Origin of the sequence: Streptomyces sp. NPDC059994, from assembly GCF_042737755.1 — a bacterium.
GTDB lineage: Bacteria > Actinomycetota > Actinomycetes > Streptomycetales > Streptomycetaceae > Streptomyces.
The window spans coordinates 1-54,431 of record NZ_JBHWUR010000013.1; the positions used below are offsets into that span (position 1 = coordinate 1).

The 54,431-nt window shown below is 72.7% G+C and carries 48 protein-coding genes and 2 pseudogenes; 31 read left to right on the plus strand and 19 right to left on the minus strand.

Annotation, left to right across the window (positions count from 1 at the left end; all coding sequences use genetic code 11):
- Positions 1 to 182: 182 nt before the first annotated feature.
- The 6 genes from ACFWA7_RS09810 to ACFWA7_RS09835 form a co-directional block, all read right to left on the minus strand.
- Positions 183 to 584: a transglycosylase SLT domain-containing protein gene (locus tag ACFWA7_RS09810; RefSeq protein ID WP_385544693.1), complete on the minus strand. Its 402-nt coding sequence runs from the start codon at positions 582 to 584 to the stop codon at positions 183 to 185.
- 337 nt (positions 585 to 921) lie between these two features.
- On the minus strand, positions 922 to 1,809 hold the full coding sequence (locus ACFWA7_RS09815) for an ECF transporter S component (protein WP_385822072.1): 888 nt from the start codon (positions 1,807 to 1,809) through the stop codon (positions 922 to 924).
- Positions 1,806 to 3,806 carry an ABC transporter ATP-binding protein gene (locus ACFWA7_RS09820; RefSeq protein ID WP_385822075.1) on the minus strand — a complete coding sequence of 667 codons (2,001 nt, stop codon included), beginning with the start codon at positions 3,804 to 3,806 and terminating at the stop codon, positions 1,806 to 1,808. Before ACFWA7_RS09820 ends, ACFWA7_RS09815 begins: the two co-directional genes overlap by 4 nt.
- Positions 3,803 to 4,885: an energy-coupling factor transporter transmembrane component T gene (locus ACFWA7_RS09825; RefSeq protein WP_385822202.1), complete on the minus strand. Its 1,083-nt coding sequence runs from the start codon at positions 4,883 to 4,885 to the stop codon at positions 3,803 to 3,805. The genes ACFWA7_RS09820 and ACFWA7_RS09825 overlap by 4 nt, the downstream gene beginning before the upstream one ends.
- A gap of 675 nt (positions 4,886 to 5,560) precedes the next feature.
- Positions 5,561 to 6,238, minus strand: coding sequence for an SCO2322 family protein (locus tag ACFWA7_RS09830; protein ID WP_385822077.1), 678 nt, complete (start codon positions 6,236 to 6,238; stop codon positions 5,561 to 5,563).
- A complete protein-coding gene (locus ACFWA7_RS09835) occupies positions 6,235 to 7,491 on the minus strand; it encodes a prenyltransferase/squalene oxidase repeat-containing protein (protein WP_385822079.1) in 1,257 nt (418 codons plus the stop codon). Before ACFWA7_RS09835 ends, ACFWA7_RS09830 begins: the two co-directional genes overlap by 4 nt.
- An 862-nt stretch (positions 7,492 to 8,353) precedes the next feature.
- On the opposite strand from ACFWA7_RS09835, the pseudogene ACFWA7_RS09840 reads away from it, so the two are divergent.
- The 8 genes and pseudogenes from ACFWA7_RS09840 to ACFWA7_RS09875 form a co-directional block, all read left to right on the plus strand.
- Positions 8,354 to 9,070, plus strand: a pseudogene (locus tag ACFWA7_RS09840) (recombinase family protein); the annotation flags it as partial.
- An 18-nt stretch (positions 9,071 to 9,088) separates the two neighbouring features.
- A complete protein-coding gene (locus ACFWA7_RS09845; protein WP_385822204.1) occupies positions 9,089 to 9,238 on the plus strand; it encodes an HNH endonuclease in 150 nt (49 codons plus the stop codon).
- Positions 9,239 to 10,659: 1,421 nt separating this feature from the next.
- Complete coding sequence (locus ACFWA7_RS09850) at positions 10,660 to 11,595, plus strand: major capsid protein (protein ID WP_385544669.1); 936 nt, start codon at positions 10,660 to 10,662, stop codon at positions 11,593 to 11,595.
- 99 nt (positions 11,596 to 11,694) lie between these two features.
- On the plus strand, positions 11,695 to 12,873 hold the full coding sequence (locus tag ACFWA7_RS09855; protein WP_385544666.1) for a helix-turn-helix domain-containing protein: 1,179 nt from the start codon (positions 11,695 to 11,697) through the stop codon (positions 12,871 to 12,873).
- A 96-nt stretch (positions 12,874 to 12,969) separates the two neighbouring features.
- Positions 12,970 to 13,185: a hypothetical protein gene (locus tag ACFWA7_RS09860; protein WP_385822082.1), complete on the plus strand. Its 216-nt coding sequence runs from the start codon at positions 12,970 to 12,972 to the stop codon at positions 13,183 to 13,185.
- Positions 13,158 to 13,394 carry a hypothetical protein gene (locus ACFWA7_RS09865; RefSeq protein ID WP_385544660.1) on the plus strand — a complete coding sequence of 79 codons (237 nt, stop codon included), beginning with the start codon at positions 13,158 to 13,160 and terminating at the stop codon, positions 13,392 to 13,394. The genes ACFWA7_RS09860 and ACFWA7_RS09865 overlap by 28 nt, the downstream gene beginning before the upstream one ends.
- Positions 13,391 to 13,720: a hypothetical protein gene (locus tag ACFWA7_RS09870; protein WP_385822084.1), complete on the plus strand. Its 330-nt coding sequence runs from the start codon at positions 13,391 to 13,393 to the stop codon at positions 13,718 to 13,720. Before ACFWA7_RS09865 ends, ACFWA7_RS09870 begins: the two co-directional genes overlap by 4 nt.
- Before the next feature lie 257 nt (positions 13,721 to 13,977).
- Complete coding sequence (locus ACFWA7_RS09875; protein WP_385544654.1) at positions 13,978 to 14,187, plus strand: DUF397 domain-containing protein; 210 nt, start codon at positions 13,978 to 13,980, stop codon at positions 14,185 to 14,187.
- Between the two features lie 464 nt (positions 14,188 to 14,651).
- On the opposite strand, the gene ACFWA7_RS09880 is transcribed toward ACFWA7_RS09875, so the two are convergent.
- A complete protein-coding gene (locus tag ACFWA7_RS09880; protein ID WP_385822086.1) occupies positions 14,652 to 15,743 on the minus strand; it encodes an MBL fold metallo-hydrolase in 1,092 nt (363 codons plus the stop codon).
- Between the two features lie 189 nt (positions 15,744 to 15,932).
- Here ACFWA7_RS09880 and ACFWA7_RS09885 point away from each other — a divergent pair, with 189 nt between their 5' ends.
- The 6 genes and pseudogenes from ACFWA7_RS09885 to ACFWA7_RS09910 form a co-directional block, all read left to right on the plus strand.
- Positions 15,933 to 17,420: an aldehyde dehydrogenase gene (locus tag ACFWA7_RS09885; protein WP_385822088.1), complete on the plus strand. Its 1,488-nt coding sequence runs from the start codon at positions 15,933 to 15,935 to the stop codon at positions 17,418 to 17,420.
- Complete coding sequence (locus ACFWA7_RS09890) at positions 17,420 to 17,653, plus strand: ferredoxin (protein WP_385544646.1); 234 nt, start codon at positions 17,420 to 17,422, stop codon at positions 17,651 to 17,653. Before ACFWA7_RS09885 ends, ACFWA7_RS09890 begins: the two co-directional genes overlap by 1 nt.
- Positions 17,654 to 18,055: 402 nt before the next feature.
- Positions 18,056 to 20,701: a class III lanthionine synthetase LanKC gene (gene lanKC, locus ACFWA7_RS09895; protein ID WP_385544643.1), complete on the plus strand. Its 2,646-nt coding sequence runs from the start codon at positions 18,056 to 18,058 to the stop codon at positions 20,699 to 20,701.
- A gap of 41 nt (positions 20,702 to 20,742) precedes the next feature.
- Positions 20,743 to 20,874 (plus strand): SapB/AmfS family lanthipeptide, encoded by a 132-nt coding sequence (locus ACFWA7_RS09900; RefSeq protein ID WP_385544640.1) that lies wholly within the window; start codon positions 20,743 to 20,745, stop codon positions 20,872 to 20,874.
- Positions 20,875 to 21,001: 127 nt separating this feature from the next.
- A complete protein-coding gene (locus tag ACFWA7_RS09905) occupies positions 21,002 to 22,684 on the plus strand; it encodes an ABC transporter ATP-binding protein (protein WP_385822090.1) in 1,683 nt (560 codons plus the stop codon).
- A gap of 872 nt (positions 22,685 to 23,556) precedes the next feature.
- Positions 23,557 to 24,120, plus strand: a pseudogene (locus ACFWA7_RS09910) (ATP-binding cassette domain-containing protein); the annotation flags it as partial.
- A gap of 213 nt (positions 24,121 to 24,333) precedes the next feature.
- On the opposite strand, the gene ACFWA7_RS09915 reads toward ACFWA7_RS09910, so the two are convergent.
- On the minus strand, positions 24,334 to 24,942 hold the full coding sequence (locus tag ACFWA7_RS09915) for a LuxR C-terminal-related transcriptional regulator (RefSeq protein ID WP_385822092.1): 609 nt from the start codon (positions 24,940 to 24,942) through the stop codon (positions 24,334 to 24,336).
- Between the two features lie 424 nt (positions 24,943 to 25,366).
- Complete coding sequence (locus ACFWA7_RS09920) at positions 25,367 to 25,990, minus strand: TetR family transcriptional regulator (protein ID WP_385544631.1); 624 nt, start codon at positions 25,988 to 25,990, stop codon at positions 25,367 to 25,369.
- Positions 25,991 to 26,254: 264 nt separating this feature from the next.
- Between ACFWA7_RS09920 and ACFWA7_RS09925 the strand changes: the two genes are divergently transcribed.
- The 4 genes from ACFWA7_RS09925 (at position 26,255) to ACFWA7_RS09940 (ending at position 30,961) form a co-directional block, all read left to right on the plus strand.
- Entirely contained in the window at positions 26,255 to 27,580 is a 1,326-nt protein-coding gene (locus ACFWA7_RS09925) for a glycosyltransferase family 4 protein (protein WP_385822094.1), read from the plus strand.
- Between the two features lie 115 nt (positions 27,581 to 27,695).
- Positions 27,696 to 28,448: a class I SAM-dependent methyltransferase gene (locus tag ACFWA7_RS09930; RefSeq protein WP_385822096.1), complete on the plus strand. Its 753-nt coding sequence runs from the start codon at positions 27,696 to 27,698 to the stop codon at positions 28,446 to 28,448.
- Positions 28,445 to 29,539, plus strand: coding sequence for a prenyltransferase/squalene oxidase repeat-containing protein (locus tag ACFWA7_RS09935; RefSeq protein ID WP_385544621.1), 1,095 nt, complete (start codon positions 28,445 to 28,447; stop codon positions 29,537 to 29,539). Before ACFWA7_RS09930 ends, ACFWA7_RS09935 begins: the two co-directional genes overlap by 4 nt.
- An 849-nt stretch (positions 29,540 to 30,388) precedes the next feature.
- Positions 30,389 to 30,961 (plus strand): hypothetical protein, encoded by a 573-nt coding sequence (locus ACFWA7_RS09940; RefSeq protein ID WP_385547949.1) that lies wholly within the window; start codon positions 30,389 to 30,391, stop codon positions 30,959 to 30,961.
- A gap of 69 nt (positions 30,962 to 31,030) precedes the next feature.
- Here the strand turns inward: ACFWA7_RS09940 and ACFWA7_RS09945 are convergent, their stop codons facing one another.
- The 4 genes from ACFWA7_RS09945 to ACFWA7_RS09960 form a co-directional block, all read right to left on the minus strand.
- Positions 31,031 to 32,041, minus strand: coding sequence for an LLM class F420-dependent oxidoreductase (locus ACFWA7_RS09945; RefSeq protein ID WP_385547946.1), 1,011 nt, complete (start codon positions 32,039 to 32,041; stop codon positions 31,031 to 31,033).
- A gap of 166 nt (positions 32,042 to 32,207) precedes the next feature.
- Positions 32,208 to 33,035 (minus strand): hypothetical protein, encoded by an 828-nt coding sequence (locus tag ACFWA7_RS09950; protein WP_385547943.1) that lies wholly within the window; start codon positions 33,033 to 33,035, stop codon positions 32,208 to 32,210.
- A 186-nt stretch (positions 33,036 to 33,221) separates the two neighbouring features.
- Complete coding sequence (locus ACFWA7_RS09955) at positions 33,222 to 34,181, minus strand: N-acetylmuramoyl-L-alanine amidase (RefSeq protein WP_385547940.1); 960 nt, start codon at positions 34,179 to 34,181, stop codon at positions 33,222 to 33,224.
- A 77-nt stretch (positions 34,182 to 34,258) separates the two neighbouring features.
- Positions 34,259 to 34,906, minus strand: a complete 648-nt coding sequence (locus ACFWA7_RS09960) for a class I SAM-dependent methyltransferase (protein WP_385547937.1) — start codon at positions 34,904 to 34,906, stop codon at positions 34,259 to 34,261.
- A 162-nt stretch (positions 34,907 to 35,068) separates the two neighbouring features.
- Here ACFWA7_RS09960 and ACFWA7_RS09965 point away from each other — a divergent pair, with 162 nt between their 5' ends.
- From ACFWA7_RS09965 to ACFWA7_RS09975, 3 genes are all read left to right on the plus strand, one after another.
- Positions 35,069 to 37,237 carry an acyl-CoA dehydrogenase gene (locus tag ACFWA7_RS09965; protein WP_385822098.1) on the plus strand — a complete coding sequence of 723 codons (2,169 nt, stop codon included), beginning with the start codon at positions 35,069 to 35,071 and terminating at the stop codon, positions 37,235 to 37,237.
- Positions 37,238 to 37,249: 12 nt separating this feature from the next.
- Positions 37,250 to 38,437 (plus strand): beta-ketoacyl synthase N-terminal-like domain-containing protein, encoded by a 1,188-nt coding sequence (locus ACFWA7_RS09970; RefSeq protein WP_385547931.1) that lies wholly within the window; start codon positions 37,250 to 37,252, stop codon positions 38,435 to 38,437.
- Positions 38,438 to 39,189: 752 nt separating this feature from the next.
- Entirely contained in the window at positions 39,190 to 40,278 is a 1,089-nt protein-coding gene (locus ACFWA7_RS09975; protein WP_385822207.1) for a sensor histidine kinase, read from the plus strand.
- 62 nt (positions 40,279 to 40,340) lie between these two features.
- Here the strand turns inward: ACFWA7_RS09975 and ACFWA7_RS09980 are convergent, their stop codons facing one another.
- Positions 40,341 to 41,096 carry an XRE family transcriptional regulator gene (locus ACFWA7_RS09980; RefSeq protein ID WP_385822100.1) on the minus strand — a complete coding sequence of 252 codons (756 nt, stop codon included), beginning with the start codon at positions 41,094 to 41,096 and terminating at the stop codon, positions 40,341 to 40,343.
- 114 nt (positions 41,097 to 41,210) lie between these two features.
- Between ACFWA7_RS09980 and ACFWA7_RS09985 the strand changes: the two genes are divergently transcribed.
- The 4 genes from ACFWA7_RS09985 to ACFWA7_RS10000 all read left to right on the plus strand — a co-directional run bounded on the left by ACFWA7_RS09985 (position 41,211) and on the right by ACFWA7_RS10000 (position 43,090).
- On the plus strand, positions 41,211 to 41,483 hold the full coding sequence (locus ACFWA7_RS09985) for a hypothetical protein (RefSeq protein ID WP_385547923.1): 273 nt from the start codon (positions 41,211 to 41,213) through the stop codon (positions 41,481 to 41,483).
- 81 nt (positions 41,484 to 41,564) lie between these two features.
- Complete coding sequence (locus ACFWA7_RS09990; RefSeq protein ID WP_385822103.1) at positions 41,565 to 42,065, plus strand: glycine-rich domain-containing protein; 501 nt, start codon at positions 41,565 to 41,567, stop codon at positions 42,063 to 42,065.
- 32 nt (positions 42,066 to 42,097) lie between these two features.
- Complete coding sequence (locus ACFWA7_RS09995) at positions 42,098 to 42,355, plus strand: hypothetical protein (RefSeq protein ID WP_385547917.1); 258 nt, start codon at positions 42,098 to 42,100, stop codon at positions 42,353 to 42,355.
- Positions 42,356 to 42,448: 93 nt separating this feature from the next.
- Positions 42,449 to 43,090 carry a response regulator gene (locus tag ACFWA7_RS10000; protein WP_385822106.1) on the plus strand — a complete coding sequence of 214 codons (642 nt, stop codon included), beginning with the start codon at positions 42,449 to 42,451 and terminating at the stop codon, positions 43,088 to 43,090.
- 4 nt (positions 43,091 to 43,094) lie between these two features.
- Here the strand turns inward: ACFWA7_RS10000 and ACFWA7_RS10005 are convergent, their stop codons facing one another.
- Positions 43,095 to 44,516, minus strand: coding sequence for an MFS transporter (locus tag ACFWA7_RS10005; protein WP_385547911.1), 1,422 nt, complete (start codon positions 44,514 to 44,516; stop codon positions 43,095 to 43,097).
- A 436-nt stretch (positions 44,517 to 44,952) separates the two neighbouring features.
- Here ACFWA7_RS10005 and ACFWA7_RS10010 point away from each other — a divergent pair, with 436 nt between their 5' ends.
- The 3 genes from ACFWA7_RS10010 to ACFWA7_RS10020 all read left to right on the plus strand — a co-directional run bounded on the left by ACFWA7_RS10010 (position 44,953) and on the right by ACFWA7_RS10020 (position 47,956).
- Positions 44,953 to 45,807, plus strand: a complete 855-nt coding sequence (locus ACFWA7_RS10010) for a MaoC/PaaZ C-terminal domain-containing protein (protein ID WP_385547908.1) — start codon at positions 44,953 to 44,955, stop codon at positions 45,805 to 45,807.
- Positions 45,808 to 45,895: 88 nt separating this feature from the next.
- Positions 45,896 to 46,972 carry a Zn-dependent alcohol dehydrogenase gene (locus ACFWA7_RS10015; RefSeq protein WP_385547905.1) on the plus strand — a complete coding sequence of 359 codons (1,077 nt, stop codon included), beginning with the start codon at positions 45,896 to 45,898 and terminating at the stop codon, positions 46,970 to 46,972.
- Positions 46,973 to 46,993: 21 nt separating this feature from the next.
- Positions 46,994 to 47,956: a 3-oxoacyl-ACP reductase gene (locus ACFWA7_RS10020; RefSeq protein ID WP_385822108.1), complete on the plus strand. Its 963-nt coding sequence runs from the start codon at positions 46,994 to 46,996 to the stop codon at positions 47,954 to 47,956.
- Positions 47,957 to 48,127: 171 nt separating this feature from the next.
- Here ACFWA7_RS10020 and ACFWA7_RS10025 read toward each other — a convergent pair whose 3' ends face one another.
- Positions 48,128 to 48,274 carry a hypothetical protein gene (locus ACFWA7_RS10025; protein WP_385822110.1) on the minus strand — a complete coding sequence of 49 codons (147 nt, stop codon included), beginning with the start codon at positions 48,272 to 48,274 and terminating at the stop codon, positions 48,128 to 48,130.
- 68 nt (positions 48,275 to 48,342) lie between these two features.
- Entirely contained in the window at positions 48,343 to 49,455 is a 1,113-nt protein-coding gene (locus ACFWA7_RS10030) for a hypothetical protein (protein ID WP_385822114.1), read from the minus strand.
- A 227-nt stretch (positions 49,456 to 49,682) separates the two neighbouring features.
- Here ACFWA7_RS10030 and ACFWA7_RS10035 point away from each other — a divergent pair, with 227 nt between their 5' ends.
- From ACFWA7_RS10035 to ACFWA7_RS10045, 3 genes are read left to right on the plus strand one after another with little or no spacing between them, the layout of a single operon-like run.
- Positions 49,683 to 50,519 (plus strand): Nif3-like dinuclear metal center hexameric protein, encoded by an 837-nt coding sequence (locus ACFWA7_RS10035; protein ID WP_385537308.1) that lies wholly within the window; start codon positions 49,683 to 49,685, stop codon positions 50,517 to 50,519.
- Positions 50,516 to 51,259, plus strand: coding sequence for a zinc ribbon domain-containing protein (locus tag ACFWA7_RS10040; RefSeq protein ID WP_385822209.1), 744 nt, complete (start codon positions 50,516 to 50,518; stop codon positions 51,257 to 51,259). Before ACFWA7_RS10035 ends, ACFWA7_RS10040 begins: the two co-directional genes overlap by 4 nt.
- Entirely contained in the window at positions 51,259 to 52,530 is a 1,272-nt protein-coding gene (locus tag ACFWA7_RS10045) for a bifunctional RNase H/acid phosphatase (RefSeq protein ID WP_385822116.1), read from the plus strand. The genes ACFWA7_RS10040 and ACFWA7_RS10045 overlap by 1 nt, the downstream gene beginning before the upstream one ends.
- 168 nt (positions 52,531 to 52,698) lie before the next feature.
- Here ACFWA7_RS10045 and eda read toward each other — a convergent pair whose 3' ends face one another.
- A complete protein-coding gene (gene eda, locus ACFWA7_RS10050) occupies positions 52,699 to 53,313 on the minus strand; it encodes a bifunctional 4-hydroxy-2-oxoglutarate aldolase/2-dehydro-3-deoxy-phosphogluconate aldolase (protein ID WP_385822118.1) in 615 nt (204 codons plus the stop codon).
- A gap of 74 nt (positions 53,314 to 53,387) precedes the next feature.
- Positions 53,388 to 54,188 carry a peroxide stress protein YaaA gene (gene yaaA, locus ACFWA7_RS10055; RefSeq protein ID WP_385822120.1) on the minus strand — a complete coding sequence of 267 codons (801 nt, stop codon included), beginning with the start codon at positions 54,186 to 54,188 and terminating at the stop codon, positions 53,388 to 53,390.
- Between the last annotated feature and the right edge of the window lie 243 nt (positions 54,189 to 54,431).

A 54,431-nucleotide genomic window follows, 5' to 3' on the forward strand; every position in this document is an offset into this window, starting at 1 on the left:
GGACCGTGCGTGGCTGATCGCGCAGTTCCCCGCGCCCCTGGGCGGTCAGGGGCGCGGGGAACTGCGCGAGCGACCCGGCACGGTCCGCGGACAGAGAACCAGCCGCCCGGGGAAACGGGAGAAGCCCCCTCGGTAGGCGTTCCTACCGGGGAGCTTCGCGTTGCCTGTGCTCAGCTGGTGGCTCAGTACCAGCTGTTCTGCTGCCAGAAGTTCCAGGCGCCACACGGGCTGCCGTAGCGCGAGTTCATGTAGTCCAGGCCCCACGCGATCTGGGTGGCGGGGTTGGTCTGCCAGTCGGAGCCCTTGGTGGCCATCTTGTTGCCGGGCAGCGCCTGGACCAGGCCGTACGCACCGCTGGACGGGTTGGACGCGTGGATGTTCCAGCCGGACTCGTGGTTGACGATGTTGCTGAAGCACTGGAACTGCGCGGCGCTCGGGATCATCTTCTTCGCCACGTCCTGGGCGCCCATGGGGGCGGCCTGGGCGGGAACGGCGGCTGCCGCAATACCGGCGGCGGCGAGCAGCGTGGCAGCACCGGCGGCGATCGACTTCTTGCGGGCGATGAGACGGGCGGCGAACGACACAGAGAGTCCTAACTTCGGGGGCATGGGCTGTCGCGGAGCAGGTGGCAGCTCCGGAGAGCCACATGAACTCCCGGGAGGAGCAAGGGTTTTTCGTCCTGCGAGGGCTTCCGCGGCCCGGGTGACGGGCCAGGCGGTGCCCGGCGACTGCACCAGTTTTAGCCACCCCGAGGAGCCGATGCAACGACCCCTGGTACTAGTGGTCCTCGCATCCGGGGTGGAACGGCCCGGGTGGGGGGTGGGGGAGAAACGGCTGGTCGGAAGGGTTATTTATGGCTTTATATGGGCCGTATAAAGCAACTATTACGGGTCGTATGTGACGCAGGTCCTGTGGGGGGCCTCACCCCGGGGGCCGCCCGGATGTGACCTGGGCCTCCGAGGGGGACCCGTCGAATGTGACCTGGGCCTCGAAGGCGGCGCGCCGGGTGGCCCTGCGGAGCGCCTTCAGCACGGTCGAGCCGAGCGTGAACGTCAGGACCGTCGTGAGCACCGCCCTGCCCAGGTCCCAGCCCAGCGAGGTGGTCGCGCAGTACGCGGCGAAGCGCAGCAGGTTCTCGCCCAGCGGGTCGCCCGGGTGGAAGGAGATGCCGGACGACATACCGCCGATGTACGTCCAGCCCTGAAGGTTCATGACCGTGCCGTACGCGAAGGACGCCGCGAAGCCGTACAGCGCGAGCATCGCCAGCTCGCCCCGGCCCCGGAGGCGGTGCCGGCCCGGGAGCAGCCCGGCGCCCATGGTGAACCAGCCCATCGCCAGCATCTGGAACGGCATCCAGGGGCCGACACCCCCCGTGAGCAGGGCGGACGCGAACATCGTGACCGAGCCGAGCACGAAGCCGAACCCGGGGCCGAGGACGCGGCCGCTCAGCACCATCAGGAAGAACATCGGCTCCAGACCGGCCGTGCCCGCGCCCAGCGGGCGCAGGGCGGCGCCGACCGCCGCGAGGACGCCGAGCATGGCGACGGCCTTGGCGTCCATGCCGTCGTCCTCGTCCGCGATGGTGGCGACGACCACACCGACGAGGAGGGGCAGGAGCGCGGCGAAGAGCCAGGGGGCGTCCTGGGAGTGGGCGAGCCCGGAATCCTCGTCCGCGAGGAGGGGCCAGCCGAAGGCGGCGACGCCGACGAGGGTGATGAGGGCGAGGGCGACGACCCCGCGCGGGCCGAGGCGGACGGCCTTTGCCTGGGGGGTGTGGGGCCCGTGTGCTGTTCGGGGTGGCGCCGTCATGCCAGGGCCTCGCGTACCTGGGTGACCGTGAGCCACGGGTCCGGGGCCAGGATCTTGGAGACCTGGGGGGCGTAGGAGGGCGAGGAGACGACCACGTCGGCCGTCGGGCCGTCCGCGACCACCTCGCCGTCGGCCAGGATCACCACCCGATGGGCGATCTCCGCGGCCAGCTCCACGTCGTGCGTGGCCAGGACGATCGCGTGGCCCTCGGCGGCGAGGTCCCGCAGCACATCCGCGAGGCGCGCCTTCGCCGCGTAGTCCAGACCGCGGGTCGGCTCGTCCAGCAGGAGCAGCGGGGGGCGGCCGGTCAGCACGATCGCCAGCGCGAGGGCGAGGCGCTGGCCCTCGGAGAGGTCACGGGGGTGGGTGGCGTCGGGCACACCGGGCAGCAGGGCGGAGACGAGGTCGCGGCAGGTGCCGGGGGTCGCCTCGGCGTCCGCGTCGGCCGCCGCGCACTCGGCCTCGACCGTGTCCGCGAACAGCAGGTCGCGCGGCTCCTGCGGTACGAGGCCGACCTCGCGGATCAGCTCGCGCGGGGGTGTGCGGTGCGGGGTGCGGCCGTTGACGGTCACCGTGCCGGTGGTGGGCTCGATCATGCCGACGAGGGTGTTGAGGAGGGTGGACTTGCCGGCGCCGTTCCGCCCCATGAGGGCGAGGGTTTCGCCGGGGGTGACGGTGAGGGTGATGTGGCGGAGGGCGTCTATACGGGCTCGGCGTACGCCGAGTTCTCTGATGGTGGCGGTTGCCGCCGCGGCGGGCTGTTTTGCCCTTGTTGCCCTTGTTGCCTTTGCTGCCTTTGTGCCTCGGCGAAGGCGGAGCGCCGCGCGGAGGCGGCTGGTGTTTTCCAGCGCGGGCCGGCGGGTGGGCACCCGGCCTCCGGCCGGACCGGTGTTCCCACCCGCACCGCCCGTGACGGCGGGTTCGCCGGTGCGGGTCTTCCCGTGGGGGGCGGGCGCCGTCGGCGGGTGCGGGGCCGCGGTGGGCACCCGGCCTTCGGCCGGGTTGTCGTACCCACCCGCTCCGCCCGTGTGGGGCTCTCCGTGGGGGCCGGGCGCCGTCGGCGGGTGCGGGGCGTGGGGGGGAGTGCCGCCTGTGGTGGGGGGTGCGTCGGTGTGGGGCTCTCCGTGGGGGGCGGGCGCCGTCGGCGGGTGCGGCGTGGCGGAGTCGGCGTGTGGGGGCTTTGCCGCCAAGCGGGCTCGGAGGTCGTTTGACCTGCGGCGGGCGTCTCGTACCGACAAGGGGAGGGGGTGCCAGCCTGCCAGGCGGCCCAGGGTTACCACCGGGGGGTGCACCGGGGAGACCGCCATGATTTCCGCGGGGGTGCCCAGGACCGGGGGCGCGGACGGGGACGGGAGCAGGAGGACACGGTCGGCGTACTGGATCACGCGCTCCAGGCGGTGCTCCGCCATCAGTACCGTCGTGCCGAGGTCGTGGACCAGCCGTTGCAGTACGGACAGGACCTCCTCCGCCGCCGCCGGGTCGAGCGCCGACGTCGGCTCGTCCAGGACCAGGACCTTGGGGTGCGGGGTCAGGACCGAGCCGATCGCCACGCGCTGCTGCTGGCCGCCGGAGAGCGTGGCGATCGGGCGGTCGCGGAGGTCCGCGAGGCCCAGCAGGTCGAGGGTCTCCTCGACGCGGCGGCGCATCACGTGCGGGGCGAGGCCCAGCGACTCCATGCCGTACGCCAGCTCGTCCTCGACCGTGTCGGTGACGAAGTGGGCGAGCGGGTCCTGGCCCACCGTGCCGACCAGGTCGGCGAGTTCGCGCGGCCTGTGGGTACGGGTGTCGCGGCCGTCGACCGTCACGCGGCCGCGCAGGGTCCCGCCGGTGAAGTGGGGGACCAGGCCCGAGACCGTACCGAGGAGCGTCGACTTGCCGACTCCGGAGGGGCCGACGAGGAGGACCAACTCGCCCTCGGGGACGGTGAGTTGGACTTGCTGGATGGTGGGGGTGGCGTGGCCCTCGTAGGTGACCGACACCTCTTCGAAGCGGATCATTTTGACTCCTGGGGTGCCTGGGGCGTCTGGGGTGCCTGGGGCGCGGGGGTCACGAAGGCCGGGAGCAGGCCGAGGAGGGTGGCGAGGGCGGGCCAGAGGGGGAGCGCGGGGGCGGTGAGCGGGACCACGCCCGGGTGCAGGGCGTCCGGAGCGTACGTACCCGCCCAGATCATCGCGGCCGCCACCGCCGCACCGGAACCGGCCACCAGCCAGGCGCGGGCGCCCCAGCGGTCGGGGCGGTAACGGGTGCGGACCGAGCGGCGGCCGCCCAGGCGCAGGCCCGCGAGGGCGGCGGCGAGGCCGGTGAGCAGGACGGGCAGGCCGTAGCGGGCGCCTTCGGCGGCGAGGAGTGCGTACGTACCGGCGCAGACGCCGAGGAGTCCGCCGAGGGTGAGGACGGTGGTGGTGTGGCGGACGGCGGGCGGTACGTGCGCGGTGCGGCCGTAACCGCGGGCGTCCATCGAGGCGGCGACGGCGACCGAGCGCTCCAGGGCGCCCTCCAGGACCGGCAGGCCGATCTGGAGGATCGCCTTGATGCCGCCGGTGGGGCGGCCGCGCAGACGGCGGACGGTGCGCAGGCGGGAGACGTCGGCGACCATGTTCGGCGCGAACGTCATCGCGACGACGACGGCCACGCCCGCCTCGTACAGGGCGCCCGGGAGGGACTTGAGGAGGCGGGCCGGGTTGGCGAGGGCGTTCGCGGCGCCGACGCAGATGAGGAGGGTGGCGAGCCGGGCGCCGTCGTACAGCGCGAAGAGCATGCCCTCGGCGGTGACGCGGCCGCCGATACGGATGCCCTTCGCCCACTCCGGGAGGGGGGCCTCGGGGAGCGTGAGGAGGGTGTGGGTGCCGGGGATCGGCGAGCCGAGGGCGACGTTGAAGACGAGCCGGATGGCGACGACGGCGAGGCCGAGCTTGACGAACGCGGTGTACGAGCGGGCCCAGGGGGCGTCGGTCCTGCGCGCGGCGACGACGTAGCCGGCGACGGCGACGAGCAGGGCGAGGAGGAGGGGATTGGTGGTGCGGGACGCGGCGGTGGCCAGACCTATGGCCCAGAGCCACCACGCGCCTGGGTGCAGGGCGTTGGCCCGGGTGGCGTAGGGGGTACGGGGTGCTACGCGCTTCGGGGTGCGGCTTCGGTTGGCCGCGGGCCGTGGGGTGCGGCGGGTGTCGGCCGCGGGCCGTCGTGGGTACGCCCTGCCTTCGGCCGGGCCGGTGTTCCCCGCCGCACCGCCCGTGCGGGGCCCTCTGCGGGGGGCGGTCGCCGTCGGCGGCTGCGGGCCGTGGCCGGCCACCCGGCCTTCGGCCGGGTTGTCGTACCCACCGCCCGCTCCGCCCGTGCGAGTGGGCGGGCAGGTGCGGGGCTCCTCGTGGGGGCCCGGCGTTGTTGGCGGCTGCGGTGTGTGGGTGGGAGTGCCGACCGTGGCGGGGGGTTCGCCGGTGCGGGGCTCCTCCTGGGGGCCCGGCGTCGTCGGCGGCTGCGGGGCGTGGGTGGGAGTGCCGCCGGTGGCGGGGGGTTCGCCGGTGCGGGGCTCCTCGTGGGGGCCCGGCGTCGTTGGCGGCTGTGGTGTGTGGGTGGGAGTGCCGCTCGTGGTGGGGGGTTCGCCGGTGCGGGGTTCCTCGTGGGGGCCGGACGTTGTTGGCGGCTGTGGTGTGTGGGTGGGAGTGCCGACCGTGGCGGTCGGGCGGGGCTCCCCGTGGGGCGCCGTTGGCGGCTGCGGGAGATCGTCGTTGGTGGGCATCTGGTGACGTGGTCAGTCGCGGTGGCGGCGGCGGGATTGCCAGACTGCTGCTGCGGCCAGCGTAACGATCGCCGCGATGCCTGCCATCAGGCCCAGGGACGGGCCGGAGTCGGACGTCTTCTTCGGCTCGGCCGACTGCTCGGCCGACTGCTCGGCGGGCTTCGAGGTGTCCGTCTTGCCCGACACCTGTTCGCCGCAGCCCGCGTGCGGGTAGCCCGCGATCGCACAGAGCAGGGCCGCGCTGTTGTAGCGGAGCGGCTTGGCCACCGCGGCCAGGGCGTCCGCCGTCGTCGCGTCCTCGGGGACCTGCGCGCACGCCGTACGCGCCGCCGGGGGCGTCTCGCCGCCCGGGGCGTCCTGCGGGGTGCCGAAGTCGAGGGCCAGGGCGACCCGCTTGCGGCCCGGCTTCGCGGGCGTCGACGCGCACACCTGCGCGAACGTCGGCGCCGAACGCGGGGTCGCCGCGTCCTTGGAGTCCGCGCTGACCGCGAAGCGGAAGCCCTGGACGTCGCCGTCCGAGGGGTGCGCGGTGGCCGGGCCCTGTGTGGCGTACGTCCAGGCCGTGCCCTGGCGGTCCCAGAACGACCAGTACCGGTACCCCGACGCCTCGGCGGATCCCGCCACCGCCCCCGCGCCGAGCGTCAGCGCGAGGGCGAGGCCGGTGACGGCCGGGAGGCGGTGCGGCTTCACTTCTGAGCGTTCTTCTTGCGCGCGCTCACCAGGAAGCCGACGCCCACGCTCGCCACGAAGAACACGCCGACGATCCACCACACGGACATACCGGAGGAGTCGTCCTTCTTCTCGTCGGACTTGGCCGCCGACTTGCTCTGGTCGGCTGCCTGCGTTCCCGCCGGGGTCGGGCCCGTCGCGTTCAGCTGGGACACCAGGTCCGCGCCGCCGAAGTTCCTCGGGTCGGCGCCGGTGGCGTTCGTGGCGAGGAGGAGCTGGGCGTAGGCGGCCGGGCCGTTCTCCTTGGCCCAGCCGGACGCGTTCTTCTCCAGCCACTGCAGGGACGCCTTGGCCTGGGCCTCCTGGCCGTCGGCGGCGAGGGCGACGACGGCGTCGGCGGTGTTGCCGTAGTCGGGCTGGCCCTCGGCGCCCGGCATCGCGGAGTTGAGGTGACCCGACTTGGCCATGGTCCTGGCCAGGTACGCGGCGCCGTTGTGCGCGGCCTGCTCCGGCGTGGCCGCCTTCTCGCAGGTGGTGCCCTTGGCGTCGGGGTTGCCGGCGGTGGCGGCGAGGCCCTTGCCGTACGAGGCGGTCACGGCGGCGGCGCTGGCGTCGGCGTTCGCGTACAGCTTCGCGGTCTTGAGGTCCGGCTGGTACGCGAACGCGCCCGAGCCCGGCGTGCTGTCGCACGGCATCGCGAACGTGAGCAGCGCGTCCAGCGGCGACTTGCCGCCCTTGGCGGACTTGGCGTCGGCGGGCTTCTCACCGGCGGCGGCGAGGGCGCCGATCACGACGGAGGTGGAGTTGGCGTCGCTCTTGCCGCCGGGGTTGTAGGCCCAGCCGCCGTCGTCGTTCTGCACGGTCTTCAGCCAGGAGACGCCCTTCTTCACGGCGTCGGTGCGGTCGCCGAGGGCCACGAGGGCCTGGACGGCGGCGGCCGTGGCGTTGGTGTCGAGCATCGTCTTCGCGTCGCACGGCTTGGTGGCGTCGAGGCGGTACGAGGCGAACGCGCCGGTGTCGCACTGCTGCCCGGTCAGCCACGTCACCGCCTGCGCGGCGGGCTTCACGCCGACCGTGCTCTGGGCGAGCAGGGCGAGCGACTGCCGCCAGACGCCGTCGTACGCGGGGTCCTTCGTCCCGTACAGCCCCTGCGGGAGGGTCGCGGCGGGGGAGGAGGACGGCGCCGTGCCGTCGGCGAAGGCGGCCGGGGCGGCGGCGCCGAGGACGACGGTGGCGGCGGCGGCGAGCGCTGCGGCGCAGCGGCGTACGGTCATGGCGGGCGGTGCCTCTCCTGCGGGGGCCGGGCGGCAGGCGGGCGCGGGGGCACGCCGGCTCCGGCTCCGTGTACCTCGACGGGGCCGGTCATCGGCGGCTTGCCGTGACCGTTGAGCCGGTCATGTCCGTCGGGGCGATCCGGCTTGCGCGCCGTGGTCTGGGCGGGCTTACGGATGGAGGTCTCCCCTGTTCGAGCGGGGTCGAGAGCCTGGGGAAGGGTCAGCGCCGGATTCCCCCCGTACGGTCATGGACGACGCGCCCACTGTACCGGCCGCCGTGTTCCCGGCCGGGGGCCCCCTGCCGGGGCCCTGCCGGGGCCCCGCCGGGGCTCCGCCCGGGCCGACTTGTGTCCGGGCCGACTTGTCCGGGCCGACTTGTCCGGGGCGGCTGCTCCGCCTGCGGCGGGTGTATCCCCCACCCCGCCCCTTCCCGAAAGCCCTCAGCCGGGCGGCCGGGTGCGTCGGCTGCGGACCGGTGGGGGCTGGTCGCGCAGTTCCCCGCGCCCCTTGGGCACCTCCAGCCCCTCCGGGGTGCGAGGAGCGGGCTCCTTCTGGGGGGCGGGGAACTGCGCGACCGGCCATAGGCGGCCTGCGGATGAACGGGGGCCGGGGCGGAGCCCCGAGCGGGGGCGGGGGCGCAGGCCCCGTAGTGGGGTGCAGGCCCCGCGAGGGGGCCCGGGGCGGAGCCCCGCCCGGGGGGCCGGGGGTGCAGCCCCCGGGAGGGCCGCCTCAACCACCCACCCACCCCCGGAGGGTTCAGGGAACCCCCGATGCTCCAGATTCCGTGTTCTGGAGTGATCGAGTTATGGCGGCATCCTCGCTGGTCCCAGAGTCGAAGCAATCTCCGCTCTCCACAAGGAGCATGGAAGAGAGCAACGGAACCCTAGGAACAGTCTTCGCCGAGACCCTGCGGGGTGTGCGGTGTGTCCGTCTGTCGGTGCGGACGGATGAGACGACCAGCCCTGAGCGTCAGCGTGAAGCCGACGACATAGCGGCGGCAGCCCTCGGGATTGATTTTTGTGAGGGTGACGCGCTGCGCGAAGCGGTCGACCTGGACGTGTCCGCGTCCAAGGTCGGCCCCTTCGAGCGTCCGCAGCTCGGCGAGTGGCTGAAGCGCCCCGACGACTTCGGCGCCCTTGTCTTCTGGCGCTTCGACCGCGCCATCCGCTCGATGCAGGACATGCACGAGCTTGCGAAGTGGGCGAAGCAGCACCGCAAGATGATCGTGTTCGCCGAAGGCATCGGCGGGGGTCGGCTCGTCTTCGACTTCCGCAACCCGCTCGACCCCATGTCCGAGCTCATGATGCTCATGCTCGCGTTCGCGGCACAGGTCGAGTCCCAGTCCACCAGCGACCGCGTGACCGGCGCACAAGCGGCCATGCGCAAGATGCCGCTTCGGTGGCGTGGCGGAGGACAGCCCGCGTACGGCTACCTGCCCGCCCCGATGCCCGCCGAACATGGCGGGGTGGGCTGGACGCTCGTCCCGGACCCGGTAGCGGTCACGGTGATTGAGCGGATCATTGCCGCGCTGGTGGCCGGGAAGAGCCCGCTCACTATCGCTCGGATGCTGAACGCTGACGCCTGGTGCGACTGGTGCATGGGCGCCTTCCCCGCTGACGGGGTGGACGTGGACCACGTGCGCCCGCTGTCGCTCGGTGGCGAGGACGTAGACAGCAACGTTCAGGTGCTGTGCCACGGCTGCCATGGGCTGAAGACGCGTACGGAGTTCGGGGCTAGCGCGACGTGATCCATGCGGCGAGCCCGCTTCCTGTGGTTGTGGCGAGGGCTGCCACCAGCCACGCAGGAACGCGCTGCACCGTCAAGTGCAGTACGCCGCAGCGAAGTTCGAGCGCGGGCGGGTCAGTCTCAGGGAGGGCAGGGGTGTGCTTGGTCATGACTTCCTCCGGGCAGGCAAGGGCGCCCCCGAACAACAAGGACGAGATCTATGCGGGCCCCTGCGGACAAGGGGCGGCGGACCGGTCGGCGTTGCCGCACTGTCTCACGGAGGAGCGCGGGTTGTGCACCGCAACCACATGATTGATCTGAGCTTTTCTTGAGGTCAGGGCCGTGATGGGCAGCGTTGTTGACCTTGTCCCCGCCTGATGGAGGTGGCCCGCATGCCCCGAAGACCCCCCGTGCTCTGTCCCCGGGGCCCCGAGCCGACCACTGGTGGGCGTGGTGCCACGGGCCCCATCAGTCCAAGGCGCACACGGAGTTCGGGACGGCGGGCTAGCGGCCCGTCCACCAGGCGGCCCCGGTGCCTATGGCTGTGGTTACGAGCGTGATTAGCCAAGCGGGTACGCGCTGAAGTGTCATGCGAAATCCACCGATACGGATGTCCAGCGCCGGTGTCGTGCGGTTTGGGCTCATTAGCTGGTCCTCCGTCAGGTTGGTGTCTGGCAGGGGCGTTTGGGGTCGGTCCCGTGGCTTCACCATCCCCGAGATCGCGCCGGAGAGTGCACTCGGGGCTCACCATTGGGCTTAAAGGCGGCACTCAGTGTCACTAATTCTCGTCAATGTGACCTATTCACCCGTTGATATCGCCTTTGGGTAGTAACTCGGGACCCCTCGCTTTGTCACGCCGTGCCGGTGCGGTGCGTGTTGGGTCCCGCCCATCCGAACGGAAGGCCCTCCATGCCCCGAAGACCCCGCCCCCCGTGCTCTGTCCCCGGTTGCCCCGAACTGACCCGCGCTGGTGGCCGCTGTGAGGCTCACCGACGCGAGGCCGAGCAGCAGCGTGGGACGAGTGCTGAACGGGCTATACGACGCGTTGGCAGCGCATTCGTAAGGCGTACCTGTACCGCAACCCGTGGTGTCTGCTGTGTGGTCGCGCGGCCACGGTCGCGGACCACTTCCCTTTGTCTCGGCGTGAGTTGGTGGCGCAACGGGTGGCCGATCCGAACGCGTTCAACAGGCTTCGTCCGCTGTGCACGCAGTGCCACAACAAGGAGACCGCGAAACGCCAACCTGGTGGTTGGGCAGCCGCAAATGCGAAGCCAATTCGGACATAAATACCGTTCCGACCAGGGGGGCACTCCCCTCCTCCCGCCCAAAAGATCGGGCGGGAGGCAAAAAACTCGCATGGCTGATTAGGCCGTTTCTGTGGGCGTCGCCAGCAAGTATTAGTGGCACCCTTTCATTTATCCAAACCGAATTGAGGAATTACTCGTGTCTTTGACTCTTGCCGAATCCGCGAAGCTCTCACTTGACCAGCTTCAGCGCGGTGTGATCGAAACGTTCGTTCAGGAGTCGCCGATCCTGGACCGACTTCCGCTGATACAGGTGGCGGGCAATGCCTACCGGTACAACGAGGAATCCACCCTTCCCGGGGTTTCCTTCCGGAGTGTGAACGAGGCGTACCCGGAGAGCACGGGAACGCTGAACCAGCGGATCGAGACGCTTGCCATCCTCGGTGGGGATGCCGACGTGGACAAGTTCATCGCGCAGACCCGGGGCAACATCAACGACCAGCGGGCCATTCAGATCATCATGAAGGTCAAGGCGGCCTCCATTCACTTCTCGGACCAGTTCTTCAACGGCGATGTGGAGGTGAACCCGAAGGGCTTTGACGGTCTGCGCAAGCGCCTGCTCGGCGGTCAGGTCCTGGACGCGAAGGGCGTCGGTCCGGTGGTCAACGGGCATGACTTCTTTGATGCGTTGGACGCGCTGGTCGCCCAGGTGCGAGGCATCAGCGGTTCGAACGGCGCGCTCTACATGAACGCCGCGCTCCGGGCGAAGATCGAGTCCGGTTTCCGGCGGCTCGGCGGTGCCGAACTTCTCTCGGCCGAGATAGCCGGGAAGCGCACCGTGACGTGGAAGGGCATTCCGCTGCTGGACGCCGGGCAGAAGCTGGACGGCACCGATGTACTCCCGATGACCGCCGGAACGGGCGGCAAGCAGACCGGCGACATCTACGCTGTTCGGTTCGGCTCCACCGAGGCCGACGCTGGAGTCACCGGCCTGACCAACGGCGGGGTTCAGGCCACCGACTTGGGTGAGTCCCACGACAAGCCCGTCTACCGCACCCGCATTGACTTTTACTGCGGCCTCGCCCTGTTCGGCGGGAAGGCCGCCGCACGCCTGACCAACGTCCTCGCCGGCTGACCCGACACCACGAGAGCCCCCGCGCTCGTCGCCCTTCGGGGCGGCGGGTGCGGGGGATTCGTCATGTCCGGGGCCGTCTGCCGGGCGTACGCTGCGGACATGAGCACTGTCGGGGATCGGGTGAGGGAACTCCGCAAGCGCGCAGACCTCACGCAGCGCGAGCTAGCCAAGGCGTCTGGGGTGTCGTTCCGGACTGTTGAGAACCTGGAGCAGGGAAGGGGCGGCACGACCCGACTGGAGACGCTACGAAAGCTGGCCGTCCCCCTGCGCACGACAACGAGCTACCTACAGGGAGACCACACCGAGGCCGGTAACCCGGACGTTGCCACCGTGGACCGTTGGACGGGCGTACGCGCTGCTCTCATGGGTCCGCCCCCGGTATTGGTCCCGGGTGAGGTACCGCCGACCGTTGCGGGCGTAAAGGCCCTCGTACGGGACGTGACCCCCCTGTTCTCAGGTGATCAGTTCGCAGAGTTGGCCGCCGTACTGCCCCCGCTGCTACGCGAGGCTGAACTACTTGGCGCGGAGGGCCGGACCGTCCGTGTGCGGCTCTTGCAGCTCGCCGGATGGCTCATGGTCCAGACCCGCCAGTTCGAGGCCGCAGACGTGGCCCTATCGCGCGCCTTGGACGATGCCGCCGACAAGCTCGAAGGGGCCGCCACGGTCAACACTCAGTGCTGGCTACTTCTCCGCCAAGGGCGGCTAGCGGAGGCCCGTGAACTGTCTGTCCGCTGGGCCGACGACCTTGAACCTCGGATTTCCAGAGCGACGCCGGATGAGCTGTCCGCGTGGGGCTGGGCGCTGCTGAGGGTGTCGGCTGCCAGCGTGCGGGACGAGCGGCCCGGGGACGCCGCTGACGCGCTCCGCCTGGCCCACGCTGCCGCTGTTGCGCTGGGACGGGAGCACGCGCCCGGCGGTGACTTCCTACGGACGTTCGGGCCGACCACGGTAGCGATGAAGCGGGCCGAAAACGCGTCGGTCGTGCAGCGCCCCGACGAGGTGCTACGGCTGGCCTCTCTCGTGCCCGCTGGTGGGCTCCGCCCCACGTCGAACAACTGGAACCGTCACCTACTCGACGTGGCGAACGCCGAGGTTGAGCTACGGAACTATGGGCGCGCTGTCGAGAAGCTGACCGAGATTCGCCGGAACTCCCCCGAGTGGCTGCCGAACCAGCGGTTCGCGCGAGACATCCTCGGCAAGGTGGTGCGAAAGCGTAGGCGGTTGACCCCTGAGATCCGGGAACTTGCCGACGCGGTAAGCCTGCCTGCGGATATGTGACTTCCCTCCAGGGAGCCCCCAAACTCCCAATTGTCTGGGGGATGTTGCCGTCCGATGGTCGTGTGAGAGACCACAGCGAGGGGACGGCGAGAGAGCATGTCCGAGAAGTGGACCCCCACCCGGGGGAGTTACGCGGTGGACACGGCAGACAACCGGATCGGAGAGGTACGCCGCCTGTTCAAGGGCAGCGCGTACCTCGTTCCGCCCGGCGGTGGGGTCGAGTGGGCCGTTCAGCCGGAAGCGTTGAGGCGGCCGACCACCGCTGAGGTGGAGCGAGCACGTGTGTGGACGACGCCGGTCGGGTCGCGCTGATGGCGGCCCCGTGGGTTCCCGCTCCGGGGGTACTGGTCAAGGACACGCAGCGCGGGCGGCTCGGGGAAGCCGTCGCATGGGACGCGGACACGCGCACGGTCACGCTGTCACCGCTCAAGGGTGGGGAGACGTGGGAAGCCGAGGTGTTTCGCCCGCCGAACGAGCTTGACCGGCTGCGCGCCCGGATCGTGAGAGTGAGCAAGCGGTGAGTGCCCGCAGCACGTTGCGTGCGGTGGTCTACAAGGTGCTGCGCCACCCTGACAGCGAGGTGACCATGACGGCCCGCTGCATGAGTGGCAGCGGGTGTCGCTGGGAGCTCGCCCCGTCGCCGGACCTTGAGGCGGGGGCGGTGGCGCTGATGTCCCACACCGCCGAGACCGGTCACGCGATCTTCGCGCGCTGCCTGGAAGACATGGCGTGCGTGGTGCTCGACAACCAAGCCGAGCAGGAACGGCGAGTGAAGATCAACGCTCTGGAGCGGGCGGCCAAGGGTCCCGTAGAGAGTGAGCCACAGCACACGCGGGCGGAGACGTGAGGTGCGTCCTTGAGGCCCTGGGCGTCACCCTGGCTGCCGTCGCGTGGCTCGGCACCGTGGCCCTCATAGCGGCTCGCCTCTGAAGACTCCCGGCCCCCGGTAAGGCCCACTGTCACGAGGGGGCCCGTCCCGGCCGGGGTTCGGGGCAAGCCCCCGTCCGGTCGCACGCCCCGTGAAGCGGAGACGGCCGGGCGGGTCAGCAAGTGCACGACGGCGCGGGGACCGACTCCCCGTTCTTCGACGGGAGGCAACGCACGATGGCTGAGCGACCTGAATTCGAGTTCCACACGTCCAGCGTGTGCAAGTACGACCCGAACGACCGACGCTGTGTCGAGGTGGCGACCAACGTCCCCGGCAAGGTGGCCATCCGCAACTCCGAGACTGGCCACACGATCGAGTTCACAGCGGTTGAGTGGACCGACTTCCTGGGCGGTGCCAAGCTGGGCGAGTTCGACTTGTCGGCATAGGGAGACCCCATGCAGCGGTGCCCACGATGCGGCGGCAGCACGGAGACAGATCCGGAGCACATGCGGGTGGTCTGCTGCCTGTCGTGTTGGCACACATGGGTGCTTCCTGATGAGCGCCGTTGCTCTGGGGTGCGAAACTTCCTGGCCCCTGGGCTGCGAACGCTGGAGGAGCACCGGGACCTGAACCGCTGAGTCCCGCAACGGCCCCGGTCGGCACGTACCCATGCGTGCTGGCCGGGGCTACTCGCCGCCCTGGTGTCCGGCCCCGGCACCCGGTCCCGGACGTACGTGCCACGCTGCGGCACGGTGCCGAGCCTCACCGACGACCAGGCAGGGCGGATCGTGGCCGCCGTAGGGTCTTCGTTCTGCGCGTAGACCTAGATCAGACAGGGACCAGCCCCGTTCGGCCACAGTGCCGAATGGGGCTTCCTTGTCTCCTGACCAGCCCCTATCCTCCAGAACACCTACTTCCGAGCATCGGGAACGGGTGGGGTGGGGGGATCCACCGCTCGGTAGGACAGCGGTGCGCCCGGTACCCCCTCCGCCCGCCCCAGCTTCACCAGCCGCCGCACATGCGCCTCCGCCTCCGACACCGCGATGTTGCGGGAGCCGTGGGGGATCTCCTCCCAGGGGCGGTTCCACTCCATGCGGACCGCCAGTTGCCACGGGGTCAGCGGCTCCGCTGCCAGCAGCGCCAGCAGGTCCGCGAGGCGGGACTCGTGGTGGGCCAGGAGCGCCCGGACACGCCCAGCCGCGTCCGTGAACGCGTACTGGTGGGCGGGAAGCACCTCCGCCACCCCCAGCCGCCCCACCCGCTCCAGGGACGAGACGTAGTCGCCGAGGGGGTCCGTCACCGTCGCGTCGTCGGGGTCCTCGTACAGTCCGATGTGCGGGGTGATCCCGGGCAGCAGGTGGTCGCCCGAGAACAGGCGGCCGTGGCCGGGGCGGTCGGACGGATGCCGTTCCTCCAGGTGGAGGCAGACGTGGCCCGGCGTGTGGCCCGGTGTCCAGATCGCCCGCAGCCGGCGGCCCGGCAGCGGGAGCAGGTCGCCGGGGACGATCTCGCGGTCGGGGAGCGCCGCCCGCAGGCCCGGCAGCACCCGGCCGGACCCCCGCGCCCGCGCCGCCCGCAGCGGCGCGAGGTGGTCCTGCGGCGCCCCCACCGCCGTCAGCTTCTCCGTCAAGTAGTCGAGCCACGCCCCCGGTTCGGCTTCCCGGGTGCGCCGTACGACCGCCGTGTCCGCCGCGTGCATCGCGAGCCACGCGCCGGACGCCTCCCGTACCCGGCCGGAGAGCCCGTGGTGGTCGGGGTGGTGGTGGGTGAGCACCACCCCGTGGATGTCGGCGATGTCCGTTCCGATCTGCCGCAGCCCGTCCGTCAGCGTGTCCCAGGACGCCGGGTCGTCCCATCCCGTGTCGATCAGGACCGGGCCCCGGTCGGTGTCGACGACGTACACCAGCGTGTGGCCGAGGGGGTTGTCCGGGATGGGCACCTCGATGGAGCGGACGCCCCCGCCGTGCTCGCCCACCCGCGTCCCCCGTGTCACCTGCGTCATGGATCAGCCTCGTCTCTGGCCACCCGCTGGAAGCTCCAGGGCACCGCCACAGTAGAACGTGTTTCAGTCAGCCCTCAAGAGGTCTCCCGGCCCGTGGACTCCTGATAGTGGAACTGGTATCAGTTCTGGCAGATCTGAAACGCCGTCAGAAAACGGTCCGGAGCGGACCCGAGCGGGAGGCACCACGCCATGGCCGACGCCACGAAAGACTCTGTCAGCGATCTCATCGAGCACGACCGGCTCTACATCGGCGGGGAGCTCACCGACCCCCGTGGATCCGACGTCATCGAGGTCGTCTCGCCCCACACCGAGCAGGTCGTCGGCCGTGTGCCGCACGCCTCGCGGGCCGACGTCGACCACGCCGTCGCCACCGCCCGGCGGGCCTTCGACGAGGGGCCCTGGCCACGGCTGCCACTCGCCGACCGCATCGAGGTCGTCTCCCGTATCAAGGACGCGATCGCCGTACGCCACGAGGAGATCGCCCGCTCCATCAGCACGCAGAACGGCTCCCCGTACTCCTGGAGCGTCCTCGCGCAGGCCCTCGGCGCGATGATGGTCTGGGACGCGGCGATCACCGTGGCGCGCGACTTCCCGTACGAGGAGCGGCGCGCCGGCGTCCTCGGGCCGATCCTGGTCCGGCGCGAGCCGGTCGGGGTCGTGGCGGCCGTGGTCCCGTGGAACGTCCCGCAGTTCGTGGCCGCCGCCAAGCTCGCGCCCGCGCTGCTCGCCGGGTGCTCGGTGGTGCTCAAGCCGTCCCCCGAGACGCCCCTCGACGCGTACATACTCGGCGAGATCGCCCGGGAGGCCGGGCTGCCGGAGGGCGTGCTCTCGATCCTGCCCGCCGACCGCGAGGTCAGCGAGTACCTGGTGGGGCACCCGGACGTGGACAAGGTGTCGTTCACCGGGTCGGTCGCGGCGGGGCGGCGCGTGATGGAGGTCGCCGCGCGCAACCTCACCCGGGTCACCCTGGAGCTGGGCGGCAAGTCCGCCGCCGTCGTCCTGCCCGACGCCGACCTGGCGTCGACCGTCGCCGGAGTCGTCCCGGCCGCGTGGATGAACAACGGGCAGGCGTGCGTCGCCCAGACCCGCATCCTGGCGCCCGCGAGCCGTTACGACGAGTTCGCGGAGGCGTTCGCGGCCGCCGCCGGGCAGCTGGTCGTCGGCGACCCGCTCGACCCGGCGACCCAGGTCGGTCCGCTGGTCGCCAAACGGCAGCAGCAGCGCTCGCTCGACTACATCCGGATCGGCCAGGAGGAGGGCGCCAAGATCCTTGCGGGCGGCGGCCGTCCGGCCGGGCGGGACCGGGGCTGGTACGTCGAGCCGACGCTCTTCGGCGCCGTCGACAACTCCATGCGGATCGCCCGCGAGGAGATCTTCGGGCCGGTGATCTGCCTTCTGCCGTACGCGGACGAGGCCGAGGCGCTGAGGATCGCGAACGACTCCGAGTACGGACTCAGCGGCAGCGTATGGACCGGCGACGTCGAGCACGGCATCGACTTCGCCCGCCAGGTGCGCACCGGCACCTTCAACGTGAACACCTTCAGCCTGGACATGTTCGGCCCGTTCGGCGGCTACAAGAACTCCGGCCTGGGGCGGGAGTTCGGGCCCGAGGGGCTGAGCGAGTACCTGGAGCACAAGATGATCCACCTCCCGGCCGGATATGGCGGTGAGGTGTGATGGGTGACCGCTGGCACGTCGAGGTCGACCGGAGCGTCTGCATCGGGTCGGGCATGTGCGTGAACACCGCGCCCGGTGGCTTCGGGCTGGACACGGCGCGGCAGTCGCGGCCGCGGGCCGCCGAGACCGATGCCAATGAGCGCGTGCTCGCCGCGGCCGAGGGGTGCCCGGTGGAGGCGATCAGCATCACTCTGCTCCAGTCCGGCGAGCCGGTTTTCCCTCCTGAGGAGTGAGTGCTCGGTTATCTGCGGCCTCGGTGGGGGCTGGTCGCGCCCACGCGGCGGAGCCGCACAATGTCACAGCCCCGCGCCCTGGGAGGTACGGGTCAGCGCGTCCAGCGAAGGGCGCCCCGAAGGGGCGTACTTAGGGGCGCGGGGAACTGCGCGCCCAGCCCTCACCGGCCCGCGGCCGAATCGCCCAGCCCTCACCGGCCCGCGGCCGAATCGCCCAGCCCCCACCGGCCCGCAGCCGCATCGCCCAGCCACCGGCGTCCCGCAGCCGCATCGCCCCGTGTTCGAACCCCTACGAACACAGGTTGACGCATGCGTACCGCACAGTGACCGCATGACACATGCGACTGTCCGGCCCCCGGCCGGCGTGGCACCTTCGTTGCCACGCCACCGAGGGGGGAAGCGATGGACAAGCGGTACGAGGTCTTCTGCCTGGCCGACAGGCATTTCTACGAGACTCCGGACCGTTTGTCCTCGTCCAGGACCGGGGAGTCCGTGCCGCTCTTCGAGGCGGCCCAGCGCCCGGTCCCCGAGGGGTGGCGCACCGCCCTCTCCGGGGACTGGCTCCACTTCAGCCCGGTGGACGCGGCCGGCGAACCGCGCCCGGGCCGCCCCCGCCAGGGCTGGAAGATCCACGTCTCGGCGTGTCTGGACAACGCCGAGAAGATGGCGGCGCAGGTGTGGGAGTACTGCGTCCCCAGAGCCGTGCCGTTCAAGTTCGTGCCGGGCCGCCAGCCGCTCCACCTGCGCAACTCCAAGTACGCCGGGCGCGGTTCGAGCGGGAAGTTCGCCACGATCTACCCGTCGGGCGTGGAAGAGCTGGAGCGCATACTCAACGAGCTCGGCGAGCTCCTGGACGGTGAGCCGGGCCCGTACATCCTCACCGATCTGCGCTGGAACTCCGGGCCCCTGTACGTCCGTTACGGGGGCTTCGTCGAGCGGCACTGCGTCGGCGAGGGCGGGGCGCTGGTGCCCGCGATCGAGAACGCCCGGGGCGAGCTCGTCCCCGACCGCCGCGACCCCGCGTTCCAGGTGCCCGAGTGGGTGGCGCTGCCCCCGTTCCTGCGGCCCCAGCTGGAGGCGCGCAACGCGACGACCGTGGGCGACCTGCCGTACCGCATCGAGCAGGCGCTGCACTTCTCCAACGGCGGCGGTGTGTACGCCGGGACCGATGTGCGCGACGGCAGCAAGGTCGTCCTCAAGGAGGCCCGGCCGTACGCGGGTCTGGCCGCCGACGGCTCCGACGCGGTCACCCGCCTTGAGCGCGAGAAGGCCGCCCTGGAGCGGATCTCGGGGCTCGGTGTGGCGCCCGAGGTGCGCGACTGGTTCGAGCTGGGCGGCCACCGCTTCCTCGTCATGGACTTCCTGGAGGGGCGCACGCTGAACGCGTTCTTCGCCGAGCGCCACCCGCTGCTGGCCGTCGACCCCGACCCGGACGCGGTGGCCTCGTACACGACCTGGGCGCTCGCGGTGCACCGGGCCGTGGAGCGGGCCGTGGAGGAGGTGCACTCGCGCGGTCTGGTCTGCAACGACCTGCACATGTTCAACGTGATGGTCGACCCGGACGGGGGCGAGGCGAACGGCGGCCGTGAGGTCTGCGTGCGGCTCCTGGACTTCGAGGGCGCGGTGCCGGTCGAGGAGCACCAGGGGCAGATGATGGCGCACCCCGGGTTCATCGCCCCGCGCGACCGCACCGGCTTCGAGGTCGACCAGTACGCGCTGGCCTGTCTGCGGCTGGCCCTGTTCGTGCCGATGACGACGCTGCTCGTGATCGACCGGGACAAGGCGGCGCATCTGGCGAAGGTCGCGGCGAGCCAGTTCCCCGCCGTGCCGGAAGGCTTCTTCGAGGAGGCGGTACGGGTCATCCGGGGGGCGGACGAGCCCCTGCGGCGGCCCTATCTGCCCGTCCAGCCCGCCGAGTGGCCCGCCGGGCGCGACTCGATGGTCCGCGCGATCCTCGCCTCCGCCACGCCCGAGCGCGAGGACCGGCTCTTCCCCGGTGACATCTCCCAGTTCGCGGACGGCGGCGGCCTCGGGGTCGCATACGGCGCGGCCGGGGTGCTCTACGCCCTGGACGTCACCGGCGCCGGGCGCTACCGGGACGGTGAGGAGTGGCTGCTGCGCCGCACCGAGGAGCCGCCCGCCGGCTGTCCGCTGGGCTTCTACGACGGGCTGAGCGGCGTCGCGTACGTCCTCGACCGGCTCGGCCACACCGAGCGCGCCCTCGACCTCGTCGACCGGGTGCTCGACGAGAAGTGGCAGCGGCTCGCGCCCGGGCTGCACGGCGGTCTCGCCGGACTCGGGCTCGCCCTCGACTCGCTCGGCCGCACCACCGGCGAGAGCGATCTGCGCGACCGGGCCCTCGAAGCGGCCTGGATCATCGCCGGGGAGCCCGAGGCGGAGGAGGAGCCGGGCGGGGCCGCCGGACGCCGGCGCGCCGGGCTGCTGCACGGCGCCAGCGGCCCCGCCCTGCTCTTCCTGCGGCTCTACGAGCACACCGGTGAGCCCGCGCTCCTCGACCACGCCGCCGAGTTCCTCCGCCGCGACCTCGCGCGCTGCGTCACCGACCGCTCGGGCGCCCTCCAGGTCGACGAGGGCGTGCGCACCATGCCCTACCTCGGCTCGGGCGGCGTCGGCATCGGCATGGTGCTCGACGACTATCTGGCGCACCGCCACGACGAGGAGTTCGCCGCGGCCAGGGCCGCGATCCTGCCCACCGCGCGGCTGCGGTACTACGCCCAGCCGGGCCTGTTCGACGGCCGCGCGGGCATGGTGCTGCACCTCGCCCGCACCCGCGCCGCACGTCCCGACCTGGACGCGCAGAGCGCGGCGCTCGCCTGGTACGCCGTGCCGTACAAGGGCCATCTGGCCTTTCCCGGCAACCAGATGATGCGGCTCTCCATGGACCTCGCGACCGGCACGGCGGGCTGTCTGCTCGCCCTGGGCTCCCTGCCCGGTGCCGCGTCCGCCCGAAGGCGCCCCGCGGGGCTGCCCTTCCTGCCACCGCTTCCGGTGGCCCCCAGGACGGCCCCGCGAGGGGCCGGACGGTGAACCCGTCCCCACGGAAAGTTCCACTACACAAGGAGATCGCGATGACACTTCTCGACCTGCAGAAGATGGACGTTCCCGAGACCACCGGTGGCGGCGGTGGTGGCGGCGAGAGCAGCCTGAGCCTGCTCCTGTGCGACAAGAACAGCTCGCACAGCCAGCTGCTCTGCCTCTGAGTACACGAACCACCGTGATCAATCCCTGTTGCACCTGATCAACCTTGATCGAACCTGATCAACTGTGTGACGCGGCCCCGGGCGGATCTGCTCTCCGCCCGGGGCGTGCGCGCCCCCGGAGGGCCCCTTGGCGCAGCGCCCCTTTCTCCGCGAGACCGTTCGCTACGGCGCGGCACCCGCCGCCCTCGTCCTGCTGCTGACCACGGCCCTCGCCGGGGCGGGCCTGGCCCTGCCGTGGGCCCTCGGCCGCACCCTCGACCTGCTGCTCGGCGACGAGCGGGCGGATGCGGGACCCTGGCTCGCGCTGTGCGCGGCGCTCACCGGCGCGACCGTCCTGCTCGGCGCCCTCGACGGCCTGGTCACCGCGACCGCCAACGCCCGTACCACCGCGTGGATACGCGACCGGGTACTGCGCCACGTCCTCGCGACCGGGCCGCGCGCCACCCTCCCCGAGGGCGACCTGGTGGCCCGGCTCGTCGGCAACGCGGCCCAGGCCGGACCCGTACCCGCCACCCTCGCCGCCACGCTCGCCGCCGTGCTCACCCCGGTCGGCGGCCTGGTGGCGCTCGCCCTCACCGACGGGTGGACGGCCCTCGCGCTGCTCGCCGGGATGCCCGTACTCGCCCTGCTGCTGCGGGTGTTCGTGCGTGCGTCCGGCGATGTGGGCGCCGCCTATCTGCGCGCCCAGGGCGAGATCGCCGGGCGGCTCACCGAGGCGGTGGAGGGCGCCCGCACCATCGCGGCCGCCGGAACCGCCGAACGCGACGCGGCCCGCATCCTCGCCCCCCTGCCCGAACTCTCCCGCCAGGGCTTCCGTATGTGGCGCGTCACCGGCCGCTCCACCGCCCAGGCCGCCGCCCTGCTGCCCCTGCTCCAGCTCACCGTGCTCGCGGTCGCCGGGCTGCGGCTCGCGGACGGCGCGCTGAGCGTCGGCGGGATGCTCGCGGCCTGGCGGTACGCGGTCCTCGCCACCGGCACCGGCGTCCTGGTCGGCCTGCTCAACGGCCTGGTGCGCGGCCGCGCCGCCACCGACCGCCTGGCCGAGGCACTCGCCCCGCCCGCCATGACGTACGGAACGCGCCAACTGCCCGAAGGTGCTGGGGCATTGGAGTTCCGGAGCGTCTCCACCGGCCCGCTGCGCGAGGTCGACCTGTACGTGCCCGGCGGCGCGGTGGCCGCCGTGGTGGGGCGGTCAGGCAGCGGCAAGACGGCCCTGGCGGCGGTCGCGGGCCGGCTCGCGGACCCCGACCGGGGCACGGTCCTGGTCGACGGCGTCCCGCTGCCCGAGCTCTCCCGGGACGCGCTGCGCCGCGAGGTCGGCCACGCCTTCGCCCGCCCAGCGCTGCTCGGCGCGACCGTCGGCGGCACGATCGCGTTCGGCGTCGGCGAACCGGGCCCCGAGGAGGTCAGGGCGGCCGCGCGGGCGGCGTGCGCCGACGAGTTCGTCCGCAGACTGCCGCTCGGCTACGACACGCCCTGCGCCGACGCCCCGATGTCCGGCGGCGAGGCCCAACGGCTCGGCCTGGCAAGGGCGTTCGCGCACTGCGGGCGGCTGCTGATCCTCGACGACGCCACCTCCAGCCTGGACTCCGCGACCGAGCTGAAGGTGTCCCGCGCCCTGCTCGACGAACTGACCCCGGGCACCCGGCTCATCGTCGCCCACCGCGTGACCACGGCCGCCCGCGCCGATCTGGTGGTGTGGCTGGACGGCGGCGGGGTGCGCGCGCTCGCCCCGCACGCGGAGCTGTGGCGGCTGCCCGAGTACCGCGCGGTGTTCGCGGAGGAGGCCGGGTGGGAGGAGGCGGGGTGAGGGGAGACCGGGTGAGGGGAGGCCGGGTGAAGGGTCGCCTGCTGCGGTTCGCGCGCCCCCGGTGGCGGGCGCTGCTCCGGCTCGCCGCCTGGTCGGCGCTGGAGGCGGGGGAGACGTTCCTGCTCGGCTACGCGCTGGCGCGGGCGCTCGACCGGGGCTTCCTCGCGGGCCACACCGGGACCGGCCTCGGCTGGCTCGGGCTCGCGGCGCTCGGCGTGCTGGCCGGGTCGTTCGGCACCGGCCGGGTGCATCTGGCGGTGGCCGCGCTCGTCGAGCCCGTACGCGACGACCTCGTACGCGGGGTGGTGCGCCGGGCGCTGCGGGCGCCGGACGGGGCGGCGGTCTCCCGGCTCACCCACCAGGTGGAGATCGCCCGCGACACGCTCGCCGGTCTGGTGATGGTGTCGCGGACCTTCGTCGTCACGGCGGTGGGGGCGCTGATCGGGCTGCTCTCGCTGGCGCCGGTGCTGCTGCCGGTGGTGGCACTGCCGCTGGCCGCCGGGCTCGCCCTGTTCCTCGCCACCCTGCGCCCGCTCGCCCGCCGCCAGGAGGTGTTCCTCGCCGCCGACGAGGCGCTGGCCGCCGAACTCGGGCTCGCGGTCGGCGGGTTGCGGGACATCACGGCGGCCGGGGCGCAGGACCGGGTGGCGGCGGGCGTACGGGAGCGGATCGACGCCGAGTTCCACGCCTCGCGCGCACTGGCCCGCTGGGGCGTGCTGCGGACCCTAGCCGCCGGGATCGGCGGCCGGCTGACCGTGGTGCTGCTGCTCGCGGCGGCCCCCTGGCTGCTCGACCACGGCGTCACCCCGGGCGAGTTCGTGGGCGCCCTCGCCTATCTCACCCAGTCCCTGATCCCGGCCCTGCAGTCCCTGATGCAGGGCCTGGGCACCTCGGGGGCGCGGCTGTTCGTGGTGCTGCGGCGGCTGACGGCGGACGGGGCGCACGAGGAGGCGCCCGCGCGCCCCGGCGGGGAGCCCGGTCCGGGCGAGGCCGTGCGGCTGCGGGGCGTCACCTTCGCGTACGGGCCGGGGGCGGCGCCCGTCGTCGACGGCCTGGACCTGACCGTGCCCGAAGGCGGGCACCTCGCGGTCGTCGGCCCCAGCGGAATCGGCAAGTCCACGCTGGCCGAGCTCATGGCGGGGGTGCGGGCGCCGGACAGCGGCGAGGTCCTACGCGGCTGCGCGCGGGTCCTGGTGCCCCAGCAGGCGTACGTCTTCACCGACACGGTCCGCGCCAATCTCACCTATCTGTGCCCGGACGGCCCGCCCGGCGACGAGAGCCTGCTCGCCTCCTGTACGGCCGTGGGCGCCCGTGGACTCGTCGACCGGCTCGGCGGGCTCGACGCCACCGTCGCACCGGCCGGACTCTCCGCCGGGGAACGGCAGTTGATCGCTCTCGCCCGGGCGTACGCGGCTCCCGTGCCCCTGGTCCTGCTCGACGAGGCGACCTGCCATCTCGACCCGGCGGCGGAGGCGCGGGCGGAGCGGGCGTTCGCGGAACGGCCCGGGACGGCCCTGGTGGTCGTGGCACACCGGACCGGCTCGGCACGCCGGGCCCGGCAGGTGCTGATGCTCGGCGGCGCCGGGGTGGAGCGCGGCACGCACGACGAGCTTCTCCAACAGTCACCGTTCTACCGGGAGTTGACTGGATTACACCCATCCCTCGCCCTGGGAGATGCGGATGGCGTCCACGCGGTTGCGGGCGCCGGTCTTACGGGTGATCGCCGCCATGTAGTTCCGTACGGTCCCGTTGGACAGGTGGAGGCTGTGCGCGATGTCCGCGATCGAGGCGCCCTCGGCGGCGAGTGAGAGCACGCTCAGCTCCCGTCTCGTCAGCGGCATTTCGGCCGCCCGCAGGAACCCGTAGCCCAGCGAGTCGTCGACGAACCGCTGGCCTGCGGCGGCCCGTCTTATCGCCGTGACGAGACGCTCCGGAGTGGCGTCCTTGTCGACGTAGCCCAGCGCGTGCGCCTCCACGGCCTGGCGTAGCGGCCCGGGTCTGTTGGCGCTGGCCAGCACGACGAGCCGGGTGCCCCGCGACCCGTTGTGCCGGCTCTGTAACTCTCCCAGCGGTGCGATTCCGTACGAGTCGGAACAGTCCAGGTCCACGGCGCACACATCCGGCCGCAGGACCCGCGCGCGGGCGGGTGCGCTGCGCCACGGCGCGTGATGGATCTCGAAGCCCGGTTCACGCGCCAGGCGGTCGGCCAGAGCCGACCGCATCAGACAGGCATCGTGCACGAGAAGTACCCGGATCACGTTTAAGCCCCCTCCAGCTCCCCGCCTACCGGTTGCCTTCCTTTTGCACGCGAAACATTTCTATCCGGGGCCCGGGGGACGGGAAGCCGGATTATCAGCCACGGGGTGGCACGGGGGCGCGCACGGCGCACAGAGCGGCGCGGGGCGGTGGCACCCGCAGTACGTGCGCGCCGGGCGCAGAGCCGGTTCGCCGCGCTGACCAGGCCGGGAACGGGTCGGCCGGGAACCGGGTCAGGCCGGGAACGGGTCGGCCGGGAACCCGGTCAGGCCGGGAACGGGGTCGGCCGGGAACCGGGTCGGCCGGGAACGGTCAGGCCGGGAACCGGGTCAGGCCGGGAACGGGTCGGCCGGGAACCCGGTCAAGCCGGGAAGCGGGTCAGCCGGGAACCGGGTCAGGCCGGGAACGGGGCAGGCGGGAACCCGGTCACGCCGGGAGGCCCTCCGGTGCGGTGAGGTCGATCAGCCGGCACACCGTCTCGATGTCGATCTTCACCTGGGCGATCGAGGCCCGCCCCGACAGCCAGGTGATCAGGGCCGAGTGCCAGGTGTGCTCGATCACGCGGACCGCCGAGAGCTGCTGCGGGGTGGGGTCGTCCAGGCCCATCGCGTCCAGGATGATCGCGGTGGTCTGCCGGGAGACCGTGTCCACCTCGGGGCTGACCGAGCGGTCGGCGAAGGTGAGCGCGCGCACCATCGCGTCGGCGAGGTGCGGCTCGCGCTGGAGCGCGCGGAACGCCCGCATCAGCGTCTCGGCGACCCGCTCCGCGGCCGAATCGCCGGACGGCGGGTGCTTGCGGAGCGTGGAGTGCAGATGCTGGAGCTGGTCCTGCATGGTGGCGACCAGCAGATGGATCTTGGACGGGAAGTAGCGGTAGAGCGTGCCGAGCGCGACCCCCGCGGCCTCGGCCACCTCGCGCATCTGGACCGCGTCGAAGCCGCCCCGGCTGGCCAGCTGGGCGCTGGCGTGCAGGATGCGGCGGCGGCGCGCCTCCTGGCGCTCGGTCAGGGCGGGCGACGCAGGAATGGCTGCTTTGGCTTCCGCTGTCATCTGTCCCGTTCCGTCGTCCGATGCCCGGTGTTCCCCGTGCGGTTCCCGCGCCCCTGGCTGCCCGTTTCCGGGGGCACAGCATGGCAGGGGCTCCCGTGGTGGCGCGAATCACCTGTTCCGGCTCTCACACGCGCACTACCTGCCGGTAGATTCGAAGCTTCTTGAGGCTCCTCGGAGAGATCAAGAAGGATCAAGTCTGGAACTTGTTCTAGATTAGCGCGAGCGGTTACGCTCCGGCGAAACGCAGCGATGAAGGGGCCGCGAGTGACCGCAGAGGCCGTAGAGGCAAGCCCCCGCGCAGGGGAGCCGGCCCGTGCGGGCGACCGCGCGCTGCGGATCGCCCTCCTGACGTACAAGGGCAATCCGTTCTGCGGCGGCCAGGGCGTCTACGTACGCCACCTCTCCCGCGAACTCGCCCGCCTGGGACACAGCGTGGAGGTCATCGGCGCACAGCCGTACCCCGTCCTGGACGAGGGCGTGCCGCTCACCGAGCTGGCCAGCCTGGACCTGTACCGCTCGCCCGACCCGTTCCGTACGCCCAGGAAGGACGAGTACCGGGACTGGATCGACGCCGTCGAGGTCGCCACCATGTGGACCGGCGGCTTCCCCGAGCCGCTGACCTTCTCGCTGCGGGCCCGGCGCCACCTCGCCGCCCGCAAGGGCGAGTTCGACGTCATCCACGACAACCAGACGCTCGGCTACGGCCTGCTCGCGGACCTCGGCGCGCCCCTCGTCACCACGATCCACCACCCCATCACCGTCGACCGGCGGCTGGAGCTGGACGCCGCAGGCGACTGGAAGCGGCGCTCCTCGGTGCGCCGCTGGTACGGGTTCACGCGGATGCAGAAGCGGGTCGCCCGCAGGCTGCCGTCCGTGCTCACCGTCTCCGGCTCCTCGCAGCGCGAGATCGTCGAGCACCTCGGGGTGCGCGAGGACCGCATCCGGGTCGTGCACATCGGCGCCGACACCGACCTGTGGTCGCCCGACCCGTCGGTGGCCGAGGTGCCCGGCCGGATCGTCACCACCTCCAGCGCGGACGTACCGCTCAAGGGGCTCGTCTTCCTCGTCGAGGCGCTCGCCAAGGTGCGCGCCGAGCACCCCGGGGCGCACCTCGTCGTGGTCGGCAAGCGCGCCGAGGACGGGCCGGTCGCGCAGGCCATCGAGAAGTACGGGCTCGGCGACGCGGTCCGGTTCGTCAAGGGCATCACCGACGCCGAGCTGGTCGACCTCGTACGGTCCGCGCAGGTCAGCTGTGTGCCTTCGCTGTACGAGGGGTTCTCGCTCCCGGCCGCGGAGGCGATGGCGACGGGGACACCGCTGGTGGCCACGACCGGGGGCGCCATCCCGGAGGTCGCCGGGCCCGACGGGGAGACGTGCCTCGCGGTGCCGCCGGGCGAGCCGGGCGCGCTGGCCGCGGCGCTGAACCGGCTGCTGGCCGACCCGGAGCTGCGCGCACGGCTCGGCGCGGCCGGGCGGGAACGCGTCCTCGACCGGTTCACCTGGGCCCGGGCGGCCGAGGGCACCGCCGAGCTCTACCGCTCCGCGATCGCCGCGCAGGGCCGCTCCGCGGCCGGAAAGCCCACCGGGTGACCCGGCACCGCCCCGGCCCCCGCCACCCCGGCCGCCCAGGCCCCCGCCGCTCCGCGGCCCCGATTCCCGGCCGCTCCGCGGCCTCCGGTCTTTGCTATGTGAAAGGGCAGGCCCCGTGCTGACCGTCGACTTCTCCCGCTTCCCGCTCGCCCCGGGCGACCGCGTGCTCGACCTGGGCTGCGGCGCGGGGCGGCACGCCTTCGAGTGCTACCGGCGCGGTGCGCAGGTCGTGGCGCTCGACCAGAACGGCGAGGAGATCCGCGAGGTCGCCAAGTGGTTCGCGGCGATGAAGGAGGCCGGTGAGGCGCCCGAGGGGGCGACCGCCACCGCGATGGAGGGCGACGCGCTCAACCTGCCCTTCCCCGACGAGTCCTTCGACGTCGTGATCATCTCCGAGGTCATGGAGCACATCCCGGACGACAAGGGCGTGCTCGCCGAGATGGTCCGGGTCCTCAAGCCGGGCGGCCGGATCGCGGTCACCGTGCCCCGCTACGGGCCGGAGAAGGTCTGCTGGGCGCTCTCCGACGCGTACCACGAGGTCGAGGGCGGCCACATCCGCATCTACAAGGCGGACGAGCTCCTGGGCAAGATGAAGGAGGCGGGCCTCAAGCCGTACGGCACGCACCACGCGCACGCGCTGCACTCGCCGTACTGGTGGCTCAAGTGCGCCTTCGGTGTCGGCCGCGACGGCAAGGACGCAGCGCTGCCGGTGCGGGCCTACCACAAGCTGCTCGTCTGGGACATCGTGAAGAAGCCCCTGGTCACCCGGCTCGCCGAGCAGGCGCTCAACCCGGTCGTCGGCAAGAGCTTCGTGGCGTACGCGACCAAGCCGCACCTCGCGCGCTTCGACAAGGTCGCTGCCAAGTGACCTCACCGGAGCGCACCGAACACCTGGTCCTGCCGGGGGTGCTCACCGCCGGACAGGCCGCCGCCACGGTGGCCGGCATCCTCGCCGGGCAGCGCGAGGACGGCGCCATACCGTGGTTCCGCGGCCACCACCTGGACCCGTGGGACCACACCGAGGCCGCCATGGCCCTGGACGCGGCGGGCGAGCACGAGGCCGCGGCGCGCGCCTACGAGTGGCTGGCGCGGCACCAGAACGAGGACGGGTCCTGGTACGCGGCGTACCACGACGGGGACTTCGCGCAGATCACCGACCGGGGCCGGGAGACCAACTTCGTCGCGTACGTGGCGGTGGGCGTCTGGCACCACTACCTCGCCACCGGCGACGACACCTTCCTCGACCGGATGTGGCCCGTCGTGTTCGCGGCCGTCGAGTTCGTACTGCGGCTCCAGCAGCCGGGCGGGCAGATCGGCTGGAAGCGCGAGGAGGACGGCTCTCCGGTCACCGACGCGCTGCTGACCGGCAGCTCCTCGATCCACCAGGCGCTGCGGTGCGCGCTTGCCATCGCCGAGCAGCGCGAGGAGCCGCAGCCGGACTGGGAGCTGGCGACGGGTGCGCTCGCGCACGCCGTGGCCGCCCACCCCGAGCGCTTCCTGGACAAGTCCCGCTACTCCATGGACTGGTACTACCCCGTCCTCGGCGGCGCGGTCACCGGCGCCGAGGCGAAGGTGCGCATCGAGTCGCGGTGGGAGGACTTCGTGGTGCCCGGGCTGGGGGTGCGGTGCGTGCTGCCGAACCCGTGGGTCACGGGCGGCGAGAGCTGCGAACTCGCCCTCGCGCTGTGGGTGATGGGCGAGTCGGACCGCGCCCTGGAGATCCTCCAGTCCATCCAGCACCTGCGGGCCGGGGACGGCCTCTACTGGACGGGCTACGTCTTCGAGGGCAACCGGGCGGTGTGGCCGGAGGAGCTCACGACGTGGACGGCGGGGTCGCTGGTGCTGGCGGTGGCGGCGCTGGGTGGTGACGAGGCGACGACGGCGGTCTTCAGCGGCGAGCGCCTGCCGCGCGGGCTCCGTCCCGAGTGCTGCGCCAGCCCCTCCCCGCCCGTTCCCTAAACCCTCCGGGGGTGGGTGGGGGTCGAGCCGGCTTCCCCGGGGGCCACGCCCCTGCACCCCTGGCGGGGTTGCGCCCCCGGACGCCCGGGCGGGGCTGCACCCCTGCACCCCTGGCGGGGCTGTGCCCCGGACCCCGGGCGGGGCTGCACCCCTGCACCCCTGGCGGGGCTGCACCCCCTCGCGGGGCCTGCGGCCCCTGTACCCCGCTACGGGGGCTGCGCCCCCCCGGTACCCCCGCTGGGGCCGCAGGCCCAGCCCCCGCTTCGGGGCTCCGCCCCGGACCCCGGGCTGGGCCTGCGGCCCGGGCCCCCGTTCGTCTGCGGGCCGTCTGTGGCTGGTCGCGCAGTTCCCCGCGCCCCTGAGGGGCGGGCCTCCGGCCCTGCCCCCGCTCCTCAAACGCCGGAGGGGCTGAATTTGCCCGGCCCCCGCTGCCTGACCGTCGGCGCCGGACGCCCACCATCCCCCTAAGGGGCGCGGGGAGCCCCCTCCGGTCCGCAGGTGAACACCGGGCCATGGAGGGGCGCGGGGAGCTGCGCGTCCAGCCCCCTCCGGTCCGCAGGCGAACACCGGGTCAAGAAGGGGCGCGGGGAACTGCGCGACGAGCCCCCACCGGCCCGCAGGTGAACACCGGGTCAAGAAGGGGCGCGGGGAACTGCGCGACGAGCCCCCACCGGCCCGCAGGCGAACACCGGGCCAAGAAGCAGCGCGGGGAACTGCGCGTCCAGCCCCCTCCGGTCCGCAGGCGAACGCCGGGCCCCCCGAAGGGCCCCGTCCGGGCTCGCCCGAGTGGCGGTACCGGTGGGGGCGGGTGAGGCTGCCGGGGAGGCCGAAACATCCCCGGAGGTCATCGTGCCCAGTACGCTCCCCTTCCGCCGCATACTCGTGGCGGTCGTCCTGTCCACCACCGTCCTGGTGTCGACGACCGCCTGCGGAGGCGAAACCAAGAGCGCCCACAACAACCTGACCGCGGCGGAGGCCGGCGCTTCCCCGACCCCGTCCAGCTCCTTCGAGAAGCAGAAGCTCGCCAAGACGCGGTTCGTCGTCAACGCGGGGCTCGCGGCGGGCGCCGCCTACCAGTGGATCGTGAAGCCCTACAAGGCGGGCAAGTTCAAGAAGGGCACCAAGGGCAGGACGTTCGCCCTGGTCAAGGCAGGTCTGGCCGGCGCCTTCACATACAACCGGCTGAAGGCGGCCGTGAACAACGCCAAGGGCGACCCGCTTCTCTCCAAGGCCGTCGCCCCCCTCAGCTCCGGCATCGACTCGCTCAAGAACCTCGGCTCCAAGCTGCGCAAGGGCGATGCCAACGACGCGGACGTCGGGATGTTCGAGAACGTCATCAACGGGGTCAAGGACGCCGCCAAGAGCGCCGGGGCCGAGGTCAAGGACCAGGTGCCGTCCGCCTCCCAGCTCAGCGGCGGCTGAGCCGACTCAGCGGACTCAGCGGACTCAGCTGGCTCAGCGGACTCAGCGGACTCAGCTGACTCAGCCGACTCAGCCGTTCAGCTCCGCCAGCACCCGCAGGGTCGTCAGGTCCGGTGATGTGACCAGCAGGTCCGTCACCGGACCCGTGCGCCACGACTCCAGCCGCTCCGCTACCCGTTCGCGCGGCCCGACCAGGGAGATCTCGTCGGCGAAGGTGTCGGGCACCGCCCGTACCGCCTCCTCGCGGCGGCCTTCCGCGAACAGCGCCTGGATCCGGCGGGCTTCGGCCTCGTACCCCATCCGCGCCATCAGATCCGCGTGGAAGTTGCGGGCCGCGTGCCCCATCCCGCCGATGTAGAAGCCGAGCATCGCCTTCACCGGCAACAGCCCCTCCGCCACGTCGTCGCAGATGTGCGCCCGGACCATGGGGGCGACGGTGAAGCCCTCGGGCGCCCCCGCCAGCGACGCCTCGTACGCGTCCAGCCGCGTCGGCGACCAGTACAGCGGCAGCCAGCCGTCCGCGATCCGGGTCGTCTGCGCGATGTTCTTGGGGCCCTCGGCGCCGAGCAGCAGCGGCAGGTCCGCCCGCAGCGGATGCGTGATCGGCTTGAGCGGCTTGCCCAGGCCGGTGCCGTCCGCGCCCCGGTACGGGTGCGCGTGGAAGCGGCCGTCCAGCTCCACCGGCGCCCCGCGCCGCAGCACCTGCCGGATCACCTCCACGTACTCCCGCGTCGCCGTCAGCGGGCTGGACGGGAACGGCCGTCCGTACCACCCCTCCACCACCTGCGGCCCCGAAAGCCCGAGGCCGAGCATCACGCGGCCGCCGGAGAGGTGGTCGAGGGTCAGCGCGTGCATGGCGGTCGCGGTGGGGGTGCGGGCCGCCATCTGCGCGACGGCCGTGCCCAGTCGGATACGGGAGGTGTGCGCGGCGATCCAGGTCAGCGGCGTGAACGCGTCCGACCCCCACGCCTCCGCCGTCCAGACCGAGTCATACCCGAGCCGCTCGGCCTCAAGGGCCAGCTCCAGATGCCGGGGGTCCGGCCCCCGCCCCCAGTAGCCCAGCGCGAGTCCCAGCCGCATAGCGAGAGCCCCTGTCCGTAAAGGCATCTGACGGATCGTCAGGGGAGCGTACGGGAACGGCCCCCCGCCCGAAAGGGGCGAGGGGCCGTAGATGCCATGCGGTGGCGCAACCTGAGGGGCGCGGGGAACTGCGCGACCAGCCACGGACAGCCCGCAGCCGAAAGAACTAACCCCGCTGGATACCCGTCGTGTCCTGAAGAACCCCACGACGGCCGTCCTGCGTCTGCGCGACCAGCGCCGCACCACGCTGCTCCACCGCCAGGTACCACGTGCCGGGCGCGAGTTCCGCGATCGGCGTGGGGGAGCCGTCCTCCGGGTACAGCGGACGGGCCACCGGAACGGCGAACCAGAACGGGGCGAAGTCGCCCGCCGCGGCGCCGGCCGCGGGCTGCGGCTGGGCCGGGGCGCCGGGCGCCGGGGTCTGGCCGCCCTGGCTCGGGTCGGGGCTCGCGGCACCGTACGGCTGGGGCTGCGGCTGGGCGCCGCCCGGGTAGCCGTAGCCGCCCGCGGGCTGCGCGCCGTAGGGCTGGGCGCCGTACGGGGCGACGGCCGGGCGCGGGGCGCCCATCAGCGGGGCCTTGAGCGCGGCGACCATCGGACCGGCCACGGCGCCCGCGGCGAGCACCAGCGTGGCGATCAGGCCGAGGATCATGCCGGCCCCGGCCTTGTCCATGTCGATGATGGTCCAGAACGCGGTCCACGCCGAGAAGATGGTGAACGCGGTGCCGAACTGGCCGAGGTCGATGCCGGCGATCTTCTTCGGCTGCGGCAGCGAACGGGCCACCACGATGAGGGCCGCTCCGATGATGCCGGCCAGGAACATGCTCATCAGCAGGCCCAGCGAGTCCCAGGCGTTCGGCAGGTCGAGCTTCGGGCAGAACGTACCGGAGCACGAATTGCCGACCGAGTAGAGATCGAGGAACGAGGCGATGAACAGCACCACCGCTGCTCCGATCACCACGCCGTCGCCTCGCGTGAGGGAGCGGATGTTCACGTAAATAGTCCTTTTGGGTCGTCTCGTCGGGGCGGTCATCGCTGCCGCCGGTGTACGTGCACACGGCGCGAAGCACGGGGGTGGTTCCCCACCCGGAGGAGAATCTATCGTCTGACCGGGTGGTAAGTCCCCTCGGTGCTCAGACCGTGACCGACCCGCAGCCGACCGCTCCCGTCGGCGAACCCGTCACTTCTGCAGGAAGCTGCTGATCCCGTCCGTGATGCCCTGGGCGGCCTTCTGCCGCCAGTCCGCGCTCGTCAGCAGGGCCGCGTCGCCCGTATCCCGCATGTTCCCGCACTCGATGAACACCTTCGGCACGGTCGACAGATTGAGCCCGCCGAGGTCCTTGCGGACGTCCAACCCGGTGCCGTCGCCCACGTAGTTGGAGGGCGGCATGCCAGTGGCGTGCACGAACTTCCCCGCGATCCTCACACCCAGCTCACGCGAGGGGGCCACGATCGGGGCGGTGTTCGCCTTCCCCGCGTTCACCAGGGCGGGCAGGATCACATGGAAGCCGTGGTTGCCCTCGTCCGCGCCGTCGGCGTGCACCGAGACGACCGCGTCCGCCTTGGCCCGGTTGCCGATCGCCGCCCGCTCGTCCACGCACGGGCCGAACGGCCGGTCGTTGTCCTGGGTGTACGTGACGGTCGCGCCCAGCTTCTCCAGGAGCGCCCGGACGCGGTGCGAGACGTCCAGGGTGAACGCGGCCTCGGTGTACCCGCCTTGCGTGTCGGTGCCGGTGGTGTCGCACTCCTTCTTGTTCGTCCCGATGTCGACCTGGCGGTTGATCTCGGCCGCGTGCTTGAAGTTGCTCGGGTTGTGCCCCGGGTCGATCACCACGACCCGTCCGGCGAGCGGCCCGGTGGGCCGGGCCGACTGGGTGGAGGCCGAGGCGGACGGCGACGGGGTCGCCGTCACGGTCACGGTCGGCGGCTTCGCGGTCCCGTTCCCCGAGGGCGGCACGGCCGGCCCGCTCGGCAGCGGCAGCACCTTCGGCGGCTTGTCGTCCTGGCCGCCGGAGCCGCCCATGGCCTGCCACACCAGCCATCCGGCCAGGGCGGTCGGGACCAGCGCGGCGGTCACGATGACGAGGTTGCCGCGCAGACGGCGCCGGGCAGGGGTGGGGGACTCACTGTCGTACGACACGCAGCGATGCTAGCGGGGGAGGTCCGCGGGGGCGTGGTTCCCGCGTGCGCCGAAGGGGTGCACTGCGGTGTGCGCCGTCACACCCCGGCGCGCGTGCGGCGCAGGACGCGCAGCGAGTCGGTGGCCGAGACCTCGGTGAACGCGCCGGAGGCGAGGGCGCGCAGATAGACGCGGTACGGGGCCTGGCCGGTGAACTCGTCGACCGGGTCGGGGAAGACGTCGTGGATCACCAGGAGACCGCCCTCGGCGAGGTGCGGGGCCCAGCCCTCGTAGTCCCCGGTGGCGTGCTCGTCGGTGTGTCCGCCGTCGATGAAGACGAGCCCCACCGGGCCGCCCCAGACCCGCGCCACCTGCGGCGAGCGCCCCACGACCGCGATCACGTGGTCTTCGAGGCCCGCCTTGTGCAGGGTGCGGCGGAAGGTGGGCAGGGTGTCCATCAGGCCGACCTCCGGGTCGACCACGGTCGTGTCGTGGTACTCCCAGCCGGGCTGCTGCTCCTCGCTGCCCCGGTGGTGGTCGACGGTGACGGCGACGGTCCCGGCGGCGCGGGCGGCGTCGGCGAGCAGCAGCGTGGAGCGGCCGCAGTAGGTGCCGACCTCCAGGAGCGGCAGGCCGAGCGCGCCCGCCTGCACGGCCGCGTCGTGGAGCGCGAGCCCTTCGCGTACGGGCATGAACCCCTTGGCGGCCTCGAAGGCGGCGAGGATCTCCGGCTTGGGTGTCGCCATGGCAGGGCTCCTGTGGGTCGTGAGCGGGTGCGGATCGTGTCTCCGGGGTGGCGCCACATCGTAATCCCCGCCGAACCGGCCACTGATCTGACCTTCCGTCAGATTGGAACGTGTTCTAGTCTGTCGCCGTTCCAGTGGCGGCCGCGGCGGCGGGGAGTGCGCATGGGCATCGGAATCACCCGGGAGCAGCGGGAGCTGGCCGCGGCGGTACGCGGCCGGCTGGCGCGGGCCGTGCCGGCCGAGGAGGTGCGCAAGCTGCTCGACGCGCCCGCCGGGGACGCCGCCCGGCCCCCCTACTGGGACGCGCTGGCCGAGCAGGGCCTGCTCGGGGTCCACCTGGGCGAGCGGTACGGCGGCGGGAGCCTGGTGGAGCTCGCGGTGGTCCTGGAGGAGGCGGGCAGGGGCGTGCTGCCCGGCCCGTACCTGTCGAGCGTGCTCGCGGCGGCGGTCCTTGAACGGGCCGGGGACGCGGAAGCGGCGGGACTGGTCGATGAGATCGCGACCGGGCGCCGGACCGCGGCCGTGGCGCTCGGCCCCGGGAGCCTCACCGCCGTACGGCACCCGGCGGGCTGGACGCTCGACGGGGTCGCGCCGCCCGTCCTCGCCGGGGCGCAGGCCGAGCTGCTGGTCCTGGCCGCACGGGCGGGTGGGGAGACGCTGTGGCTGGCGGTGGACGCGGCGGACCTGGACGTACGGGCGCACGCCGGCGCCGATCCGACCCGCCCCACCGCCGAGGCCGCCGCGTACGGCCTCACGGTCGCGGGCGGCCGGGTGCTCGCCGTGGACCCCGCGCTCGTACGTGACCTCGCGGCCGTCCTCTTCGCCGCCGAGGCGTGCGGCACCGCCGCCCGGGCGCTGGAGACGGCGGTCGCCCACGCCAAGGTGCGCGAGCAGTTCGGGCGGCCCATCGGGCAGTTCCAGGCGGTCAAGCACCTCTGCGCGGACATGCTGGTCCGGGTCGAGCAGGCCCGCGCGCTGGTGTGGGACGCGGCGCGGGCGGCGGACTCGGAGCGGGCCGAGGTGCGCGGCCTGGTCGCCTCGCTCGCGGCGGCCACCGCCCTGGACGCCGCGTTCACCTGCGCCCAGGACTGCGTCCAGATCCTCGGCGGCATCGGCTTCACCTGGGAGCACGACGCCCATCTGCATCTGCGCCGCGCCCTGGTGGCCCGCCAGCTCCTCGGCGCCGGGGACGTCCACCGGCAGCGGGCCGTCCGGCTCGCCGGGGCCGGGGCGCGCCGGGAGCTGCGCCTCGAACTGCCCGAGGAGGCGGAGGCGTTCCGGGGCCCGGCGCGGGAGGCGGCGGAGTCCGTGCGCGGCCTCGGCCCGGCGGCCGCCCGGCGCGCCCTCGCCCCGACCGGCTATGCCGCACCGCACCTGCCCCCGCCGTACGGCCTGGGCGCGGACCCGGTCCAGCAACTGGTGGTCCAGGAGGAGTTGAGGGCGGCCGGGGTGAAGATCGCCGAGCTGGGGATCGGCACCTGGGTGGTGCCGTCGCTGCTCGCGTACGGGACGCGCGAGCAGCAGGAGCGCTTCCTGCTGCCGACCCTGCGCGGGGACCTGCTGTGGTGCCAGCTGTTCTCGGAGCCGGAGGCGGGCTCCGACCTGGCGAGCCTGCGGACCCGGGCCGAGCGCACCGACGACGGCTGGCGGATCACCGGCCAGAAGGTGTGGACGAGCGCGGCCCAGTGGGCCGACCACGGGATCCTGCTCGCCAGGACCGACCCCGGCGCCCCCAAGCACGAGGGCCTGACGTACTTCCTGGTCGACATGAAGAACACGCCGGGGATCGACGTACGCCCGCTCCGCGAGATCACCGGCGACGCGCTCTTCAACGAGGTGTACTTCGACGGGGCGCCGTTGCCGCACGACGCGGTCGTCGGCGAGCCGGGCGGCGGCTGGCGGGTCGCCCGCAACACCCTGGGCAACGAACGCGTCCACATGGCCGACCAGTTGACCTTCGACACCGGCCTGGAGGCGCTGCTCGCCCGCGCCGACGGCCTGGACGGCTCGTACCGCGCCCGGATCGGGGCGCTGGCCGCCGAGGCGCACGCGCTCGCCTGCATCGGGCTGCGCACCACGATGCTCCAGGTGTCGGGCCTGGAGCCCGGCGCGGGGGCGAGCGTGCGCAAGCTCGTCCAGACCGCCCACCAGCAGAAAGTGGCCGATCTCGCCCTGGAGCTGCTCGGCCCGGCGGGCGCGGCGGCCGAGGGCCCGGCGCGGCGGGCCGTCCACGGCTATCTGATGTCCCGCTGTCTGACCATCGCGGGCGGCACCACCCAGGTCCAGCTCAATGTCGTGGCCGAGCGGATCCTCGGCCTGCCGCGAGACTGAAGGAGTACGGATGTGAAGAGCTTTGTGGCCGGTGTCGGCATGACGAAGTTCGAGAAGCCCGAGTCGCGGGAGTGGCAGTACTGGGACATGGCACGGGAGGCCGGGACGGCGGCGCTGGCGGACGCCGGGATCGCGTACGGGCGGGTGGAGCAGGTCCTGGCGGGCTACTGCTTCCAGCCGTCGACGGCGGGCCAGCGGGCGGCGTACGAACTCGGTCTGACCGGCGTCCCCGTCCACAACGTCAACAACAACTGCGCGACGGGCGCCGGCGCGCTGATGCTGGCGCGGCAGCTGGTGGAGGGCGGGGCGAGCGAGTGCGTGCTCGCGCTGGGCTTCGAGAAGATGAAGCGGGGCGCGCTGGGCGGCGGCGCGGACGGCGGCGACTTCGCGACGTCCCCGGTGGCCCGCCACTACTCCGTCATGGCCGCCGCCCACGGCTTCGGGATGAGCCCGCCGACCGCACAGATCTTCGGCAACGCGGCGCGTGAGCACATGGAGCTGTACGGGACGACCGAGGCGCAGCTGGCGGCGGTCGGCGCGAAGAACCACCGCCACTCGGTGAACAACCCGAACGCGCAGTTCCAGGTGGACTACTCGGTGGCGGAGGTACTCGCCTCGAAGGAGATCCACCGCCCCCTGACCAAGCTCCAGTGCTCCCCGACATCGGACGGCGCGGCGGCGGCCGTCGTCGTCTCCGAGCGTTTCGCCGCCGAACACGGCCTGGAGGAACGGGCGGTGGAGATCGTCGCCCAGGCGATGACGACGGACACGGAGGAGTCGTTCGCCTCCGGCCGGTGCATCGACGTCGTCGGCGCGGGCATGTCGCGGGCGGCGGCGCGTCTCGTCTACGAGCGCTCCGGCCTCGGCATCGAGGACGTCGACGTGATCGAGCTCCACGACTGCTTCTCCATCAACGAGCTGCTGACGTACGAGGCGCTGGGGATGTGCGGGGAGGGGGAGTCCGGGAAGCTCGTGGAGTCCGGGGCGACGACGTATGGGGGCCGGTGGGTGGTGAACCCGTCCGGGGGGTTGATCTCCAAGGGGCATCCGCTGGGGGCGACGGGGCTTGCGCAGGTGGGGGAGCTGGTGGCGCAGTTGCGGGGGGAGGGGGGCCGGCGGCAGGTGGAGGGGGCGGCGGTGGGGCTGGCGCACAACATCGGCTTGGGGGGAGCGGCAGTGCTGACGCTCCTACGGAGGTAGCCCCCACCCCGCCCGTTCCCTTAACCCTCCGGGGGTGGGTGGGTGGTTGAGGCTCGCTTCCCGGGGGCTGCGCCCCCGGACCCCGTGGCGGGGCCTGCGGCCCCTGCACCCCGCTCACGGGGCCTGCGCCCCCGGTACCCCCCGCTGGGGTCTGCCCCCCCCGCTACCCCCGCTGGGGCTGCGTCCCCGCCCCCGCTTCGGGGCTCCGCCCCGGGCCCCGTTCGTCTGCGGGTCGTCCGTGGCTGGTCGCGCAGTTCCGCGCGCCCCTGAAGGGGCCCGCACCTCGAACACCGGAGGGGCTGGGGATACCTGGGGGCGCGGGGAACTGCGCGACCAGCCCCCACCGGGCCCGCAGACGAACGAACCACCAGTACATTTGTCCCACTCAACCCCGTACAAGAACATCTGCCGGGCGCCCGGGGCGGATCCGTAGCGTCACAGACATGACGCAGACAGGCACGACATCCACCGGCCCACCGGTTCGCGGAGCTCGGCTGGGCCGTCTCGCACGGCTCGGCCCCCGGGCCCGGGACGGTCGCGGTGCTCGGCGCCTGGCTGCTGGCGTTCGGCTCGTACGCCGTGGTCTCCTACCGACGGTCCGCGAGGACGGTGTGAGCCCGATGAACGGGGAGAACGAGACAGTGGCACGACTCCTGCCGAAGCTGCCGGAGCTCACGGGACACAAGCCGGAGCGGTCTTCGCCATGCGAGCGCGACGCCGACCTCCCCGGCCCCCCGGCGAGCGGCTACACGCTGCTGCCCTGGCTCCTGATGGGCCTGGGCTCGTTCTCCAACCTGGTCGAGGGCAGGACCCCGAACCCGTGGATCGGCGGCGCGGGTCTGCTGGCCTTCAACTCGCTCTACATCACGATCTCCTTCCGCGCCTTCGTCAAGGAGAAGCGGGAGAGCCGGACGACGCTGGTGATCCTGGCCGCGATGGCCGCGATCACCTACGGCCTCGCGATCGCCTACGGCGGCACCTGGCTGTTCTTCTTCCCGCTGCTCGCGCTGGCCTGCGGCGCGGTGCTGCGGGACCGCAGGCTCGGCCTCACGATCATGGTCCTGGCGGCCTCGGCGGGCGCCATCTCCGGCATGGAGGCCGGCGAGGTGTGGGACAACGTGACCATCGCGTACGGCACGTTCCTCTCCGGCATGGTGACGGCGGCGGTCCTCTCGCTCTCCCAGACCGTGCGCGAACTGCGCGACACCCGCCAGGAACTGGCCCGTACCGCCGTGGAGAAGGAACGTCTCCGCTTCTCCCGGGACCTGCACGACCTGCTCGGCCACACGCTCTCGGTGATCGTGGTGAAGTCGGAGGCGGCCCGCCGCCTCGCGCCGCGCGACCTGGACGCCGCGCTCGGCCAGGTCGCCGATATCGAGTCGGTCGGCCGCCAGGCGCTCACCGAGATCCGCGAGGCCGTCACCGGTTACCGCGAGGGCAGCCTCGGCACCGAGCTGGACCGGGCCCGCTCGGCGCTCGTGGCGGCCGAAGTGGAGCCGGTGGTACGCCTGTCGGGCCCGCCGCTGCCCTCACAGGTGGAGGCGCTGCTCGGCTGGGTCGTACGGGAGGCGGTCACCAACGTCGTACGGCACAGTGGCGCCGCCCGCTGCGAGATCGTGGTCGACGGCACGCCCGGACGGGTACGGCTGAAGATCACCGACGACGGGCGCGGCGTACCGTCCGAACAGCCCGTCGCCCCCGGTCCACGCATCGGCGGCACGGGTCTGAAGGGTCTCACCGAACGCCTCGCGGCGGCCGGCGGCTCACTCGAAGCGGGCCCCGGGCCGCGCGGCGGCTTCCAGGTGACCGCCGAGCTCCCGGTCGACCCGCTCGACGCCTAGCTGGAAGCGGAGTTGGGGACGGGGCGCGGGGTCGCCCGGGCATGAGGGGCTGCGTCGCTGCATCAGGGCTGTAGGGGCTCGGCCCGTTCCCACAGCTCCTCGCTGTGCTCCGCGAACCGGTCGAACATGCCCCCGTCCCTCTGTCGGCGCAGATGCAACAGGGGTGAGTCGTGGCCGACCAGGCGCGCCAGATGGGGTGTGACGAGTGCGTCGTGGTCGAACCGGAAGACGGACAGGCTCACGTGATTGATCGCATCGAGAGGAGACGAGAACCGCGCCTCCACACCTTCGACAGGGCCGAGGCGCTCAAGATGCTCCAACGTGGTCCTGATGCGCGTGGATACGGTCAGCGCCACCTCCTCGATAGCCTCACGCTGGCGTGTCACCTCGCCCTCGGGGTCGCCGAGCAGGAAGCGGACCCGGCATCCCGCCTCGGCTTTCCGCCGGATCGTCTCGGAGAACTGGGGAACCTGGCTCCAGAAGAAGTAGTTGGTGAACCCGGCGAAGAACAGCTCGGCCGTCGCGCCTTCGACAAGGTCAGCCCATACGGTTGACGGGCAGGCGGACCGATAGGGATAGCTGTGCACCATCTCCCGGTCGTTGCCGGTCTTGATCCGGTCCTTCACTGCTTGCGGCCACAACATCTCTTCATCTACTCCCAGCGCCCGAGCGGCATCCTCGCGGTTCCGTAGGTGCGGTGTCAGTGCCTCGTCCGCGAGCCATCGTTCCACTTGCTTCAGCGATACCCCTACCCGGTGTGCCAGCTGGCGGGGAGTAACACCCGCGTTGTCCATGGCGAGGCGTAAGGCGGCGTTCAAGTCAACCCCTTCGACGCGGACGTTCGGGCCTTCTGGAGACCGTACCGACGAACGCGCCAACTGTCCCCGGATGATGCGGCGATAGGTCCGGAAGGGTGCGCCACGATGCGACGCATGGCTACGACATGGAAGCCCGGGACCCCGGTGTACGACACGGCCAGTCAGATGGTCGGGGAGGTGCGCGAGCAGCGCGGGCTCATACTGACGCTCACCCGCCCGTCCGGTCTTCGCTGGCAGACGCGGGCTATCGCGGTACGGGAGGCCAACGACCGCGAGCTCCTCCAACTGCGAGCCCTGCGCAAGCATCACCGCAACGCCGGGCGACTCCCGCGTTCCTGGACTCCTCGCCCGGCCGCACGCGACCGTGAAGCGGAATGGGCCGGGTGAGGTCCAAGTGCCCGCCCCGGCTGGTGGAAACCCTGGCAGGTCGAGCAACCAGGGCGGGCTCCTATCAGGGAGGTACCGCACATGCGCGATGCACGGACCCTGCTGACCCCTGACGGGTTCGGGGGTGTGGTCGCAACAGTCAGTGACAACAACCCCGATATGCCCGACGCTACGGCACAGCGGATCGTGGTGGAAGCGCTCAAGTTCGTCGCTGCCGCAGCCCAGTTCCCCACGGTGAGGATCACCCCGTCCAACGTCGTGGACGAGGGACGGCACGCACTGATCCTGCACACGGATCTGTACGAGAAGCTGTGTGACCGGCTTGGCCGCTTCGTGCACCACTGGCCCGAGCGCCCCGATCAGGAGCGGCACGACCCCCACGCGCTGACCCGCACGGTAGCGCTGATCGAACAGACCGGGTACAGCGTGGACGGCGAGCTGTGGACGGGACCGACCACGGCCTTGGTCGCCGTGGCCGCGAACTGCTCCCACACCCCCAAGCCCGGAGGGTGCGGGCCGATCAACCCCGGCAATTGCGCTTCCCACTGCTCAGGAGGCAGCGGGGAGGGCGATGACGGCTAGGCTTCCTGCACCTACGGCTGAGAGGTGAGGGCATGGACGCGGAAGAAGCCCGCCTGACGGACGCCAAGCTGCGGCGGATGGGCATTTCGTGGGTGGTCGCGCCGGTGGATCCGGAGGCCCCGGCGGGGAAGTGGGGTCTGTACGACAGCGCCGAACTATCGACCCGCAAGCCCATCACCCCTGACGTGTTGGGGCACGTCATGGCGAAGCTCCGCGTAACCCGCCCTGAGCCTCCCGGGAAGCGACCGGCCCCAACGCGGGGATTCGTCCTCCTGCCCAAACAGGACTGACGAAGTGGTGCGGCCCCCGGTCGGCGTTCTCTCCCGAGCGCTGGCCGGGGCTGCCGTGCGCCTGAGCGGCGGCACTGGCCATAGCCTGGCTGTATGAACGAGATGCCCCAAGACCACCGCCCAGGAAAGTCCGTAAGAGTCCTCCTCGCCGAGGACCAGGGCATGATGCGCGGCGCTCTGGCCCTGCTGCTCGGCCTGGAGGAGGACATCGAGGTGGTAGCCCAGGTGTCGGCGGGCGACCGGATCGTGGCCGAGGCGCTCACCGCCCGGCCCGACGTCGCCCTCCTGGACATCGAACTGCCGGGCCTCAGCGGCCTCGACGCGGCGGCCGAGCTGCGCGAGGAGTGCCCCGACTGCCGGGTGCTCATCCTCACCACGTTCGGCCGGCCCGGGTATCTGCGGCGCGCGATGGAGGCGGGCGCGGCCGGGTTCCTGGTGAAGGACGGGCCGGTGGAGGATCTGGCCGAGGCGATCCGGCGGGTGCTGCGCGGCGAGACGGTGATCGACCCGGCGCTCGCCGCGGCCGCGCTCAGCGCGGGCGCGAACCCGCTGACCGCGCGGGAGCGGGACGTCCTTAACGCCTCGGTGGACGGCGCGACCGTCGCCGACATCGCGGGGAAGCTGCACCTGTCGGAGTCGACGGTACGCAACTACCTCTCGTCGGCGATCGGCAAGACGGCCACCCGCAACCGTATGGAGGCGGTGCGGGCGGCACGGCAGCAGGGCTGGCTCTGAGCGGTCAGCGCTTCGTGCTCCTGGGCAGCCACACCAGCGCGACCACCGTGCTCGCGAGCAGGACGAAACCGCCGGTGCGGAAGGCGAGCGCGTAGCCGTCGGTGAGCGCCTCGGGCGTCAGCGAGTCGCCGGTACGGGCGGTGGCGGCGGTCGACAGGATGGCGAGGCCGAGCGCGCCGCCCATCGTGCGGGAGGTGTTGATCAGCCCGGAGACGAGCCCGGCCTCGCCCGGCGCGGCGCCGGAGGTGGCGAGGGAGGCGAGCGGCGTCGTCGCGAGCCCCGCGCCGGTCATCATCAGCACGCCGGGCACCAGGATCGCCATCCAGTACGGGTCGTGCGCGTGCATCGTGGACTGCCAGCCGAACCCGGCGGCGGCGATCAGGACGCCGAGGACGGTGAGGTTGCGGGTCCCGGTCACCGGCATCAGCCGGGGTGCGATCTTGGCGCCGAGGACGATGCTCAACGAGCTGGGAATGAGGGCGAGTCCGGCGCCCAGCGGGGTGTAGCCGAGGACGTTCTGGGCGTACAGCGTCATGAAGTACCAGGTGCAGAAGGTGGCCGAGCCGCAGGCGAACATCACCACGTTGGCCGACGACACCGCCCGCAGCCGCAGCAGCCGCAACGGCATCAGCGGCGCCGCCGCCCGCGTCTCGACGACGAGGAACGCGCCCAGCAGCGCGAGCCCGCCGAGCAGCGTGGCGAGGGTCCGCGGCGCGGTCCAGCCGGCCTGTTCGGTCTGCGCGATGCCGTACGCGAGGACCGCGAGCCCGCCGGTGACGGCGACCGCACCGGGCAGGTCCAGGCGGTTGCGGGTGGCCGCGCGGCTCTCCGTGATCCACAGGGTGGCGCCGGTGAGGACGAGGGCGCCGACCGGCACGTTGATGAGCAGCACCCAGCGCCACGACAGCGTGTCGGTGAGCACCCCGCCGACGAGCCCGCCCGCCGCGCCGCCGCCCGCGCCGACCGCCGCCCAAGTGCCTATGGCCCTGGTACGGGCCGCCCCCTCGGGGACGGCGGCGGTGAGGATGGTGAGGGTGGACGGCGCGAGTACCGCGGCGCCGAGTCCCTGCACGCCGCGCGCCAGCAGCAGCTGCCAGCCCTCCTGGGCGAGCCCGCCGGCGAGGCTGGCGGCGGTGAACAGGCCGAGCCCGACGAGGAACATGCGCTTGCGCCCGAAGAGGTCTCCGGCGCGGCCGCCGAGGAGCATGAAACCGGCGTACGCGATGGAGTAGGCGTTGACGACCCACTGCAGCCCGGTCGGGGTCATCCCCAGTCCGGTCCGCATCGAGGGCAGGGCCACGTTGACGACGGAGACGTCGAGCACGACGAGGAACTGCCCGGCGCAGGCGGCGAGCAGGACGAGCCAGGTGCGGGTGTTGTTCGTCCGGGTGGGTATGGCGGCGGTGTCTGGGGGCGCTTGGACCATGCGGCCATGTTTGCAGCCGGGGGTTCGATTCCCCACCCCGCCCCTTCCCTAAGGCCCTGGGCGGGCAGCCGAGTTGGGGCTGCGCCCCCGGGCCTCCGTTGGTCCGCAGGTTCGGTGGGGGCTGGTCGCGCAGCTCCCCGCGCCCCTGACGGGCGGGGCCTGCGGTCCCTGCCCCTGTCGGCACCGGAGACCCCCAACCCCCAAGGGGGCGCGGGGAACTGCGCGACCAGCCACCCACAACCCGCAGAATACAGCGAAGCTGACGGTGCGTCAGAAGTGTTCCCAATCCCAGGGTGCTGCGTTATACATAGGGGCCATCGAGCCCTAGAACGCGTTCTAGAACCGGCGCCCGGAGCCGGTCCCGCACGACCTCGGTGCGGCCGACGGTGCGGACGGCCGCGCCGAGGTCTTCCCACCTCCAAGGAGCAGGCCCCGTATGCCCATCGACGTCGCGAAGGCGCTCGCCGCCGAGCCCCGGTCCACCGAGATCGTCTGGGACCACAAGGACATCCAGCTCTACCACCTGGGACTCGGGGCGGGCGTTCCGGCGACCGACCCCGACGAGCTGCGGTACACCCTGGAGTCGAAGCTGCACGTGCTGCCCTCCTTCGCCACCGTCGCGGGCGCCGGCATGGGCGTGGTCGGCGGGCTCACGGCCCCCGGCATCGAGGTCGACCTCGCGGCCGTGCTCCACGGCGGCCAGGCCATCGTCCTGCACCGCCCGATCCCGGTACGGGGCAAGGCCGTCTCCACCTCCAAGGTGGCCGCCGTCTACGACAAGGGCAAGGCCGCCGTCCTGGTACTGCGCACCGAGGCCGTCGACGCGGAGGGGCCGCTGTGGACCAGCGACGCCCAGATCTTCGTACGCGGCGAGGGCGGCTTCGGCGGCGAGCGCGGCCCCTCCGCCCGTACCGAACAGCCCGACCGCGCCCCCGACCACACCGTCGAGCGGAAGGTGCGCGAGGAACAGGCGCTGCTCTACCGGCTCTCCGGCGACTGGAACCCGCTCCACGCCGACCCCGACTTCGCCGCGCTCGCCGGGTTCGACCGGCCGATCCTGCACGGGCTCTGCACGTACGGCATGACGCTCAAGGCGGTCGTCGACACCCTGCTCGGCGGCGAGGTGGCCCGCGTCCGCTCGTACGCCACCCGCTTCACCGGGGTCGTCTTCCCCGGCGAGACCCTGCGCATCCGGATGTGGGCCGGTCAGGGCCGCGTCCAGGTGTCGGTGACGGCCGCCGAGCGGGACGACGCGCCGGTGCTCTCCGACACGCTCGTCGAACACGTCTGAACCGCCTCAGCCAAGGCTCATCGAAAGGCTCATCAGAAGGCTCAGCCAGAGGGCTCAGCCAGAGGGCTCATCAGAGGGGAGCCGCACCATGCGCGCAGCCGTACTGCACGAGATCGGCCAGGACAAGCTCGATGTGCTCGACGACGTCGAGGCGGTGGGTTTCGGACCAGGGAAGGTGAGGATCCGGATCCGGGCGACCGGGCTCTGCCACTCCGACATCTCCGCGATGAACGGGGTGCTCCCGCAGCCCGCCCCCTTCATCCCCGGCCACGAGGGCGCGGGCGAGATCCTCGACGTCGGCGACGGGGTCACCTCGCTGGCCCCGGGCGACCGCGTGCTGGTGTGCTGGCTGCCCGCCTGCGGTGTCTGCCCGTCCTGCAGGCGCGGCCAGACCCACCTCTGTCTCGCCGGGTTCATGAACGCGGGCACCCCCAACTTCAAGCGCCCCGGCGGCGACCTCTTCGGCTTCGCGGGCACCGGCACCTTCGCGGAGGAGGTCGTGGTCGCCGCCGGGTGCGCGGTCCCGATCCCCGACGACGTGCCGTACGAGATCGCCGCGCTCATCGGGTGCGGGGTGACCACCGGGCTCGGCGCGGCCATCAACACCGCGAAGGTGCAGGCCGGTTCGTCGGTCGCCGTCATCGGCTGCGGCGGGGTCGGCATCTCCGCCATCCAGGGGGCCAGGGTGCAGGGCGCGGCGCAGATCGTCGCCGTGGACCCGGTGGCCTCCCGGCGCGAGGCCGCGCTCACCTTCGGCGCGACCGAGGCCGTCTCGCCCAGCGAACTCGACGACGCCAAGCAGCGGATCACCGGCGGCGAGGGCTTCGACTACGTCTTCGAGGTCGTCGGCAAGTCCGCCACCACCCGCACCGCCTACGGGGCGACCCGGCGCGGCGGCACCCTGTGCGTGGTCGGCGCGGGCGCCATGGACGACTTCTTCCAGGTCAACATGTTCGAGCTGTTCTTCGACGAGAAGCGCATCCTGCCGTCCCTGTACGGCGGCGGCGATGTGCTGCGGTCCTACGAGCGGGCCGTCGCGCTGTGGCGGGCGGGCCGGATCGACCTGGAGGGCCTGATCACCCACCGGGTGCCGCTCGCCGCGATCAACGACGCGCTCGACCAGATGCGCACGGGCGAGGCCCTGCGTACGAGCATCTCCCTGTGAACCCGAGAGGAGCCGACCGGCATGGCAGCACTGCCCCTTGAAGGCCTGTCCGCGATCGTCACCGGCGCAGGGCGGGGCCTGGGCCGGGCCGAGGCACTCGAACTCGCCCGGCTCGGCGCGTCCGTCGTCGTCAACGACTTCGGGCAGCCGGGCCGGGACGGCTCCGGCGAGGCCTCGGCCGGGCCCGCCGAGGAGGTCGCCGCCGAGATCCACGCGGCGGGCGGCACGGCGGTCGCCCACACCGGCGACGTGGCCGACCACCAACAGGCCCGCGAGCTGGTCCAACTGGCGGTCGCCAGGTACGGGAAGCTCGACGTCCTGGTCAACAACGCGGGCATCCTGCGGGACCGGATGATCTTCTCGATGACCGAGTCGGAGTGGGACGCGGTGATCCACGTCCACCTCAAGGGCCACTTCAACACCACCCACTTCGCCGCCGCGCACTGGCGCGAGCGGTCCAAGGCGGCGGGCGGCCCGGTCTACGGCCGGATCGTCAACACCTCCTCGGAGGCGTTCCTCGCCGGGTCGGCCGGACAGCCCAACTACGCGGCCGCCAAGGGCGGGATCGTGGGTCTGACCACCTCCACGGCCCTCGCGCTCGCCAGGTACGGGGTCACCGCCAACGCCATCTGTCCGCGTGCCCGCACCCGGATGACCGAGGACGTCTTCGCGGCAATCTCAGCAAATCCAGGCGGCGAGGAGCCGGGGGAGGGGCGGCTCGACCCGCTGGCGCCCGAGCATGTGGCGCCGCTCGTCGGCTATCTGGCGTCCCCGGCGGCCGGCCGGGTCAACGGCCAGTTGATGGTGGTGCACGGCGGGATGGTCGCGATCGTGGAGCGCCCCAGGGTGGCCGCCAAGTTCGACGCGGCCAAGGAGACGTTCGGGTTTGAGGAGTTGGATGGGCTGCTCGGGCCGTACTTCGCCTCCCGGCCCGCCGGGGAGACGTTCGGCGCCGCCGAAGTGCTGGGGTTGAAGCGGGGCTGACTCGTTTGTCTGCCGGGTGCGGGCCGTCTGGGACTGGGGTCGCTCCCCCAAGTTCTCGGCTTCGCTCGAACAGGGGGGACCCCCATCGCGGCGGAGCCGCAGATGTCACAGCCCCGCGCCCCTGAGTGGCTGGGGCCGGGACGCCATCGCGTCCCGGCCCCAGCCATCCGATCAGCTCGCCCCCGGGTCCATCCTGCGATGGCGACCGTGGGCCTCGTGGGTCGGCTCCTCGGTCACCGCGGCGCCGCCCCGGTGCCGGCCGTGGCCGTCGGGGTCCGTCGTGGCTTCGGCGGACACGGCGGTCAGTGTCTCGGACATGTGGTGCAGTCACCCCGTTGTGGTTCGTCCGTTGCGTTCGCCGTGGATCTTAACCAGACGCCCACGGCCTACTGACGGCCGGTCAGCGGTGCCTGCGCGAGCGGTACGGGCCGGGGGGCCTGCGGTTTCAGCGGTACGGGGGCGGGCCGCGGCACGTCCGCCGGGGCCGGGACCGCAGCCACCGAGCAGGGTGCCGCGGGCGTCGCGCACGGCAGCCGCAGCACCCCGTACCGGGTCCACAGGCCCGAGCCCGCCAGCCACCCCTCGGGCGCGGCCAGCTGGTGCAGCCGGCGGCCGGCCGGGCGCCACACCCCGAGCCAGGTGCCCGCCGCCGCGTCGATCCGCAGCGCCACCGCGCAGCTCTCCGGCATCAGCGCCTGCCCGGGCTGCACGGCGAACGGCGTGACCGCCGCGTCCGCGAGCCGCAGGCACTCGGGGAAGCGGACCGGAAGGGTGGAGCCGAGCACGCCCCAGCCGAGCCGGTCGTGACCGGGCGCGTCGGAGCGCAGCAGCAGCAGACCGGTGTCCGGGTCCGCGAGCAGCAGCCGGTCCTGGCTCTCCTCGGTGATCTGGAGGAGCGGGGTCACCTCGCCGCCGCGCTCCAGGTCCACCGCGACCGCCTTGGTCCGCCCGTCCAGCTCCCGGTCCACGGCGAGCATCCGGCCCGTCCGGTCCAGCCAGACGCCGCCCGAGCAGTGGCCCTTGAGGGTCGCGACCGGCTCCGGGCCGAAGGCGCCGCCCGCCACCAGCCAGATCGTGCTGTCCTGCGGCCCGGCCGCCAGCGCGTACGCACAGCTGCCGTTCGGGGACGGCGGCAGCAGGGTCATCCGCCGCCCGGGCATGCCGTCGTGGGCGACCGCGCCCAGGGCGAGCTCGCCGGTGCCGGGGCCGGTCGGATAGAGCAGGGCGAAGGCGTCCCGGTCCGCGACCCGGCGGTGGATCAGCACCCGCCCGTCCGCCATCGGCAGCACCGAGGCGTCCGGCTCCTCCGGCTGGTTGCCGGGCAGCGGCACCGCGTACGGCTCGGGTCCGTCGAGCGTCCACCGCTCGGGGAACCAGCGGTCGCCCCCGCCCTCTCGCCTTGCCAGGCGGGCCGCGTAGGCGCCGTCCGCGGTGATCGTGAACTCCGTCTGCCGGGCCGCGCCGTTCCCGGCAGCGGTCTCGATGGCCAAGGCCGTCATGAGATGGCTCACCTCCGGCCCATGAAGGTAGTTTTCGCACTTCCTGCCGAACAACACGAGACCACCCGCTTCACACCAAAGGGTGGCTATCGGGCGATTCTCCTGTGAGCGGGGCGACGGATGTGCAGTGCGGTGCGAGTAAGGCAAGGCGTACCTGAGCAGCCGCCCGGGGCGGGCGGGGCCGAAGCCATGGTGGGCGGGGCGCCCCGCGCGGGTAACCTGTGTCCGTGCCCCGTCTGTCTGAAGTCATCGCCGCGCTCGACGCCCTCTGGCCGCCCGAGCGGGCCGAGGGGTGGGACGCGGTCGGCACCGTCTGCGGCGAGCCCGACGCGGAGGTCCGGCGCGTGCTGCTCGCCGTCGACCCCGTACAGGAGATCGCGGACGAGGCCGTGGAGCTCGGCGCCGATCTGATCGTCACCCACCACCCGCTCTATCTGCGCGGTACGACGACGGTCGCGGCCGGCCACTTCAAGGGCCGGGTCGTGCACACCCTGATCAAGCACGACATCGCGCTGCACGTCGCCCACACCAACGCCGACACCGCCGACCCCGGCGTCTCCGACGCCCTCGCGGGCGCCCTGGACCTCCGGGTCGTCCGGCCGCTCGTGCCCGATGCCACCGACCCCTCGGGCCGCCGCGGCCTCGGCCGGATCTGCGAACTGGACCACCCGGTGACGCTGGGCGAGTTCGCCGCCCGCGCCGCCGCCCGGCTGCCCGCCACCGCGCAGGGGATCCGGGTCGCGGGCGACACCGGGGCGCTGGTGAAGACCGTCGCGGTCAGCGGCGGCTCGGGCGACGGCCTCTTCGACGCCGTACGGGCGTCGGGAGCCGATGCCTTCCTCACCGCGGACCTGCGCCACCACCCGGTGTCGGAGGCCACCCACCACGCACCGCTGGGCCTGATCGACGCCGCCCACTGGGCCACCGAGTGGCCCTGGTGCGAGCAGGCCGCCGCACAACTCGACGAGATTTCCGACCGTCACGGCTGGGACCTGCGGGTCCACGTCTCGAAGACGGTCACCGACCCCTGGTCATCCCACCACTCTTCTGGAGCCCCCAACTGAACGCCGCGCCCGCCGACCAGATCCGCCTCCTCGACGTACAGGCCCTCGACGTACGCCTGTCGCAGCTCGCCCACAAGCGGAACTCGCTGCCCGAGCACGCCGAGATCGAGTCGCTGAACAAGGACCTCGCCCAGCTCCGCGACCTGCTGGTCGCCGCGCAGACCGAGGAGAGCGACACCGCCCGCGAGCAGACCAAGGCCGAGCAGGACGTCGACCAGGTCCGCCAGCGCGCCGCCCGCGACCAGCAGCGCCTGGACTCGGGCGCCGTCTCGTCCCCCAAGGACCTGGAGTCCCTCCAGCGCGAGATCGTCTCGCTCGCCAAGCGCCAGGGTGACCTGGAGGACGTCGTCCTGGAGGTCATGGAGCGCCGTGAGTCCGCCCAGGAGCGGGCGGCCGAGCTGACCGAGCGCGTCTCCTCCGTGCAGTCGAAGACCGACGACGCGACCGCCCGCCGCGGCGCCGCGACCCAGCAGATCGACGCCGAGGCCGCCGACGTGGCCAAGGAGCGCGAGGTCGTCGCGGGCGTGATCCCCGCCGATCTGCTGAAGCTCTACGACAAGCTCCGCTCGCAGCAGGGCGGCGTCGGCGCGGCCCGCCTCTACCAGCGCAAGTGCGAGGGCTGCCGGCTGGAGCTCAACATCACCGAGGTCAACGACGTCAAGGCGGCGTCCCCGGACACCGTGCTGCGGTGCGAGAACTGCCACCGCATCCTGGTCCGTACGTCGGAGTCGGGCCTGTAGTGCGGCAGTTCGTTGTCGAGGCCGACGGCGGCTCCCGGGGCAATCCGGGCCCGGCCGGTTACGGCGCGGTGGTCCTCGACCCGGTGACGGGCGAGACGCTGGCCGAGGCGGCGGAGTACATCGGCGTCGCGACCAACAACGTCGCCGAGTACAAGGGCCTGATCGCCGGACTGAAGGCCGCGAAGGCCCTGGACCCGGCGGCGAAGGTCCGGGTCCGGATGGACTCCAAGCTGGTCGTCGAGCAGATGTCGGGCCGCTGGAAGATCAAGCACCCCGACATGAAGCCGCTCGCGGCCGAGGCCGGGCGGATCCTGCCGCCCGCGCAGATCACGTACGAGTGGATCCCGCGCGAGAAGAACAAGCACGCGGACCGGCTCGCCAACGAGGCGATGGACGCGGGCAAGCGCGGCAAGCAGTGGGAGCCCTCGGCGTCCATGGCGGCGCTGAACGCGGGTTCCGGCTCCGCCGACGCGGGTGCGGCGCGGGTCGTCGGGGACGCGGCGGCGGGTGCGGCGCGGGCCCGGGCGGCACTGGGGACGTCTTCCGTGACGGCTCCGGCTGCCGCCGCGGCCACGGCCACCGTTCCGGCTCCGGCCCGGACGGCCACGGGCGGGGCCCCGGCGGCCGGGTGGAGCGCGCCCGACCTGGGTACGCCGACGACCTTCGTCCTGCTGCGGCACGGCGAGACCGCGCTGACCCCCGAGAAGCGGTTCTCCGGCAGCGGCGGCTCCGACCCGGAGCTGTCGGCGGCGGGCCGTCGCCAGGCCGAGCAGGTGGCCGTCGCGCTGGCGGCCCGGGGCACGATCCAGGCGGTCGTCTCGTCCCCGCTGCGGCGCTGCCGCGAGACGGCGGCGGCGGTCGCGGCGCGCCTCGGTCTGGACGTAAGGGTCGAGGAAGGCCTGCGCGAGACGGACTTCGGCGCGTGGGAGGGCCTGACCTTCGCGGAGGTGCGCGAGCGGTACGGCGCCGATCTCGACGCGTGGCTCGCCTCGCCCAAGGCGGCGCCGACGGGCGGCGGCGAGAGCTTCGCGACGGTGTCGCGGCGCGTCTCGGCGACCCGGGACCGGCTGCTCACGGCGTACGAGGGCCGCACGGTCCTGCTGGTCACGCATGTGACCCCGGTCAAGACGCTGGTCCGGCTCGCCCTGGGCGCCCCGCCGGAGTCGCTGTTCCGGATGGAGCTGTCGGCGGCGTCGGTGTCGGCGGTGGCGTACTACGGCGACGGCAACGCGTCGGTGCGGCTGCTCAATGAGACGTCGCATCTGCGCTGAGGGTTCGGCCCGGGGTTTGTCTGCGGACCGTGCCGGGTTGCTCGCGCCCACGCGGCGGAGTGTCACAGCCCCGCGCCCCTGCGGGGGCGCCCCGAAGGGGTGCATTCAAGGGGCGCGGGGAACTGCGCGACCAGCCCCCGCCGGCCCGCAGCCGAATGACCGCACCCGTCAGCGCAGCGCCGCCGCCTCCCGGGCCAGCGCCTCCACCCGCCCCCAGTCCCGCGCGGCGAGCGCGTCCGGGGGCAGCATCCACGTACCTCCGACGCAGCCCACGTTCGGCAGCGCCAGATACTCCGGCGCCGAGGCGAGCGAGATGCCGCCGGTGGGGCAGAAGCGGGCGCCGGGAAGCGGCCCGGCGAGGGATTTCAGATAGGCGGTACCGCCCGCCGCTTCCGCCGGGAAGAACTTCATCTCGCTGACCCCGCGTTCCAGGAGCGCCACCACCTCGGACGCGGTCGCGACCCCGGGCAGGAACGGGACCCCGGACGCGCTCATCGCGTCGAGGAGGCCGCCGGTCCAGCCGGGGCTGACCAGGAAGCGCGCCCCGGCCGCCACGGAGTCGGCGACCCCGGCGGCCGACACCACGGTCCCGGCCCCGACCACGGCCTGCGGCACGCCGTCCGCGATCGCCCGGATCGCGTCGAGCGCGGCGGGCGTACGCAGGGTCACCTCGATCGCCGGCAGCCCGCCCGCCACGAGGGCCCGCGCGAGCGGTACGGCGTCGGCCACGTCGTCGAGGACGACCACGGGGACGACGGGGGCGAGGTCCAGGACGGAGGTCATGGGGGCATCCTGCCGGGCGGATGCGGGGCCTGCAACGACTGTTGCGGAGGGTGCAACGGGAGGAGCGGGCTTGGCTAGTGGATCTGCTCCACGACCACGTCCAGCGCCCACGCCTTGCCCGGCTTGGCGGGGGCGGCGCACTCCACGGCGTAGCCGAGGTCGCGCAGGGCCTCCACGAGCCGCGCCGGGTCGGCGGGGGCGGCCCCCGCCAGCAGCAGGTCCCGCACCAGGCGGCCCTTGGTGGCCTTGTTGAAGTGGCTGATGACCGAACGCTTCTCGACGCCGTCGACGATCTGGGAGTGCAGTACGCGTACGGTCGCGGTCCGCCCGGCCACCTCGCCCCTGGGCTTCCAGGCGGCGGCGTACGCGGAGGAGCGCAGGTCGAGGACGAGGCCGGTCCCGGCGGCCTCGGTCATGACCGGGTCCATGACGCCGCGCCAGTACGCCCCGAGCGCGCCCGGTCCCGGCAGCTTCACGCCCATCGAGCAGCGGTACGACGGGATGCGGTCGGTGATGCGGACGGCGCCCCAGAGGCCGGAGAAGACCAGCAGCGACTTGGCGGCGCGGCGCTTGGCGGCGGGGTCGAGGGTGGCGAGGCCGAGGGCGTCGTAGAGGACGCCGGTGTAGATCTCGCCGGCGGGGCGGGTGCCGGCGGTGCGGAGCTCGGCGTTCTTGGCTACTTCGCCGCGCAGGCCCTCGCTGAGGCCGAGCACGTCGCGGGCCTTGTCCTCGTCCCCGAGGCACAGCTCGACCAGCTCGTCGAGGACGGCGGCGCGGGCCGTTCTGAGCCCCGGCAGGGACAGCGCCTCCTCCTTGAGGGGCGTCCCGCGCCCCCCGCCGGCCTTTCCTTCGGAGGGCGGGAGCAGCACGAGCACGGGGTCTCCTTGGGGGTGGTACGGGACGGGGGTGCGGCCCCGCAGCCAGATTAAGCCCCCACCCCGCCCCTTCCCCAAACCCTCCGGGGGCGGGGAGGGGGCGGGGTGGGTTCCCGGGGGCCCGCCCCTGCACCCCTGGGCGGGGCCACGCCCCCTGCGCCCCTGGGCGGGGCTGCGCCCCCTGCGCCCCTGGGCGGGGCTGCGCCCCCTGCGCCCCTGGGCGGGGCTGCGCCCCCTGCGCCC

Coding starts and splice junctions, on each gene's coding strand:
- ACFWA7_RS09860 (WP_385822082.1), top strand. CDS start 12,970: ATGTCCGAGAAGTGGACCCCCACCCGGGGGAGTTACGCGGTGGACACG.
- ACFWA7_RS09945 (WP_385547946.1), bottom strand. CDS start 32,041: ATGCGGCTGGGACTCGCGCTGGGCTACTGGGGGCGGGGGCCGGACCCC.
- ACFWA7_RS09960 (WP_385547937.1), bottom strand. CDS start 34,906: ATGGCGACACCCAAGCCGGAGATCCTCGCCGCCTTCGAGGCCGCCAAG.
- ACFWA7_RS09835 (WP_385822079.1), bottom strand. CDS start 7,491: ATGACCGTACGCCGCTGCGCCGCAGCGCTCGCCGCCGCCGCCACCGTC.
- ACFWA7_RS10020 (WP_385822108.1), top strand. CDS start 46,994: ATGGCAGCACTGCCCCTTGAAGGCCTGTCCGCGATCGTCACCGGCGCA.
- ACFWA7_RS09880 (WP_385822086.1), bottom strand. CDS start 15,743: ATGACGCAGGTGACACGGGGGACGCGGGTGGGCGAGCACGGCGGGGGC.
- ACFWA7_RS10000 (WP_385822106.1), top strand. CDS start 42,449: ATGAACGAGATGCCCCAAGACCACCGCCCAGGAAAGTCCGTAAGAGTC.
- ACFWA7_RS10030 (WP_385822114.1), bottom strand. CDS start 49,455: ATGACGGCCTTGGCCATCGAGACCGCTGCCGGGAACGGCGCGGCCCGG.
- ACFWA7_RS09885 (WP_385822088.1), top strand. CDS start 15,933: ATGGCCGACGCCACGAAAGACTCTGTCAGCGATCTCATCGAGCACGAC.
- ACFWA7_RS09855 (WP_385544666.1), top strand. CDS start 11,695: ATGAGCACTGTCGGGGATCGGGTGAGGGAACTCCGCAAGCGCGCAGAC.
- ACFWA7_RS09820 (WP_385822075.1), bottom strand. CDS start 3,806: ATGATCCGCTTCGAAGAGGTGTCGGTCACCTACGAGGGCCACGCCACC.
- ACFWA7_RS09815 (WP_385822072.1), bottom strand. CDS start 1,809: ATGACGGCGCCACCCCGAACAGCACACGGGCCCCACACCCCCCAGGCA.
- ACFWA7_RS09990 (WP_385822103.1), top strand. CDS start 41,565: ATGCGCGATGCACGGACCCTGCTGACCCCTGACGGGTTCGGGGGTGTG.
- ACFWA7_RS10025 (WP_385822110.1), bottom strand. CDS start 48,274: ATGTCCGAGACACTGACCGCCGTGTCCGCCGAAGCCACGACGGACCCC.
- ACFWA7_RS10010 (WP_385547908.1), top strand. CDS start 44,953: ATGCCCATCGACGTCGCGAAGGCGCTCGCCGCCGAGCCCCGGTCCACC.
- ACFWA7_RS09900 (WP_385544640.1), top strand. CDS start 20,743: ATGACACTTCTCGACCTGCAGAAGATGGACGTTCCCGAGACCACCGGT.
- ACFWA7_RS09890 (WP_385544646.1), top strand. CDS start 17,420: ATGGGTGACCGCTGGCACGTCGAGGTCGACCGGAGCGTCTGCATCGGG.
- ACFWA7_RS09920 (WP_385544631.1), bottom strand. CDS start 25,990: ATGACAGCGGAAGCCAAAGCAGCCATTCCTGCGTCGCCCGCCCTGACC.
- ACFWA7_RS10005 (WP_385547911.1), bottom strand. CDS start 44,516: ATGGTCCAAGCGCCCCCAGACACCGCCGCCATACCCACCCGGACGAAC.
- ACFWA7_RS09995 (WP_385547917.1), top strand. CDS start 42,098: ATGGACGCGGAAGAAGCCCGCCTGACGGACGCCAAGCTGCGGCGGATG.
- ACFWA7_RS09985 (WP_385547923.1), top strand. CDS start 41,211: ATGGCTACGACATGGAAGCCCGGGACCCCGGTGTACGACACGGCCAGT.
- ACFWA7_RS09875 (WP_385544654.1), top strand. CDS start 13,978: ATGGCTGAGCGACCTGAATTCGAGTTCCACACGTCCAGCGTGTGCAAG.
- ACFWA7_RS10015 (WP_385547905.1), top strand. CDS start 45,896: ATGCGCGCAGCCGTACTGCACGAGATCGGCCAGGACAAGCTCGATGTG.
- lanKC (WP_385544643.1), top strand. CDS start 18,056: ATGGACAAGCGGTACGAGGTCTTCTGCCTGGCCGACAGGCATTTCTAC.
- ACFWA7_RS09845 (WP_385822204.1), top strand. CDS start 9,089: ATGGGCGCCTTCCCCGCTGACGGGGTGGACGTGGACCACGTGCGCCCG.
- eda (WP_385822118.1), bottom strand. CDS start 53,313: ATGACCTCCGTCCTGGACCTCGCCCCCGTCGTCCCCGTGGTCGTCCTC.
- ACFWA7_RS09965 (WP_385822098.1), top strand. CDS start 35,069: ATGGGCATCGGAATCACCCGGGAGCAGCGGGAGCTGGCCGCGGCGGTA.